The organism is Nostoc sp. (assembly GCF_036918245.1).
Taxonomy (GTDB): domain Bacteria; phylum Cyanobacteriota; class Cyanobacteriia; order Cyanobacteriales; family Nostocaceae; genus Nostoc.
Genome location: NZ_JBALEF010000109.1, coordinates 1 through 57,671 on the forward strand (window position 1 = coordinate 1; position 57,671 = coordinate 57,671).

Annotated in this window: 55 protein-coding genes and 1 tRNA gene (1 of these 56 running past the window's edge); 30 read left to right on the plus strand and 26 right to left on the minus strand. The window is 42.2% G+C overall.

Annotated elements, in window-relative coordinates; genetic code table 11:
- Nucleotides 1–202: 202 nt before the first annotated feature.
- The 5 genes from V7L12_RS31665 to V7L12_RS31685 all read right to left on the minus strand — a co-directional run bounded on the left by V7L12_RS31665 (nucleotide 203) and on the right by V7L12_RS31685 (nucleotide 4,133).
- Nucleotides 203–898 carry a hypothetical protein gene (locus V7L12_RS31665; protein ID WP_335090496.1) on the minus strand — a complete coding sequence of 232 codons (696 nt, stop codon included), beginning with the start codon at nucleotides 896–898 and terminating at the stop codon, nucleotides 203–205.
- Nucleotides 899–1,001: 103 nt separating this feature from the next.
- Nucleotides 1,002–1,916 carry a TauD/TfdA dioxygenase family protein gene (locus V7L12_RS31670; protein WP_335090498.1) on the minus strand — a complete coding sequence of 305 codons (915 nt, stop codon included), beginning with the start codon at nucleotides 1,914–1,916 and terminating at the stop codon, nucleotides 1,002–1,004.
- A 79-nt stretch (nucleotides 1,917–1,995) separates the two neighbouring features.
- On the minus strand, nucleotides 1,996–2,796 hold the full coding sequence (locus tag V7L12_RS31675; RefSeq protein WP_335090500.1) for an SDR family oxidoreductase: 801 nt from the start codon (nucleotides 2,794–2,796) through the stop codon (nucleotides 1,996–1,998).
- A gap of 26 nt (nucleotides 2,797–2,822) precedes the next feature.
- Nucleotides 2,823–3,170, minus strand: a complete 348-nt coding sequence (locus tag V7L12_RS31680; protein WP_335090502.1) for a hypothetical protein — start codon at nucleotides 3,168–3,170, stop codon at nucleotides 2,823–2,825.
- Nucleotides 3,171–3,185: 15 nt separating this feature from the next.
- Entirely contained in the window at nucleotides 3,186–4,133 is a 948-nt protein-coding gene (locus tag V7L12_RS31685) for a zinc-binding dehydrogenase (RefSeq protein ID WP_335090504.1), read from the minus strand.
- A 474-nt stretch (nucleotides 4,134–4,607) separates the two neighbouring features.
- Between V7L12_RS31685 and V7L12_RS31690 the strand changes: the two genes are divergently transcribed.
- Nucleotides 4,608–4,853, plus strand: coding sequence for a hypothetical protein (locus tag V7L12_RS31690; protein WP_335090506.1), 246 nt, complete (start codon nucleotides 4,608–4,610; stop codon nucleotides 4,851–4,853).
- A gap of 293 nt (nucleotides 4,854–5,146) precedes the next feature.
- Here V7L12_RS31690 and V7L12_RS31695 read toward each other — a convergent pair whose 3' ends face one another.
- Complete coding sequence (locus tag V7L12_RS31695) at nucleotides 5,147–10,600, minus strand: trifunctional serine/threonine-protein kinase/ATP-binding protein/sensor histidine kinase (protein WP_335090508.1); 5,454 nt, start codon at nucleotides 10,598–10,600, stop codon at nucleotides 5,147–5,149.
- 433 nt (nucleotides 10,601–11,033) lie between these two features.
- On the minus strand, nucleotides 11,034–12,089 hold the full coding sequence (gene acsF, locus V7L12_RS31700) for a magnesium-protoporphyrin IX monomethyl ester (oxidative) cyclase (protein WP_335090510.1): 1,056 nt from the start codon (nucleotides 12,087–12,089) through the stop codon (nucleotides 11,034–11,036).
- 259 nt (nucleotides 12,090–12,348) lie between these two features.
- On the opposite strand from acsF, the gene V7L12_RS31705 reads away from it, so the two are divergent.
- A complete protein-coding gene (locus tag V7L12_RS31705) occupies nucleotides 12,349–12,528 on the plus strand; it encodes a hypothetical protein (RefSeq protein WP_335090511.1) in 180 nt (59 codons plus the stop codon).
- A gap of 149 nt (nucleotides 12,529–12,677) precedes the next feature.
- Here V7L12_RS31705 and V7L12_RS31710 read toward each other — a convergent pair whose 3' ends face one another.
- Nucleotides 12,678–14,429: an ABC transporter ATP-binding protein gene (locus V7L12_RS31710; RefSeq protein ID WP_334824748.1), complete on the minus strand. Its 1,752-nt coding sequence runs from the start codon at nucleotides 14,427–14,429 to the stop codon at nucleotides 12,678–12,680.
- Between the two features lie 246 nt (nucleotides 14,430–14,675).
- Nucleotides 14,676–15,326, minus strand: coding sequence for a hypothetical protein (locus tag V7L12_RS31715; protein WP_335090513.1), 651 nt, complete (start codon nucleotides 15,324–15,326; stop codon nucleotides 14,676–14,678).
- A 379-nt stretch (nucleotides 15,327–15,705) separates the two neighbouring features.
- Between V7L12_RS31715 and galE the strand changes: the two genes are divergently transcribed.
- Complete coding sequence (gene galE, locus V7L12_RS31720) at nucleotides 15,706–16,704, plus strand: UDP-glucose 4-epimerase GalE (protein ID WP_335090515.1); 999 nt, start codon at nucleotides 15,706–15,708, stop codon at nucleotides 16,702–16,704.
- An 88-nt stretch (nucleotides 16,705–16,792) separates the two neighbouring features.
- Here galE and V7L12_RS31725 read toward each other — a convergent pair whose 3' ends face one another.
- Together V7L12_RS31725 and V7L12_RS31730 are read right to left on the minus strand one after the other, a co-directional pair.
- Nucleotides 16,793–17,494: a hypothetical protein gene (locus V7L12_RS31725; protein ID WP_335090517.1), complete on the minus strand. Its 702-nt coding sequence runs from the start codon at nucleotides 17,492–17,494 to the stop codon at nucleotides 16,793–16,795.
- Nucleotides 17,469–18,740 (minus strand): urease accessory protein UreH domain-containing protein, encoded by a 1,272-nt coding sequence (locus V7L12_RS31730; protein WP_335090519.1) that lies wholly within the window; start codon nucleotides 18,738–18,740, stop codon nucleotides 17,469–17,471. The genes V7L12_RS31725 and V7L12_RS31730 overlap by 26 nt, the downstream gene beginning before the upstream one ends.
- Before the next feature lie 261 nt (nucleotides 18,741–19,001).
- Here V7L12_RS31730 and V7L12_RS31735 point away from each other — a divergent pair, with 261 nt between their 5' ends.
- Together V7L12_RS31735 and V7L12_RS31740 are read left to right on the plus strand one after the other, a co-directional pair.
- Entirely contained in the window at nucleotides 19,002–19,271 is a 270-nt protein-coding gene (locus V7L12_RS31735) for a toll/interleukin-1 receptor domain-containing protein (RefSeq protein WP_335090521.1), read from the plus strand.
- A 69-nt stretch (nucleotides 19,272–19,340) separates the two neighbouring features.
- Nucleotides 19,341–19,976, plus strand: a complete 636-nt coding sequence (locus V7L12_RS31740) for a hypothetical protein (RefSeq protein ID WP_335090523.1) — start codon at nucleotides 19,341–19,343, stop codon at nucleotides 19,974–19,976.
- 601 nt (nucleotides 19,977–20,577) lie between these two features.
- On the opposite strand, the gene V7L12_RS31745 is transcribed toward V7L12_RS31740, so the two are convergent.
- The 3 genes from V7L12_RS31745 to V7L12_RS31755 form a co-directional block, all read right to left on the minus strand.
- The gene (locus tag V7L12_RS31745; protein ID WP_335090524.1) at nucleotides 20,578–21,351 is read right to left on the minus strand and encodes an NADP-dependent oxidoreductase; all 774 of its coding nucleotides are present in this window, start codon (nucleotides 21,349–21,351) and stop codon (nucleotides 20,578–20,580) included.
- 56 nt (nucleotides 21,352–21,407) lie between these two features.
- Nucleotides 21,408–21,599: a hypothetical protein gene (locus tag V7L12_RS31750; protein WP_335090526.1), complete on the minus strand. Its 192-nt coding sequence runs from the start codon at nucleotides 21,597–21,599 to the stop codon at nucleotides 21,408–21,410.
- A 176-nt stretch (nucleotides 21,600–21,775) separates the two neighbouring features.
- Nucleotides 21,776–23,674 (minus strand): transketolase, encoded by a 1,899-nt coding sequence (locus tag V7L12_RS31755; RefSeq protein ID WP_335090527.1) that lies wholly within the window; start codon nucleotides 23,672–23,674, stop codon nucleotides 21,776–21,778.
- A 357-nt stretch (nucleotides 23,675–24,031) separates the two neighbouring features.
- Here V7L12_RS31755 and V7L12_RS31760 point away from each other — a divergent pair, with 357 nt between their 5' ends.
- The 4 genes from V7L12_RS31760 (at nucleotide 24,032) to V7L12_RS31775 (ending at nucleotide 28,547) form a co-directional block, all read left to right on the plus strand.
- The gene (locus tag V7L12_RS31760) at nucleotides 24,032–25,378 is read left to right on the plus strand and encodes an ABC transporter substrate-binding protein (protein WP_335090528.1); all 1,347 of its coding nucleotides are present in this window, start codon (nucleotides 24,032–24,034) and stop codon (nucleotides 25,376–25,378) included.
- Between the two features lie 260 nt (nucleotides 25,379–25,638).
- Entirely contained in the window at nucleotides 25,639–26,550 is a 912-nt protein-coding gene (locus V7L12_RS31765; RefSeq protein ID WP_335090529.1) for a carbohydrate ABC transporter permease, read from the plus strand.
- Between the two features lie 3 nt (nucleotides 26,551–26,553).
- Entirely contained in the window at nucleotides 26,554–27,438 is an 885-nt protein-coding gene (locus tag V7L12_RS31770) for a carbohydrate ABC transporter permease (protein WP_335090531.1), read from the plus strand.
- Between the two features lie 8 nt (nucleotides 27,439–27,446).
- A complete protein-coding gene (locus tag V7L12_RS31775; protein ID WP_335090533.1) occupies nucleotides 27,447–28,547 on the plus strand; it encodes an ABC transporter ATP-binding protein in 1,101 nt (366 codons plus the stop codon).
- A gap of 301 nt (nucleotides 28,548–28,848) precedes the next feature.
- Here V7L12_RS31775 and V7L12_RS31780 read toward each other — a convergent pair whose 3' ends face one another.
- On the minus strand, nucleotides 28,849–29,226 hold the full coding sequence (locus V7L12_RS31780; protein WP_335090535.1) for a hypothetical protein: 378 nt from the start codon (nucleotides 29,224–29,226) through the stop codon (nucleotides 28,849–28,851).
- 13 nt (nucleotides 29,227–29,239) lie between these two features.
- On the opposite strand from V7L12_RS31780, the gene V7L12_RS31785 reads away from it, so the two are divergent.
- Together V7L12_RS31785 and V7L12_RS31790 are read left to right on the plus strand one after the other, a co-directional pair.
- Entirely contained in the window at nucleotides 29,240–29,404 is a 165-nt protein-coding gene (locus tag V7L12_RS31785; RefSeq protein WP_334824724.1) for a hypothetical protein, read from the plus strand.
- A complete protein-coding gene (locus V7L12_RS31790) occupies nucleotides 29,346–30,401 on the plus strand; it encodes a M28 family peptidase (protein ID WP_335090537.1) in 1,056 nt (351 codons plus the stop codon). The genes V7L12_RS31785 and V7L12_RS31790 overlap by 59 nt, the downstream gene beginning before the upstream one ends.
- An 8-nt stretch (nucleotides 30,402–30,409) precedes the next feature.
- Here V7L12_RS31790 and V7L12_RS31795 read toward each other — a convergent pair whose 3' ends face one another.
- On the minus strand, nucleotides 30,410–30,862 hold the full coding sequence (locus tag V7L12_RS31795; protein ID WP_335090538.1) for a hypothetical protein: 453 nt from the start codon (nucleotides 30,860–30,862) through the stop codon (nucleotides 30,410–30,412).
- 39 nt (nucleotides 30,863–30,901) lie between these two features.
- Here V7L12_RS31795 and V7L12_RS31800 point away from each other — a divergent pair, with 39 nt between their 5' ends.
- The 10 genes from V7L12_RS31800 to namA all read left to right on the plus strand — a co-directional run bounded on the left by V7L12_RS31800 (nucleotide 30,902) and on the right by namA (nucleotide 40,362).
- Nucleotides 30,902–31,078: a hypothetical protein gene (locus V7L12_RS31800; protein WP_335090540.1), complete on the plus strand. Its 177-nt coding sequence runs from the start codon at nucleotides 30,902–30,904 to the stop codon at nucleotides 31,076–31,078.
- 283 nt (nucleotides 31,079–31,361) lie between these two features.
- Entirely contained in the window at nucleotides 31,362–33,038 is a 1,677-nt protein-coding gene (locus tag V7L12_RS31805; RefSeq protein ID WP_335090542.1) for an alpha/beta hydrolase, read from the plus strand.
- A 1,061-nt stretch (nucleotides 33,039–34,099) separates the two neighbouring features.
- A complete protein-coding gene (locus tag V7L12_RS31810) occupies nucleotides 34,100–34,786 on the plus strand; it encodes a DUF6875 domain-containing protein (RefSeq protein WP_335090544.1) in 687 nt (228 codons plus the stop codon).
- Between the two features lie 74 nt (nucleotides 34,787–34,860).
- Entirely contained in the window at nucleotides 34,861–35,019 is a 159-nt protein-coding gene (locus V7L12_RS31815) for a hypothetical protein (protein WP_335090546.1), read from the plus strand.
- A gap of 599 nt (nucleotides 35,020–35,618) precedes the next feature.
- Nucleotides 35,619–35,867: a helix-turn-helix domain-containing protein gene (locus tag V7L12_RS31820; RefSeq protein WP_335090548.1), complete on the plus strand. Its 249-nt coding sequence runs from the start codon at nucleotides 35,619–35,621 to the stop codon at nucleotides 35,865–35,867.
- A 274-nt stretch (nucleotides 35,868–36,141) separates the two neighbouring features.
- Entirely contained in the window at nucleotides 36,142–37,323 is a 1,182-nt protein-coding gene (locus V7L12_RS31825) for a hypothetical protein (RefSeq protein ID WP_335090550.1), read from the plus strand.
- 594 nt (nucleotides 37,324–37,917) lie between these two features.
- Nucleotides 37,918–38,184: a hypothetical protein gene (locus V7L12_RS31830; RefSeq protein ID WP_335090552.1), complete on the plus strand. Its 267-nt coding sequence runs from the start codon at nucleotides 37,918–37,920 to the stop codon at nucleotides 38,182–38,184.
- A gap of 247 nt (nucleotides 38,185–38,431) precedes the next feature.
- Nucleotides 38,432–38,581, plus strand: coding sequence for a hypothetical protein (locus tag V7L12_RS31835; RefSeq protein ID WP_335090554.1), 150 nt, complete (start codon nucleotides 38,432–38,434; stop codon nucleotides 38,579–38,581).
- A gap of 124 nt (nucleotides 38,582–38,705) precedes the next feature.
- Nucleotides 38,706–38,912, plus strand: a complete 207-nt coding sequence (locus V7L12_RS31840; protein ID WP_334824706.1) for a hypothetical protein — start codon at nucleotides 38,706–38,708, stop codon at nucleotides 38,910–38,912.
- Nucleotides 38,913–39,294: 382 nt separating this feature from the next.
- On the plus strand, nucleotides 39,295–40,362 hold the full coding sequence (namA, locus tag V7L12_RS31845) for an NADPH dehydrogenase NamA (RefSeq protein WP_335090555.1): 1,068 nt from the start codon (nucleotides 39,295–39,297) through the stop codon (nucleotides 40,360–40,362).
- Between the two features lie 66 nt (nucleotides 40,363–40,428).
- Here the strand turns inward: namA and V7L12_RS31850 are convergent, their stop codons facing one another.
- Nucleotides 40,429–40,569 carry a hypothetical protein gene (locus V7L12_RS31850; RefSeq protein ID WP_335090557.1) on the minus strand — a complete coding sequence of 47 codons (141 nt, stop codon included), beginning with the start codon at nucleotides 40,567–40,569 and terminating at the stop codon, nucleotides 40,429–40,431.
- A gap of 340 nt (nucleotides 40,570–40,909) precedes the next feature.
- Here V7L12_RS31850 and V7L12_RS31855 point away from each other — a divergent pair, with 340 nt between their 5' ends.
- A complete protein-coding gene (locus V7L12_RS31855; protein ID WP_335090559.1) occupies nucleotides 40,910–41,590 on the plus strand; it encodes a RibD family protein in 681 nt (226 codons plus the stop codon).
- A 125-nt stretch (nucleotides 41,591–41,715) separates the two neighbouring features.
- Here the strand turns inward: V7L12_RS31855 and V7L12_RS31860 are convergent, their stop codons facing one another.
- The 5 genes from V7L12_RS31860 to V7L12_RS31880 all read right to left on the minus strand — a co-directional run bounded on the left by V7L12_RS31860 (nucleotide 41,716) and on the right by V7L12_RS31880 (nucleotide 43,776).
- Complete coding sequence (locus V7L12_RS31860) at nucleotides 41,716–42,066, minus strand: histidine triad nucleotide-binding protein (RefSeq protein ID WP_335090561.1); 351 nt, start codon at nucleotides 42,064–42,066, stop codon at nucleotides 41,716–41,718.
- A gap of 181 nt (nucleotides 42,067–42,247) precedes the next feature.
- Nucleotides 42,248–42,321 (minus strand) — tRNA-Pro (locus V7L12_RS31865).
- 50 nt (nucleotides 42,322–42,371) lie between these two features.
- On the minus strand, nucleotides 42,372–42,737 hold the full coding sequence (locus tag V7L12_RS31870) for a DUF1818 family protein (RefSeq protein ID WP_335090563.1): 366 nt from the start codon (nucleotides 42,735–42,737) through the stop codon (nucleotides 42,372–42,374).
- A 65-nt stretch (nucleotides 42,738–42,802) separates the two neighbouring features.
- Complete coding sequence (locus V7L12_RS31875) at nucleotides 42,803–43,348, minus strand: hypothetical protein (RefSeq protein ID WP_442947940.1); 546 nt, start codon at nucleotides 43,346–43,348, stop codon at nucleotides 42,803–42,805.
- A gap of 191 nt (nucleotides 43,349–43,539) precedes the next feature.
- Nucleotides 43,540–43,776: a DNA-directed RNA polymerase subunit omega gene (locus tag V7L12_RS31880; protein WP_094351515.1), complete on the minus strand. Its 237-nt coding sequence runs from the start codon at nucleotides 43,774–43,776 to the stop codon at nucleotides 43,540–43,542.
- A gap of 150 nt (nucleotides 43,777–43,926) precedes the next feature.
- On the opposite strand from V7L12_RS31880, the gene V7L12_RS31885 reads away from it, so the two are divergent.
- Nucleotides 43,927–44,346, plus strand: a complete 420-nt coding sequence (locus V7L12_RS31885; RefSeq protein WP_335090567.1) for a fasciclin domain-containing protein — start codon at nucleotides 43,927–43,929, stop codon at nucleotides 44,344–44,346.
- Between the two features lie 70 nt (nucleotides 44,347–44,416).
- On the opposite strand, the gene V7L12_RS31890 is transcribed toward V7L12_RS31885, so the two are convergent.
- Complete coding sequence (locus tag V7L12_RS31890; protein WP_335090569.1) at nucleotides 44,417–45,889, minus strand: glycoside hydrolase family 13 protein; 1,473 nt, start codon at nucleotides 45,887–45,889, stop codon at nucleotides 44,417–44,419.
- Nucleotides 45,890–46,520: 631 nt separating this feature from the next.
- On the opposite strand from V7L12_RS31890, the gene V7L12_RS31895 reads away from it, so the two are divergent.
- Together V7L12_RS31895 and V7L12_RS31900 are read left to right on the plus strand one after the other, a co-directional pair.
- Nucleotides 46,521–48,248, plus strand: coding sequence for a S8 family peptidase (locus tag V7L12_RS31895; RefSeq protein ID WP_335090570.1), 1,728 nt, complete (start codon nucleotides 46,521–46,523; stop codon nucleotides 48,246–48,248).
- A 114-nt stretch (nucleotides 48,249–48,362) separates the two neighbouring features.
- Nucleotides 48,363–48,662: a hypothetical protein gene (locus V7L12_RS31900; protein WP_335090571.1), complete on the plus strand. Its 300-nt coding sequence runs from the start codon at nucleotides 48,363–48,365 to the stop codon at nucleotides 48,660–48,662.
- Between the two features lie 43 nt (nucleotides 48,663–48,705).
- Here the strand turns inward: V7L12_RS31900 and V7L12_RS31905 are convergent, their stop codons facing one another.
- The gene (locus tag V7L12_RS31905) at nucleotides 48,706–49,077 is read right to left on the minus strand and encodes a CU044_2847 family protein (RefSeq protein ID WP_335090572.1); all 372 of its coding nucleotides are present in this window, start codon (nucleotides 49,075–49,077) and stop codon (nucleotides 48,706–48,708) included.
- A 147-nt stretch (nucleotides 49,078–49,224) separates the two neighbouring features.
- Here V7L12_RS31905 and V7L12_RS31910 point away from each other — a divergent pair, with 147 nt between their 5' ends.
- The 5 genes from V7L12_RS31910 to V7L12_RS31930 all read left to right on the plus strand — a co-directional run bounded on the left by V7L12_RS31910 (nucleotide 49,225) and on the right by V7L12_RS31930 (nucleotide 56,325).
- Nucleotides 49,225–52,665 (plus strand): nSTAND1 domain-containing NTPase, encoded by a 3,441-nt coding sequence (locus V7L12_RS31910; RefSeq protein WP_335090573.1) that lies wholly within the window; start codon nucleotides 49,225–49,227, stop codon nucleotides 52,663–52,665.
- A 69-nt stretch (nucleotides 52,666–52,734) separates the two neighbouring features.
- Nucleotides 52,735–52,899, plus strand: a complete 165-nt coding sequence (locus V7L12_RS31915) for a hypothetical protein (protein ID WP_335090574.1) — start codon at nucleotides 52,735–52,737, stop codon at nucleotides 52,897–52,899.
- Between the two features lie 396 nt (nucleotides 52,900–53,295).
- Nucleotides 53,296–54,585, plus strand: a complete 1,290-nt coding sequence (locus V7L12_RS31920) for a glucose-1-phosphate adenylyltransferase (RefSeq protein ID WP_335090575.1) — start codon at nucleotides 53,296–53,298, stop codon at nucleotides 54,583–54,585.
- Nucleotides 54,586–54,675: 90 nt separating this feature from the next.
- Entirely contained in the window at nucleotides 54,676–55,185 is a 510-nt protein-coding gene (locus V7L12_RS31925) for an AAA family ATPase (protein ID WP_335090576.1), read from the plus strand.
- Between the two features lie 120 nt (nucleotides 55,186–55,305).
- Nucleotides 55,306–56,325, plus strand: a complete 1,020-nt coding sequence (locus V7L12_RS31930; protein ID WP_335090577.1) for a DnaJ C-terminal domain-containing protein — start codon at nucleotides 55,306–55,308, stop codon at nucleotides 56,323–56,325.
- Nucleotides 56,326–56,794: 469 nt separating this feature from the next.
- On the opposite strand, the gene V7L12_RS31935 is transcribed toward V7L12_RS31930, so the two are convergent.
- Both V7L12_RS31935 and V7L12_RS31940 read right to left on the minus strand, forming a co-directional pair.
- Complete coding sequence (locus tag V7L12_RS31935; RefSeq protein WP_335090578.1) at nucleotides 56,795–57,331, minus strand: peroxiredoxin family protein; 537 nt, start codon at nucleotides 57,329–57,331, stop codon at nucleotides 56,795–56,797.
- Nucleotides 57,332–57,486: 155 nt separating this feature from the next.
- Nucleotides 57,487–57,671: the final stretch of a peroxiredoxin gene (locus V7L12_RS31940; protein ID WP_289799057.1), read on the minus strand. It continues 427 nt past the right edge of the window; the window shows 185 of its 612 coding nt (coding positions 428–612); the start codon falls outside the window, past its right edge; it ends in the stop codon at nucleotides 57,487–57,489.

Genomic DNA, 57,671 nt, shown 5'->3' on the forward strand with positions numbered 1-57,671 from the left:
CCATTGCATCGACTAACAATGCCATTGCATCGACTAACAATGCCATTGCATCGACTAACAATGCCATTGCATCGACTAACAATGCCATTGCATCGACTAACAATGCCATTGCATCGGCTTGTAAAAATTAACCTTACGTTACCTAGCAACTCTAAAAGACTTGTGTATACACGGTAGCGTAGAGAAGCGGGGCGTAAGCTCATTACGAATTAGGATGATTTGCTCTCAAAAAGAGAATCGGTTCTGCCAAATTATTATTTTTTAATAAAGCATCGGCATACTGCACAGGATTAGATTCTGCAAAGTAGATTCGTTGTGCGGCATGGTATCGCTGACGATACAGACGAACTGCGTTTTCCCAAGACCCAAGCCGTGCTACATCCCTGTCTACCCCACGCTGCTCGGCTACCTCAAAATCTGTATCTATATAGATACGATAGTCAAAGTAAGAGACAATCTCTGGTCGTAGCAGAAAACTGGCAGCAAAAAGAAAAATGTCTCCAGGATGGGCTTTATTAAGTGCCTCTTCCACTGGAGCATCTGTTTCCAAGTCGAACCCACGTGTCTGGTAGATTAAATTACCCCCAGGCCCGAGTGGTTCAAGCACAAGCTTTTTGAGGAGCGGATAGTTGTAGGCATCAAAATAGTAGCCTTCAGCCGACTCACGACCTCGGCGATGGCGCAGATCGCGTGGGTTATGGAAATCATCTACTGCAATGTGAACAGAACTTCTTCCACGTCTGGTTAGTATCTGCGCTAGCTCCTGTGCCAAAGTGGATTTGCCACTAGCAGTAATGCCTGTCACCGCTACTTGCAGAACACGAGAAGGCAGAGCCTCAGCACGCTCGATTAAAGTATCCGCTATTGTTTCCAAAACAGTAGCACGTGTATCACCCATGCATCGCTCCTCTGCCCAAGTATGGAACTTGCTTTACTACCAATGAAACTTCATACTTCACAGAGATTATCTAGCTGGTATTTTATTTTTACGCGAGTCCCTATTACGCAGTCACCGCTTGACGTCGGTTGTACTCAGAAGCATCTCCTTTGATAGCCTCACTTTGTTTACCATCGATGCCAACTGGGAGATCGCCGACAATTGTGACACGTTGAACGTGGCGGGGCTGGTCGCCGTAATCTGCGATCGCATAATGTTGAGTAGCCCGATTATCCCAAAAGGCTACGTCACCAACTTGCCAACGCCACCGGACTGTGTTTTCAGGACGTGTGATGTATGCTTGCAACAGCCGCAGAATGTCATCTGATTCAGTTGTTGATAAGCCACGGAACTGGCGCACAAATCCGCCGATGAATAGCCCTTGCTCCCCAGATTCGGGATGGATGCGTACAACTGGGTGCAGAGTCTCGTATACAGTCGAAGTGAAGACAGCCCGATAAGCCTTGGCATCTTCAGGTAAGTCAAATGCAGTAGCATAGTCGAATTTGTTGCTGTGTACTGCCCAAAGTTGGTCTGCGAGATTACGCAGATGGGTAGGTAAATCTTGGTATGCAGTTACAGAGTTTGCCCAGATTGTATCGCCACCAGTCGGGGGAATGTCAAGCGCTCGTAAGATAGAGCCGAGAGGAGGACGGTCTACAAATGTTACATCAGTATGCCAGCTATTGGCGCGGGAAGTGGTACGCCCATAATTCAGGTCTAAGACTTCTGGATTTTCTGGCAGCGATGGTACGGTAGGGTGGGCTGTAGTGAGTTCACCGAAGCGACGAGCGAAAGCAACCTGTCCATCAGCATCGAGTTGTTGCTGACCACGGAAAAAGATCACTTTGTATTTGACTAGAGTCTTGCGAATATCGCTGATGATGTCATCGCTGAGGTTAGAACTCAGATTAACACCAATGATTTCAGCACCGATACGTCCTGCAACTGGTTTGATATCAAAGTATTGAGAACCCATGTTTTTATCTCCAAGAAGTTTATGTTTTTACAAGAGTAGAGACGCGATTCATCGCGTCTGATTCATCGCGTTTCTACTGTTAAACACCAGGGGTAGATCCGCCATCAACGATAATCTCTGTTCCTGTAATCGATGCAGCAAGATCGGACACCAAAAATAGCGCCAGCGCGGCAATTTCTTCTGGCTGGGCGATTCTTTTTAAAGGAATACTTTGGATGTTTTGTGCCTTCACTTGCTCAACGGTGATGCCTTGTGCTTGGGCATTTTGCCGAGCTAAAGTCTCGGCACGCTCAGTAGCTGTAGCACCAGGGGAGATAGCGTTAATGCGAATCTTGTACTCAGCTAGCTCTTTAGAAATGCCCTTTGTGAAATTCAGCAAAGCAGCATTGCTTGTACCACCAGCTAGGAAGTTAGGACGAGGTGTCCGTCCTGCACCACCGACTATATTGACAATTCGCCCATCACCGTGACTTTTTTGATGGGGAACGACGGCTCTAACTAAGCGGATATAGCCCAATAATTTTAAGTTCCAAGCATCCAAAAATAAATCATCAGTGGATTCTAGGAAAGACCCAGCACGGGCTGATCCGGCATTGTTAATCAAAATATCAATCTGATTAAATTGGGCCAATGTTGTGGAGACAACTTTCTCAACATCCTCTGCTTTCGTTAAATCGGCGCTGATAGCAATAACTTTCGCGCCTGGGGTGGGTAAGGACTGGATGTCAGCTACAGCCTGATCTAAGCGTTCTTGATTGCGGGCTGCGATCGCTACATTCACACCCTCACTATAAAGTGCTTTGGCAGTAGCTAAACCAATGCCCGCACTTCCTCCTGTAACGATCGCTGTTTTACCTGATAGTTTTAGTTCTAAGCTCATACAAACATTACCCTCAAAAATGTAATTTACTTGCGAACCAATAATATTGCTGATTGAGAGCCTGTATTGTGGATATCCAAGATGGCTTGATTTTCCCCAGAAGTGCAGCCCAGAAGTATTTTGATTTCTGTATCCCGTTTTTCCAAGTCAACACTACAAATGACGGCAGTGACTTTTTTACTAGATAAACTACCTATCCAGACATCAATATTGGCTCCATCTCCAGAGCGAGTGTTTTCCAAGTATCCATAGTCCAACGGATAAACAAAGGATGGATAACGTGGATGTGATGTCCCTTTTGGGCGATCTATCTTGAGATTACTAATGGCTACAAGCTGATCTAGTTTGAACCAGAAGTCCGTACTATCCCTCATGCCATCTGCCATTGCTCAATTGGAAATGTGCAACACAGCTTTGCCAGGAAAACGCCTATCGAGTAGTTGTTGGGCTACATCAGCTATTTGTGTCCAAGAAGCTTCTAAATCAATGTGAGGATGTAACTCACCTGCTTCTACTAGACTCAAAAGCCGTTTTAGACCGACTGCTGCTGATTCAAATCTCAATTCATCAAATAGACGTAAACCATACAGGCTCACGCTACCAGTCCCAAAAAATTGAGCCGCGTTGAATGTCACTTCAGCTCCCCCAGATACTCCATACAGCACAGTTTTTCCATCCTGTGCCAGTAAGCCAAGGGCTACCCCCAAAGTCTTACCACCTACTGACTCTACAATTAGATCGTAGGGCCCATACTCGCTAGCGGGTGAAAGGTCTTCGCCAATCACCACCGATTGCGCCCCTGCTTCTCTAACTAGAGTTTCATAGCCAGCTTGACGAATATGTGCTACAACTTGCGCTCCTGACAGTTGCGCCAATTGGATAGCGAAGTAACCAACGCCTCCTGATGCACCTGTAACCAGAACTGTCCGACCCAAAAGTGAACCACCTTTTAACACTGCATGGTATGCAGTTAAACCCGCTACAGGCAGCGTGGCCGCTTGAGCAAAAGATACCGATGGCGGCACTACCGCTAAGGCGTCAGTAGGAACAGACACGAGTTCTGCCCAAGCACCAGCACGGCGCAAGCCAACTACACGCGCCCCAAGGGGAGGCCCCGAACCATCGGCAGCGGGGATTTCCACTACACCTGCTAAGTCCCAACCAGGCTGCCAACCAGCCTCAGCAGTGGTTGAACGTTTTATCTCTCCCCGATTGAGGGAAATTGCTGCTACCCGCACTAGAGCTTCATCTGGGGCAGGTTTTGGTGCAGTCACTTCACTCAGTGCCAAACGCCCTGGCACATTGGGATCAACAATCACAGCACGTATTTTGCTCATAAGGTTGCCCTAGCTTAGAGATTAATTTCTAGTTCGTTGGTTCGCAATGTTATACCTGCAATAAATAATCTCGATAGATTAGCTATTTATTCTTAACTGCAAATCCTTGCAACTAGGTTAACAAAATTTAATAAACAACGGCACCTTGATATAATTACAGTATTTTGGGTTCGTAATAAAGAAAGTTATCACAAACAGCCAGAATAATCAAGCACCTGTGAAAATATTTGTTTCATCTATTGCTGCATTGTCAGCTAGTCGCATCAACCTTCTAGCTTACTCTCTGACCAGCCTTCTGTCGGGCATCTATGGATTTTGCTATGCAGTATGGTAAAATTTTAAATTAATAACTTTTATCTTTTTTATCTGATAAAAATCAAGCTTTATTCCCGAATAATTATTTTAACAATTACTGCATTATTATTTATTAATATGCTAGCAAAAAGTCAGCAATATTTATGATCAAATATCCTATTGAAAATATCTAAAATTAGCACTTTGGTAGTAAAAATTCCAGGATACTCGATTGAGTCTGTAATTTCTCAACTGCGGGACTATTTGCAACAACAGGTGGGTGTGATGATTCCGTTAATTGTCACGGCAGGTATTTGCGATCGCACCGACATTGATCGCATGTTGGCAAAAGATATCATTTGTATAGACTTTAGTCTAGTTCCCGGTGCAAAACTGTTGAACGAATTAGATATAAAACTTTGTTAATAACCAATAGTTCTGTGTTTAAACTATATTTTTATAGCAAAGTAAAATATTAAAAATTTGCTCGTTTTTTGGGGAAAATAATATTTCAGTAAACTAAGTTTTTGGGATGTTAAAAAATTTAAAATTTAGCAGGAATATTTATTTTTGAGAGTGCCTCGACTAATAATAGTTAAATTATGAGCAATAATTCCCCAGCCAACCCAACGAGAGAATCCCAATTCTCCCCAATATAAAAAGTCACTGTACACGATGATCCGGAATTGTTTAGCCCATATTTGGGCTGTAATGGTTGATTAGAAACTTCTTGCTTCTAGTCTTGCCTGAAGGGGGATAGAAACAATAAATTCAGCCCCTCGTCCTAAAACTGATACACATTCCAACTGTCCTCGATGCTTATTAGTCACAATCTGGTAACTAATAGATAACCCTAAACCAGTGCCTTTCCCAACAGGTTTTGTGGTAAAAAAGGGCGTGAACAGTTGCGATCGCACATTTTCACCGATACCAGAACCGTTGTCAGCAATGCGAATGACGGCGACATCGCCTTCAATAGTAGTACGAATTGTAATGATACTTGGCTGACGTGCGATATCGGCATAAGTCCGGTGTTCGTTAAATTCCTCTAAAGAGTCGATCGCATTTGCCAGTAGGTTCATAAATACCTGATTGAGTTGGCCAGGGTAACACTCTACAGGTGGCAGGTTGCCGTACTCCTGTATTACCTGAATTCCGGGAGAGTCTGGTTGTGGTTTGAGCCGATTTTGCAAAATCATTAGGGTACTATCAATGCCCTCATGGATATTAACGGCTTTAACTTCAGCTTCGTCTAGGCGGGAAAAGTTTCGTAAAGATAATACAATTTGACGAATACGATCAGTTCCCACTTGCATTGAAGCCAACAGCTTAGGTAAGTCTTCCATCAAAAAATCTAAGTCAACTGCATCTATTTCATTCTGAACTTTAGGCGGTAAATTCTGGTTTTGCTGCTGATAAAGTTGTATTATACTCATCAAGTCTTTGACATAATTATTTACGTAAGTAAGGTTGCCGTAGATAAAGCTGACTGGGTTATTAATTTCGTGAGCAACGCCTGCTACCAACTGCCCCAGGCTAGACATTTTTTCGCTTTGCACCATCTGGGACTGGGTGAGCTTCAATTCATCGAGCGTGTGTTCTAGCTGTTTTGCTTTCTCACGCGCTTGTGTTTCCGAAATCTCTAACTCTTGGGAGTATATGTGCAAATTTGTGTAGAGCCGAGCATTTTCTATAGAGATGGAAACTTGCGAAGTTAATAAGTTTAGTACCTCTAATCGCTCTGCGGTAAAGGCTCCGGTGGTGAGGTTATTTTCCAGGTAAAGAACTCCAGTTAGCTTACCCTGGTGAGCAAAAGGCGAACACAAAACTGATTTAGGTTGATTGGCAATAATATAGTTGTCACTCACAAAACGCTCTGTGTGACTAGCATCGTCTAAAACCAAATTTTCTTTTGTTCTTTCAACATAGTTAATCAGTAAAACTGGCAATTTATGCTTTACTTGCACCAGACTGGACGATCGCACTGTTACTTGATCTCGATCAATACTTCCTTCAGCTTCAATCACCCACTGGTTCTCCCGTTTTACAAGTAAATAACCCATTTGGGCCCCAGCATTCTCGATCGCGATCGTCATCATTTTCTCTAGCAGCCGACTTAGCTCCATCTCACTTGAGAGTGCTTGGGACGCTTTAATCGCTGTGCTAATATCTAGAGTTTGGGTTTTGGCTTCAAAAATATCCCGAATCTGCTTTGTAGCCGTACCCTGCCCAGTTACCTCCCCGACTGTATCTGTAAAAAGTTGAGAATATTGTTCGTCCAGTTGCCGGACTTTACCCGTAGCTTCCCACTTCAGATAGCGATAACGGGCTTCTTTAAAATAAACTTTGGCAAAGTTTTGCCTATCCTTGTCCAGGTAAAATCTAAATGCGAGTTCGTTTGCTAAGGCTTCATTTTGTAAATAACCATTTTCGGCAGCAGAAGCGATCGCCTTGTCGTACAGTTCCATTGCCTGATAATCTTGTTGATGAATCCGAGCCACTTCTGCTTGAATCAGTAGGAACTTGTGTTGGTAATTGGTTGGGCAGTGCATTGCCCATTGCTGGAATTTTTCTAAGTTGGCATTTAGTTTATCCAGATAAATGACTTGAGTTGCGGTATCTGCCTCTGCATAAGCCCCTGCTAAGGCAATACTTTTGTGAAAATAGAAAACAGGATTAATAAAAATTCCTCGCGCTCCCCCAACAAATTTTTCGGCATTCTCTGCATATTCAACAGCTTTGGTATAGTCTCCATACCAGTTACAAAGCGCAAGTTTATAGATGTAAACTACAAATGCACTCAACATATCCGAAGATGCCAATGCAAATTCTAGCACTTGCTGTTCATCTGCCCAATCTCCAACAAGCTGGTCAATCTTTCCTGCTGGCTTAGTTAGGTTAGCGATCGCTTCCATAGCCAGCAGATGGTAGTTCAACATATTTTTGTCAATCTTGCGGAGGCTAGGAATAAAATCTTCGGCTATTTCTGCGGTTTTTTCTAAAGATTCATTTCCAAATAATGATTGCCACAAAAAATTAACTGAACAATAACCAGACCACTGGTAAGAACCTGTTTCTAAACCACTATTAAATCCCTTCAATAAATAAGGTTTACTCTCGCTAATATGGTCTTTGTAGTGACAAACTAAACCGCCCCACATATTTAAAATATTTGCTTCTAATTCTTTCGTTCTTAAAACTTCATGCAACCGCAAAGATAGCTCACCAAACTCATAACCAGAATCTACCTCACCATATTGAAACACCAAATTAAAAGCATAAAGCATATAACCAAATACAGAAATTGGTGAGTTGCCATACTGAACTGAAAGTTGAGTTATATTCATTGATGTGATATGCAACGCTTTAGATCCTAAAAAGTAGGCAATGGGCCAGACTTCTTTTAAGATACGTTGAGCCATTAACTTCTCTTCGTCTTGCATTTTTGGTAGTTCTGCGAGACTAAAAGTTGAGCGATCGCCAATAATTTTTTTTGTTTGATTAAGTTTTGCCAACAAATATGCATCATCGGGATAAGCTGTAAACTTTAAGCCTAAAAGTTCTAAGGTGTTTAACCCAATTTTATATGCGGAGTTCAAGTCATTCTCCATCCGATAACACATAATCCGATATTCATTCACTCGACACATATCAAGAGTAGTTTTAACTTGGCTGAAAGTCTGCTCAAAAATCAGCAAAGCTTCTTCATATTTACCATTTAAAAACTCTGCTTCTCCAGATTGTAAATATAAAGTTAAGGTAAGTAAATAATTATCTTGCCAGCTATTTTCCGGTAGATAACTCATCCCTGTCTCTAGCAATTTGAGTGCAGTGACAAACGCCGAAGATGATTTTGCCCGTTGACCTGCTTTCAGATTTAATTCTGCCAGTTCATATCTTTCTGCTGGTTCCACAATCAATGAACTACCAGCATTGAGATGGTTGACAATATCAAAAAGATGTTCTTCTAACTGGGCTTTTTCAGTATTATGTAATAGTAATTTTCCCACCTTCAGGTGTACTTGTTGTTGCTGGTCGGTTGGAATTAAAGAATAGGCAGCTTGCTGAACGCGATCGTGCAAAAACTTATAGTCAACTTCTACAGCAGTATTGCAGTATATTGCCAATTCCGACTGATTCAACAACTGAGGAATTTTGTAAGTATCGCTTAAGGGAAGAATTAATCCCGCTCGCAAAGCTTCCCATAAATCAATTGCTGTTGCTGATGGAGATTTTTCGTTTACTACAGCTAGAATTTCTAAATTAAAACGGTTGCCAACACAAGCAGCTAATTGTAAAACTTGCTGCGTCGGTTCTGACAGCCTCTGAATTTTATTCACCATTAAATCGACAACATTATCGGTAATGGCTTGTGACTGAATTTTGTTGAGATCCCACTTCCAGAAACCCGAACGATAATCAAATGTCAAGAGATTATCTTGATGAAGTACTTTTAGTAACTGAGTTAAGAAAAAGGGATTACCTTGGGTTTTTTGAAACAGCAAATCGGCTAAAGGTTCTGCCTGAGATGATTCACAATTGAACGTGTCAGTAACCAGTTGAGTAATATGAGGTGTTGCTAATGGCTTCAAAAGCAACTCTTCAACGGTTGCCCCAAATGCTTGAATTGTCTCTAGCATTAGCATCAGCGGATGGGTGGGACTAACTTCGTTATCTCGATAAGCCCCAATCAGCAAGAGATACTGACTTTCTGGGTCAGTCATCAGATTCTCGACCAGGTTCACAGAGGCAGCATCTGCCCATTGGAGGTCATCTAAAAACAGTACTAAGGGATGGAGAGCAGCAGTAAAGGCATGGATAAATTGCTTAAACACCCGATTAAAACGGTTTTGAGACTCAGCAACCCCCAACTGCGGTACAGGCGCTTGCTGCCCAATAATCAGTTCTACTTCCGGGATGACATCAATAATAACTTGACCGTTAGCTCCCAATGCTCGTAGTAATTTATTTTTCCAAACCTCAACTCTGGCTTGACTTTCAGCTAACAGTTGTCGCATCAATTCTCGAAATGCCTGAATTAAAGAAGCATAAGGAATATCTCGCTTAAGTTGGTCAAATTTGCCACCGATAAAGTAACCTCGTTGCCGCACAATCGGTTTGTGAACTTCGTTAACTAGTGAGGATTTGCCGATACCAGAATATCCTCCTACCAACACAACTTCGCTAGAACCAAGGCTAACTTTTTCAAAGGCAGCCATTAAAGCCGCCACTTCTATTTCCCGACCGTAAAGTTTTTGAGCTATTTGGAATTGATGCGAAAAATCTTGCTGACCTAAATTAAAAAGGTCAATGCTGCCTTTTGTTTGCAGTTGTATCGCTGCTTGCTCTAGGTCAGCCTTTAACCCGTAAGCACTCTGGTAGCGGTCTTCAGCAGTTTTGCTCAGAAGTTTCATTGCGATCGCAGAGATTGCCAGTGGTACTTTAGGATTAATCTCGTGCGGAGCTACTGGGATTTTCGCAATGTGACAATGCACCAACTCCATTGGGTCTTGGGCATTTTGGAAGGGGAGCTGACCTGTCAGCATTTCGTAGAAAATTACACCTAATGAGTAAAAATCTGTACGATAATCTAAGGTTCGGTTGATGCGTCCAGTTTGCTCAGGCGACATATAAGCCAGCGTTCCTTCTAGGAGGTTGAGGCTACTGATTTCTGGGCTTTCTTTTGATAACAGCGAAGCGATGCTGAAGTCAATCAGTTTTATTTTTTCGGTATTGGGGTTATAAAGAATGTTTTCGGGCTTAAGATCCTTATGGATAATGTGGTGGGTATGTAACTCTCCCAAAGTTTCAGTAATTTGTTCGGCAATGTTAAGAAATTTTGTAAGTTCAACTCCTGTAGTAGATATCTGATGTTTTAAGGTTTCTCCACCAAAGTCTTCTAAAACCAGTGCTAGACCATTATTGTAGCCGTTGTCATAATTGATTAATTCATGGGCTTTAATTACACCTGCAATATTCAGGTTTTGGATAATTTCGTATTCGTGTTTGAGTTGAGCAATCTCTTTGATAGTGGGATACTCTGCTTTAAGCAGTTTGATCACAACTGAGCATTCCTTAGCCTTGGAGTATGCTCGATAAATTACTGTGGCAGCAGCCTCATAAATTAAACTTCTAATACTATAGTCAGGGATGTGAGCAATTAATTTAAACATTAATACTTGTCTGAATGTTGTTTTCTAATAAATTTTCGTGGTTCCTATGATAGTTCCCAGAATTCAAGTCAAGTTAACTCTTCAAATGCTAATTAAGGAAAAATTAGCGAGGCTGATCTTTCCCAGCACGCAATGACTATAAACTTTTTCATACAGTGTGTGCAGATCGTTTTTCTACGTACCCTCTCCCAATTTGGGAGAGGGGAGCATAATTCTCCAGTTCCCCGAATCCCATGTTGGGATTCGGGGTTAGGGGATGAGGGCAACTCTAGAACGCTTTCTCTTACCTAACTTTTACCTGAAGTTGACACCTATGGGCACTGCCGTGCCCCTACACCCCACGATATAATTTTGTACCGCATCTGAATGGGAACCGCTATATGCCTTATTCAGAACGCATAATTAATTTCACCAGCAGATGTCTAATAAATAGCTAACGAACCGTTCCCCGCAGGGCTTCAGTATCAATTGGTTTGATGAGGTAAATTAACAGCAGATTCCAAACAATTACTGCAATCAAAGGTAGTTTGCGAATTAGCTTCACCAATTTCGGACTATAACTGCCTTCAATATCTGCAATTTTCAAGTTATAACCAGCACAGCGTTGCAGACGTGGGAAAAACTTGGGATGTTCGGTATTCAACATTACAGGAAAAGCCCGTCCTGCGGTTTCATTGGTGTTGCGGACAACTTGGATATCAAATTCTGTGGCATCAAGTCCCAATGATTTGTAGAACCCGGAACGTTCATGAACTGTCAGGGTGTGAGTAGCAAATACTGATAGCAAGAAAAAGCGACTCCACAGCCTAGATTTCCAGGTGTTCCAGAGTTGCGGTTGAGAACGCAATAATGCTTTGAATATGTCCCCGTGGCGGTTTTCGTCCTGACACCAGCTCTCAAAGTAGCGGAATATGGGGTAGAACTGGTTTTCCGGGTGCTTTTCTAGATGCCTGAAAATAATAATGTAACGCCAGTAGCCGATTTTTTCTGAGAGGTAAACGGTGTAAAGTACCCATTCAATCGGGAAAAATGTATAAGTGCGGGTTTTAGTAACAGTGCCTAAATCAAGGGAGAGTTTAAAATCAGCCATTGCTTTGTTGAGAAATCCGGCGTGGCGGGCTTCATCACGCGCCATCATTTGAAATATTTCCGCTAGCACTGGACTGCGATTTTTTAGCTTGCGGGATAATTCCTTGAATAGCAAGAAGCCGGAAAACTCAGAAATGCAAGAGCGTTCCAAATACTCTATAAACGCCTGCCTTGCTTCACCATTAATGTGTTCCCAAGACTGCTCAAACGCTTCATCCCGAACAAAATGGTGGCGGTTGTAGTCTGTCCGCATTTCTGTCAACATCGCCTGCAACTCCGTTTCCTGGGCAGACAAATCCAGCTTGGCTGCGGTTTCAAAATCTGTAGTGTAAAACCGCGGGGTGAGTACAGTTTCTTTGCTGGGAGTTTTAATTTCTGGCTTCGGTAAGGTGTTAACCATGAGTAATGAGGCGATCAAATCAATAGTTCTATAACTATCAAGTTATGACAAATGCAATTATTTTGCTAGACCTCTTTACAATCCTTCAGTAAACTCGGCAGGAAGGGATTTCCAATAAATAAATTATCCATCTTGTGGATTGGGCATTTGACTGAGCGCTCACGCCGAAGTTTTGCTGCCCTGAATATGGGACGGGTGGAGCGATCGCAGCAATTCATGTAGAATTTACAGGATGAGATTTGCACATTTGAGCAAGTTGATGGAAAAGCACGCTTTCAACAAGCCACTGGAGCAAACAGAAGGCAAAGAAAGACGTAACCGCGTGATTCCAGAAGGGCGGGTGTTTAAAGAGGGTGTGAATTTTTCCGCAGTTTGGGGGAATAGCCTATCAGCTTTTAATCATCGCGAGCGCACCGTTGGACATTTAGCTAGGGCGTGAGGTACTCCTAACCATTTATCCTATCTAAATTCTTGCCCTCTGACTTGAAAGTATGGATAACAGGGCGTTGAGCCAGTGCTGAGTCCAAATACCAATCCCCAGTCATTCTTTCATCCAAGGCTTTTGAAACTTGTTTTATACTGTCTTCTTCACCGCAGTAATTCCTCAACTTGATGTTGGCTCCACAAAGTTCTGTATAAACCCTGTTGTTTTAAAAGTTCTAAGTGATTTCCGATCTGCATAATTTTTCCCTTGTCCATCACAAAAATTCGGTCAGCAGCCGCCGCCGCTGATAATTGGTGCGTAATAAAAATTACTGTTTTACGTTCAATACCACTGGAGAGATTTTTGAGGATTTGCGTGGCTGTTTGATTATCCACACTAGAGAGAGCGTCATCCAAAATTAACACTGGAGCATTGACCAACATTGCTCGAGCCAAAGCAGTACGTTGCCGTTGACCGCCAGAAAGATTAATACCGCGTTCGCCAACAATAGTTTCATATTGCTGGGGAAAATTGTGAATTTCTGATTCAATTTGGGCAAGTTTAGCGACAGATTCTACCTGCTGTTGTTCGCTAACTGGATCGCCGTAGCGAATATTATTTTTGATTGTAGTGCTAAATAGAAAGCTATCTTGAGGAACGTAGGCGATCGCACCTCGTAAATCTGTCAAAGCGATCTTAGTAATATCTAGCCCATCTAAAAACAATTGTCCTGATTCAATATCCAACAAGCGCGGTAAAGCATTGGCCAAAGTAGATTTCCCCGAACCAATTGCCCCAACAATCGCTACAGTTTCTCCAGGAGCAATGGTAAAGTTAACATTTGCTAAAGCTGGAGTAGTGGAACCAGGGTAATTGTAGGTGAGATTTTTAGCTGTCAGTTCGCCTTTAAGTTCAGCCACTGGTAGATGTATGGCATCGGCTGTGTCTTGAATTTTTGGTGTGACAGAGAGAATAGATTCAAGCCTATCGATACTAACTTCACCGCGTTGGTAGGCAGTAATTGTGAATCCTAAAAGGGCAGTGGGGAAAACTAGACGCTCTACATAAATTAACAGTGCTAAAAAATCGCCAACCTGAAGCGTCCCAGCAGACATCCGTGCCGATCCTAGCCAGATGATTACCAGTGAACTGATGTTAGCTAGCCCACCAATTAGCGGAAACAGTGTATTGCGGATTTTTGCCAATTCCAGGTTAGCAGTCAATAGCTGCTGATTTTTCTTGGCAAAAGCTCGGCGCTCGTTTGCTTCTTGGGCATAGATTTTAATTAAGGCAATACCACTAATATCCTCCTGGATGAGTTCGCTGATGTCAGAGAGTTGTTCTTGGACTTTTGCTTGTTGTTTGCGTAAGCGATCGCTAAACAGACTCACCAATAAGAGCATAAAAGGGTAGACTGCTAAGGCGGCTAGGGTGAGATCCACACTAATTGCCAGCATTACTGGCAGTGTCAGGGCATAGGCAAACACCGTATTTGCCAAACTCAAGACCGCAAAACCCAATAACCGCTTGATATTGTCCACATCACTAGTAGCCCGACTAATCAAATCGCCAGCAGTATTACTGGCAAAATAAGCAGGCTCCAGCTTCAGTAAGTGTTCAAAAATCCGTTGTTTCAGGTCAAATTCCACCTGACGTCCCACCCCAAATAGCCAAATGCGTGATGCCATCCGCATTAGCCACATCGCCGAACTGAGCAAGACAATAACTACTACATAATGTAGTATTTGGTTCCATCTGAAGGTTGTCGAGAGTTTGTCAACACCAGCACGAATCAACCAAGGGATATAAACACCCAGTGCATTGACAGACAACAAAGCGAGAATGCCCAAGGAGGCTTCCCGCCAATGGGGTCGTAGGTAAGCACTGAGTTTAGCGATTCGTCGAGATTTTGCCATTAAAGCAATTTTGCAACTTTATCATCTAGATTAACTGCTAGTCCCAGAAGGCAGCTATGCAGAGGAAATATCGCTTGTTATAAATTCAGCTTTTATTACCTCTTTTAACTGGATAGTCATTGCCGTTCGGTACTAGTAGTCCACCACAGCAACTTTAATGAAGAAATAAGTTCGTAGTCAGGACTTTAATCCTTGGATTGAGCGCTTGAGCGCTTACTACGAACCCAGTAAAGTTCTCTTACCTGATTACCGCTGAACACGCAAGAACCTGTAAACTTCAATGAGATAACTTTCCCAAGTTCTTGTTGTCAATTGCAACGTTTCCGAATTTGGTACAAAGTCTTCAAGTCGTAAACCGCGTGTGCGAATATCTTGAGGACTTCCTTGTAATAAATAGGGAGGCACTCTCAAATTATAAGAAAGAATGCTATCCCCCGTTACATCTGAGATGTTCGCTGTGGTGGGTTGCCCTAATGCCACCAATGTCTCAGATGTTGGTGTAGCAGTTGCGACAGATGTTTCACCCGTCATTGCTAGTGGCGCTCTATAAAGGAAATAAGCGACTGCTGGTGTACTTGCTAACAGCAAAATAGTCAGTGCCCAACCGATCAAGTATCCTCCTGGTTTCTCTATCCCACCTCCTTTGATTTTCTGAGCGGCAATAATCATCAGTAAAACAGAGGCTCCTAGAGGCTTGAGTGGAAAAGATAGCATCCTCCACAACGACGCCACAGCAGGTTCATTGGGGTTAAGAAATGATAGGGCTACGATTACCAAGATAACGACTAAGATTAATCGCCCGACAAAACTTCCAGAGGGATAAAATCGCTGGAACAGAGAATAGACGATAGTGCCAATCAGCAGCCACAGCAGTACCCGGCTTAATAATAGAAACATAGACTAACTCTCAAATTTTCTGGTGCAGTGAGCCAGTGTGGTGGTAAGGCAGTCCGTTTTGATCGGGGTTGCCCCCAGAAAAGACTGCCATGCATGGTTTCCCTGCATAAAACAACTGGGGACTTCTTACTGATAGCGACGTTAGAAGCGTCACTCGTAAGGCTCAACCTAGAGGTTTCGGGAAATGGATTTATTTTATTGTCAAATTGTAATCGTACTGTTTGACTTAAAATTTCTCAAACCTCACACCCAAAGACTACCGTCGTAGTGATTTTAGTGCAATTTTTTGACACTGCGTTTATTATTTATAATTTTCCAGAAGAGTAATCTGGCACCGATAAACTAAATTAATTAAGTAATCGACTCAAAAGGAAAAACTATGTCGCCTGGAAAGCCTACTATTCTGGTAACGGGAGGAGCTGGATATATTGGTTCCCATACAGTGCTTGCTTTGAAGAAAGCGGGTTATAGCGTTGTCATACTTGATAATCTGGTCTATGGACATCGCGATCTAGTAGAAAAGGTTTTACAGGTAGAACTGATAATTGGGGACACAAGCGATCGCACCTTGCTGGATCATGTATTTAAAACCCACGATATTGCTGCGGTGATGCATTTTTCTGCTTATGCCTACGTAGGAGAATCTGTTACTGATCCGGCCAAATATTACCGCAATAACGTCCTTGGTACTTTGACCCTGTTAGAAGCGATGCTGACAGCATCTGTAAAGAAATTTGTCTTTTCTTCTACCTGTGCCACCTACGGGGTACCGCAATTCGTGCCGATTCCAGAAACCCATCCCCAAAATCCGATTAATCCTTATGGGGCTACAAAGCTAATGGTAGAAAGGATTCTCTCTGATTTTGATGTCGCTTATGGTTTACAATCAGTGCGTTTTCGCTATTTCAATGCTGCTGGTGCTAATCCCAATGGCTTACTGGGCGAGGATCACAACCCAGAAACCCATTTAATTCCTTTGGTGCTAATGACAGCTTTAGGCAAACGAGAATCCATCTCAATTTTCGGCACTGATTACCCCACGCCCGATGGTACGTGTATTCGCGATTATATTCACGTTAATGACTTAGCAGATGCCCATATTTTGGGATTGGAATATTTATTAAAAGGTGGCGATAGCGAAGTTTTTAATTTGAGCAATGCCAGCGGTTTCTCCGTCAGAGAAGTCATTGCCGCAGTCGAAGAGGTGACAGGGATTTCGATACCAGTAGAAGAACGCGATCGCCGTCCTGGCGATCCCCCAATTCTCATTGGCACCAGCGATAAAGCCAGAACAATCTTAGGCTGGCAACCTCAGTATCCATCCATCAAAGATATTGTCGCTGACGCCTGGCAGTGGCATCAAAAGCGACATAAGTAAGGGCATGGAGCATGGGGCATTGGGCATTGGGCATTGGTTATTTCCTTCCCCTGTCTCCCCTGCCTCCCCTGCCTTCCCTGCTTCTTCCCTACTCCCCACCCCTCCTCATACTTTGCATGACGACAACTAAGATGCCAATAAATCCGAGAATTGGCAGTGCGATCGCCCAAGTTGGTAATTGTTGAGATTGACCCTCTACTAAATCACCATTGACATCTCGCAGGTTTCGTGTATTTTGTGTAGACCCGCCTCCTGCCACAGTCACTTCAAATTTGAATTCAAAGGGTTTGAATCTTGCCCCAGAGACAGGTTTTCCATTTAGTTGCAACTCATAAAGACCTGGTTTGGGAAAGACAACTTCTGCACCTGGGATGCCTTGATAACGTTCGGCTGCTACAGGTTCTAACTGTGGTTCTAACAGCGGTGGCTCTCCGGCTGCATAAGGTTCGGCATAAACAGCCAACTGACAATTACACTGTGACAGAGGAATCACTTTTCCACCTCTGCGGGTAAGTGCAAACCAGGCTTGGCTTGGTTCTCCAGCACGGGGATTATCATTTGGTTCAATGTGGAGAGTGCCGCCAACATCTGAGGCTACTTCCACCTTATGAGCAAAAGCAGGGTAAAGATTAGTTATTGATATAACTAAGCAACTGAGGAATAATAAATACTTTATTGTTCCTTGATTCTTCCAGAAAATGTCTTTGAGGGGGTAATGCCTCTGTTTTTGACTCCTGGGAATGGAACCTGAAAATAAGGATGATTTACCGCGATTTGGTTGGGGGAACATAAAACTTTTCTACGGCTAACTTTGACCAAAAAAAGCGCGAACGCACTAGCAAGATACTGAGAGTAACAATTACCATCAGTACTGCCGCTAATTTATTTCCCCAAGTTGATTGCAAGGAACCCAGGTAATGGGAACCAATCAACACAGTATGAATGGCACTCAAGAGCAAGGCTGGCACACCCAATAGATGAATCTGTCGCCAACGCTTGCCCAAAGATTTTTGCAACGATTCCCAACTTGTAAAAGCGGCGGGGGACATTAATACCAATGCTACAGCACCCGCAGCCATCCCCCACTGAAATTCTGGCGGCAGAAAAGAAAAGGCGGCAAAATTCCATTGCAATGAGTGTTCTATCATGTGGAAGGTGTGAACCACAGAAAGCACAAAAGATCCCACACCCAAGCCGCGACGGTAACGCAGTGGTGAAGCCCACAAGCCACTAATCGGACGCGCAATTAACGCCAAAATTAAGCAGATTAACGCCGCGTGTCCAGTGTAATCTACCATTGTGTCACCAGTCCGCAGCAAGGTGATCACGCCAATGGTGAGTGTTACCCAACCGCCTAATCGAAACAAGTGACTGCGCCTGTCTTTACTTACCAATGATGTGGAAACGCCTACACCTAGCATCGTGGGCAAGGTTCCCAAGCCAAAAGCCAGCATAGTAGCTGTACTCATCCATAAATTGCCAGTTTCAGCGGCTTTAATTTGGGCAGCATACAGGAAACCACAGGGCATTAAACCCCAAGTCATCCCCAAAAGCATTGGCGTCCACCATTTGGTTTTTAAGGAAAGTTTAACCATTCCTGTGCTGAGGCGATCGTGTAAACTACCTTGCAATAGGGGATGTAACACGGGAATACGCGGTAGTAAATCAGGTTTTACTTGTCCTAAGCCAAACCAAATCAACATCACACCAGTCAGAATTGCCATCCAGCGCCGGAAGTCGCTGCCAACACCCGCTAGCTGTCCACCTTGCAGCAATACCGAACCTAGCGCCCCAATGCCAGCACCGACTAGAGCATAGCTCAACATCCGCCCCAGGTTTAGCAGGATATGAAATTTTAATTGCTGTTGCCAAGTATCGGGTTTTTCTAAGGTTAATGTCCGTCCTAAGGAGACTGTTTGTGGACTTTTTGGCTGATGAGACAGAGAAAATGCCACTGTTAGCGGACCACACATCCCAAAGCAATGTCCAAAACTCCCCAGGAACCCCAGGATTGCGATCAGCAACAAATCTACCATAAAAAAAGTTCCGAGATTCTGAGTTATGAGTCCTGAGTGTCCGAATAAAGATGTTGAAGAAGTAATAAGAAATTTTTTTTTCTTCTTTACTCAGTACTCAACACTCCTCTAGTGCGGAACTGTAAGTGAAGTTGCGATCGCTGTCAAAAGACAAAGCGTCAAACTTGATGTTTACTTGAGGGAATTAGTTCTTTTGTACTGGTATAAGATATAAAGGTATTAATCATAAGTAAATACCTGCCTTTAATTAATAATCGTCGAATGGCTACAGTTTTTTTCTCTTATTCACATCGAGATCAAATCCTGCGCGATGAGATGGAAATTCATCTTGCTATGCTAAAAAGGCAAGGCTTCATTGAGACGTGGCATGATCGGCGAATAACTGCTGGTGAGGAATTCGATAAGGCAATAAGCAAAAACTTGGAAGAAGCAGACATCATTCTTTTATTAGTCAGTTCAGATTTTCTAGCTTCCAATTATTGTTATGACATTGAGATGCAACGTGCGATGGAAAAGCATGAGAAAGGATAATCCTACATTATACCAGTCATCCTGCGTCCATGCGATTGGCGCAGTGCACCATTTGGCAAGCTCTTGGTCATGCCAACTGATGGCAAGCCTATCACAAAATTCCCCGAAAAAGATGATGCTTTTCTTGAAGTAGTCAACGCTGTAAAACGGACAATTACTCGCTTACAACTTCGTCAGGATTCCACGCCACCAAGCAAAAGTTACGGTTCTGCTGTCAAACCACAAATTTTGGATATACCAAGATCGAGCAATTTCCGTATTCGCAAAACATTCTCGGATCGAGACAGGGATCAATTTGTAGAGGAATCGTTTGAATACATATCCAACTTTTTTGAGAATTCACTTGCTGAACTATCCAACCGAAATCCAGAAGTTGATACACATTTCAAGCGTATAGATGCAAATCATTTTTCGGCTATTGTCTACATTAGGGGAAAGAAAGCTACTGAATGTCGAATTTGGACAGGAGGAAGTAGCCGTCTTTTTAGAAGCGACATTGCATATTCCTCGAATGCTTCAGGAAGTGATAATAGTATTAATGAATCCATGTCTATAGTTGATGATGGATATGCTCTTTTTCTGCAACCTTTGGGAATGGCTTTCTTTGCAAGCCAACAGAATGTGAAGAAATTATGGTCTCAACAAGGGGCTGCTGAGTATTTTTGGGATATCTTGCTAAGACCATTGCAACAAGGCTCAACATGAATGTTCTGTCATAAAGGTCAATCTGTAAAAAACTCTTGTAAAAATAATTTCTAGTGAATTAGGGAGTTTACCAAAAGCTGACTGAGCAAGATGCCAAACAAATAAGCCAAAAGCTTATGGAACAGAGAATTTTAACGCCTGTTTGGAGTAAGCATAGGATAATACTTATCCTATAGGAATCATATTTTATTTCTGAAAAAAACTACAAGATAATACGTATAAATATCTCTGTCTAACAGCGAACAATGATAAAGCAGTATCTACAAGCTGCGATCGCTTCTCTACGGGATCAATCCCCTATCGCTTCTGTTAGAACCAAAAAATAATACTGCCCGTGGCAAATTTAGATGCGGTCGCTTTGGTTAAAGGGACTTAAACATTTTGAGGGATAAACAGTTACCAGAGAGGATAGTTTGGCAAGACTGGTTAAACAATACAAGAATGAATTTCACCCTTTGATTAAGCTGGTGCAATGGCTCTAGAGTTGATACTGACTCTAGATTTTTACCATTGCTTGCAAATTTCTCCAACTTATAAATTTTCCCGATTTTTGGTATTTTTAGCCTTTCCAGGTGGATCAAAAAGTTTAGCACACATCGGGTTAAGCATTGATTTGAAGCACGATTTTGCCCTGGACATGACCGCCCTGACTCAATTCCTGAGCTTGACGGGCTTCAGATAAAGAAAAGGTCTGAGCAAGAACCGTCTTAAGCTGCCCGGAATCGAGTAAACTAGCAATTTCCTCTAGCAGCGAGGCCGAGGGTTTCATATTCATCATCTCTGCACGGATACCTCGTTCTTGAGCTTTTTCAACATTGGGGGGAGCGGCGGTTGCAACCAGAATGCCACCTGGCTTTAGCACTGAATAAGAACGTGCTTGCGTGTCGCCACCTAACGTATCTAGAACTACATCGACATTCTCAACAACTTCTTCAAAGGGTGTTGCTTTGTAGTCAATCGCTTGATCTGCACCCAGAGACCGGACAAATTCTGCATTCGTGGCTGAGGCAGTTCCAATGACGTGCGCTCCTTTCCATTTAGCAAACTGTACCGCGAATATGCCAACTCCACCCGATGCCGCATGAATCAGGACGGTTTGACCAGGCTTGAGATCAGCATGATCAAACAACCCTTGATAGGCGGTCATTGCTACCATTGGCACCGATGCCGCTTGCACAAAATCCAGCGTCTCCGGCTTGAGGGCGATCGCATCTTGTGGAGCCGTAGCGAACTGGGCATAAGCTCCCATTCGCAGTTCACCATAAACGGCTTGACCAACTTGGAATGCTTTGACATCAGTGCCGATCGCTTCCACAATGCCTGCAATATCCATTCCAGGCGTGAACGGCAAAGGCATTGGAAAAATCTCTTTCATGTAGCCTGACCGGATTTTCCAATCGAGCGGATTGACTCCAGCCGCCTGAACCCGAATTAGCTAGGACTTACGCAAAAATCGCCCAAAAGCTTAATTTGTCGAACCGCCAAGACGCCAAGAACGCCAAGAATTCGTAGAGTATGCGTAAGTCCTATTAGCACTTCATTCGGTTGTGGTTCGGGTTGCGCTATAGTTTCCAGTGTCAGCGCGTCTGACTTCTCATAGTTATGAACGCGAATTGCTTGCATTATCTTATTTACCTCAATTGCTATAGGACTGATATTTGATTGCGTGAAAAAAACTCAGTACACCTTTATTCCTTCTTCCCAGTCCCCATTACCCCTTATCCCCAGAGGGGGCCCCACCTTCCCCAGTCTCTACAAGTAATTCATCTGAACTTTGATTACAAAAAAGATCGCGGGTATTACTTCGTTGATACCGAAGCAGGTTGTTTAACAAGCGATCGCACAGCCTCGACAATAGAAGAAGCGTCAATTTTTGCTGCATGAAGTAGCTCTTCTGGAGTCCCAGACCCAGGCAGATACCGTACTGCCAGTTTGATTAGGTTTAGTGGCAATCCCCCAGAGGTAGGAGCAGCATCTGTACCCACAAAAGCATCGAGGACAGCAGATCCCAGTCCACCCTCGCCCCAATGGTCTTCGACTACAACGAGTTTACCCTGAGTATCACGGGCAGCCTGATGCAGAGTTGTAGCATCAATTGGTTTGACTGAGTAAGCATCGATAACGCGTACCGTAATCCCTTCCTGCTTGAGGTGCTGATATGCTTTAATTGCTTCATGTAGCGTAATACCTGCTGCAATCACTGCTGCTTGATCCTGCTCAGAACTATAGATGACCTTGCTGCCACCAATTGAAAAATCCTCCTCAGCTTCATAGAGAACAGGTGTGCTTTCACGGGTTGTGCGTAGGTAGACAATACCATCACAATCGACCATTTGGGCGACAAGTTGAGCGGTTTGATTGGCATCACTAGGGTAAAGCACAGTGCTGCCGCACACTGCTCTCAAAGAAGCTAAGTCTTCTAGTGCCATTTGTGAAGGGCCATCCTCACCAATTGAAATTCCCGCATGAGAACCAACAAGTTTAATATTGGCGCGAGAAATGGCAGCCATCCGCACAAAATCAGAAGCGCGACTTAAGAATGCCGCAAAAGTAGAAGCAAAAGGCTTATACTGCCGCACTTGTAACCCCACTGCTGCGGCAACCAATTGCTGCTCGGCAATGTACATCTCAAAATAGCGCTCAGGATAAGCTTTGGCAAATTCTTCGGCGTAGGTGGAGTTGCTCACCTCACCATCTAAGGCAACTACATCTGGTCGAGACGCTCCGAGAGCTTTTAAGGTATCCCCATAAGCTTTACGGGTTGCCACTTTTTCTCCCAATTGATAGCTAGGAAGTTGAAGAGTTTGAAATTGTCCAATTGCAGTTTTTTGGATTTGTAAATTAGGTTTGGAAACGGCAATAGTGAGCTGACGTTCACCACCTAGTTCTTCGATCGCTGCCTTTGCTTGGTCAGGTTTCAAGGCTTTTCCATGCCAACCGCCAACATCTTCTAAATCTGCAACACCCTTGCCCTTCTTTGTCCGAGCCACAATCAGTGTCGGACAGTTGGGGTTATCGATAGCTGCTGTGTATGCTTCGTCAATTTCTTCTAGGTTGTGACCGTCGATTTCAATTGCCTTCCAGCCGAAAGCAAGAGCGCGATCGCAGTATGCTTGGGTGTTCCAGCCTAACATTGTTTCACCTCGCTGTCCCAAACGGTTGACATCGAGGATGGCAATCATATTTGCCAGTTTGTAGTGACTAGCGTGTTCAAAGGCTTCCCAAATAGAACCTTCCGCCATTTCACTATCCCCTAACAAAACCCAGGTGTGGTAAGGCAGCTTGTCTAAATACTCTCCAGCTAAAGCAATACCAACAGCGATCGGCAGTCCTTGTCCCAATGAACCCGTTGCCACATCTACCCAAGGTAATGCTGGGGTTGGATGCCCTTCTAGGCGACTACCAAACTTGCGAAGGGACATCAATTCGTTATCATCAATTACTCCCGCCGCTCGATAAATTGAGTACAACAGCGGTGATGCGTGTCCTTTTGAGAAGATCAGGTGATCATTGTCAGGGGAGTGCGGATTGCTGAAGTCGTAACGCAGATGCTTGGCAAGTAGCACTGCCATCAGGTCGGCAGCTGACATTGAGGAGGTGGGATGACCAGATTCGGCTGCGGTGGTGGCACGAATACTATCAATCCGCAGTTGTTGTGCCAATTCATGCCATGCTTGCAATTGTTCAAGGGTAGCCATGATCGCTCTCTTCCATGTATAGGAACTAAGGACAGCACTCACATCCTAGTCAACAAGAACAATTGTTTACTCTAACAAATGACAGAGTTAACAGGCAGAAATTTATCAACTATCAAGCTCTATGTTTAGGTACTTGCAAAGAAAAATATCTTTTCCCTACTTGCTGCCGATTTTTCAACTAGAGCCTTTGCCATCAATGATTAATACTACCGAACTTAAAATAAGCGATTGCGAAGTGCATTCAAAGCCTGATTATTACTCAAGCATTTTGATAAAAAATAATACAAAATAATCTTTTTTCAGATATTTTATGTTTTTATTTCTTAATAATTACCACTAGCGATCGCTACATTGATAATGTTGTACCGAAAGCCAATTAACAAGTTACAAAAATTCATCCAAAAACAAAGTTATCTGCATATAGGGGTTTTTCTGGCAACTCTCTTGAGCATTATATTGTTCAGTTGGGTAGCACTCTCGCAGCAACCAGTTACCCTGAATATATTAATGACTGCTCCTGATGCCGAACCTTGGAGGCAGGGTTTGATTAGAGACTTCGAGGCTGAGAACCCTGGTATTCGCATTAACTTAGTTGAAGGCCCCAATGCCACAAATTTGCTCGAAGACCTGTATACCTCATCTTTTATCTTGGGTGAATCCCCTTACGACCTGATCAATATGGATGTGATCTGGACATCCAAGTTTGCTGCTGCTGGATGGTTGCTACCCTTAGGCGATCGCATTTCTAAAAAAGAGTTGGCAGCATTTTCATCACAGGATGTAGAAGGGGGACGTTACCAAAACAAGCTGTACCGCATTCCAGTGCGTTCCGACGTGGGAATGCTCTACTACCGGGAAGATTTAATTAAACAAGCAGGGTTGAAACCGCCAGAAACCTTTGATGATTTGCTCCGAATTTCCCAAATTTTGCAGAAAAAAAACCAGGTAAATTGGGGCTATCTTTGGCAAGGTCGGCAATATGAAGGACTTGTGGCGATGTTTGCGGAAGTCCTCGATGGCTTTGGTGGCTTCTGGGTTAATCCCAAGACGCTCGAAGTTGGACTAGATCGACCAGAAACATTACGAGCCATTGAGTTTCTGCGTAGTACCGTTAAAGAAGGCGTTTCTCCTGCTGGAGTCACGACTTACCAGGAAGAAGATACCCGACGCTTGTTTCAAAGTGGTCAAGTAGCGTTTTTACGCAGTTGGCCCTATGCGTGGCCTTTAGCCCAGGCAGAAAATTCGCCAATCCGGGGCAAAATTGCGATTAAACCGATGGTTCATGCTCCTGGGAAGACGGGAGCGGCTTGTCTAGGGGGCTGGGGTTTAGGGATTGCAAAATCCTCTCAACATCCAGAAGAAGCTTGGAAAGCAATTCAGTATTTTACCAGTCGAGAAGCACAGCGCCGATTCATTTTCAGTGCAGGCTATGTGCCAAGTCGCCGGGATTTGTTTACAGACCCAGAGATTGTTGCTAAATACCCCCACTATCCGCAGTTATTGAAGGTCGTGGACAATGCAGTTTTACGTCCGCCGATCGCGCAATATCCTCAGACATCAGATATTTTGCAGCGTTATCTCAGCGCCGCCTTATCTGGTCGGATGAATCCTGAACGAGCAATGAAAGCTGCTGCTGCCGAAACACGCCGACTGCTGGGGGCAGGGGAGCAGGGGAAGTTAGAAGAAGTTAAAGCTTTGGCTTAAAGACTCGTTCATCCACCTCGGATACTCATTCATCCACCTTAAAGACTCATTAATGGAGTTCAAAGGCTCATTAATGGAGTTCAAAGGCTCATTAATGGAGTTCAAAGACTCATTAATGGAGTTCAAAGACTCATTAATGGAGTTAAAAGGCTCATTAATGGAGTTCAAAGACTCATTAATGGAGTTAAAAGGCTCATTAATGGAGTTCAAAGACTCATTAACGGAGTTCAAAATCCCCAATCCCCAATCCTTTATAACAAATGACAAATTTACATACATTCAGAAATCGAGAACAACAGACAGCCTGGATCTTACTAACACCTGCATTGCTGCTACTGTTGTTTGTATTTGCCTACCCGATTTTACGAGCATTTTGGTTAAGCGTATTTACTAAAAATTTGGCAACAGAGCTACAACCTGTATTCTCTGGTTTGGAGAATTATGTGCGGATGGCGGGGGATGGTCGTTTTTGGCAGAGTTTGTGGGCGACAACCGTGTTCACAACAGCATCAGTAATCTCAGAACTACTGCTAGGACTAGGGATTGCCTTAGTTCTCAATCAGGCGTTTCTTGGGCGGGGCATAGTGCGTACAACTGCAATTATCCCTTGGGCTTTGCCTACTGCTTTGATTGGTCTGGCGTGGTCTTGGATTTTTAACGACCAGTTTGGGGTTGTGAACGATATTTTGCAGCGATTGGGGCTGATTAAGACTGGGATTAATTGGTTAGGAGATCCAACGCTGGCGATGATCGCAGTAGTTTTTGCTGATGTTTGGAAAACTACACCGTTTATCAGTATCCTGTTGCTAGCTGGGTTGCAGTCGATATCAAAAGACCTCTATGAAGCTTACTCAGTTGATGGAGCAACTGCTTGGCAAAGTTTCCGCAATATTACCCTGCCATTACTGCTGCCGCAAATCTTAATTGCAGTGCTATTTCGGTTTGCTCAAGCTTTTGGAATTTTTGACTTGATTGCTGTAATGACTGGGGGTGGGCCTGGTGGCGCTACAGAAGTGGTGTCATTATACATTTACTCCACGGTGATGCGCTACTTAGATTTTGGTTATGGAGCAGCCCTGGTAGTAGTGACATTTTTAATATTGATTGCGGCGGTGGCGATCGCTAGTTTCTTGCTTAACAAATACCGTGCCAAAACATCAGAAGCCATTTAAGCCATGAGTGTAACTCCACAAGCAGTTCCAGCGACTCCAAGACGAACAGGGAGAAGCAAGTTTTCTCTGAAAAAAATCTTGCTGGTCATCATAGTTGTATTAATAGTGCTATTTAGCCTCGCGCCAGCTTTATGGCAATTGCTGACCTCGTTTAAAGTAAATGACGATATTGCCGCCGTTCCGACTGTCTATTTCCCCACACGCTTCACTTTCAATCACTACATTGAGTTATTTACTCGTCGCCCATTTTGGCGCTACATCTTCAACAGCGCCTTTGTGTCAATTACTTCTACCGCTGTAGCTTTAGCGATCGGCGCACCTGCGGCCTACGCACTGGCACGATTACGCCCTTGGGGCGAACGAGTTATCCTCGCCAGCATTTTAATTGTTACCTTATTTCCTGGAATTCTGTTGTTCTTAGGATTGTTAGAAATTATCCAAGCGCTGAAATTGGGCAACAATTATCTGGTGCTGATTATACCCTATACTGCGATCAATTTGCCGTTAACAATTTTAGTACTTAAAAGCTTTTTTGAACAATTGCCAAAAGATTTGGAAGATTCCGCTAGGGTCGATGGCTACAACACCTTTCAACTACTATGGCAAATCGTGCTACCCATGACCCTTCCCGCTTTAGTGACTACTGGAATCCTCACCTTTATTTTTGCTTGGAACGAGTTTATTTTTGCTCTCACGTTTATGACCCGTGAAGAGTTGAAGACGATTCCTGTTGCTGCTGCTCAGTTGGGTGGTGCGACAATATATGAAATTCCCTATGGCCCGATCGCTGCTGCAACTGTCATCGGGACATTACCCTTAATTTTACTAGTTTTGTTTTTCCAGCGCCGGATTGTCCAAGGTCTTACCGCTGGTGCTGTTAAAGGATAAAAATCAAAATGGCTAAACTCGAACTCAAAAACTTGAATAAAACCTACAACCCTAAAGTCGTCCCTGTCAAAGACGTTAGCTTAACTGTAGATAACCATGAGTTTCTGACTTTACTTGGCCCTTCTGGCTGTGGTAAATCCACCGTCCTACGCATGATTGCGGGTCTTGAGGAACCGACTCGCGGTCAGATCGAGATTGGGGATGTAGATGTCACCTATAAACGAGCAAGCGATCGCAATATTGCAATGGTATTTCAAAGCTATGCACTCTATCCCCACATGACGGTGTACGAAAACCTCGCTTCTGGACTCAAGCTGAAAAAAGTACCACCTACAGAAATTAAACAGCGAGTGGCAGAAGTGGCAGAAGTTTTAGGATTAGCAGAGTTAATGAACCGCAAGCCTGGTCAAATGTCTGGAGGTCAACGGCAGCGGGTTGCTGTCGGTCGTGCTTTGGTGCGTAATGCCGATGTCTACCTGCTGGATGAACCTTTAAGTAACCTGGATGCACTGCTGCGGGAAAGAGTCCGAGCCGATATCAAGCAAATTTTTGCAGCCCAAAAAGTGCCAGTTGTCTACGTCACCCACGACCAAACCGAAGCGATGACGCTCTCCACGAAAGTTGCATTGCTCAACGATGGCTATGTCCAGCAACTTGACCCGCCTGACCGCATTTATAACCATCCAGCTAATCTATTTGTGGCTGGATTTGTTGGTAGTCCGCAAATGAATTTGCTGACTCTACCTTGTAAGGGAAAATACGCGCTCCTGGGTAACTTCCAAGTGCTTCTCCCAGATATACCAACTGTACCACCGCAGATTGTTCTGGGAATCCGCCCAGAAGATGTCCGCATTGCTCAACCAGGTGATACTCAGACTATCCAGGGGCGAGTATTTTTAGTGGAAAATTTGGGTATGCACTATTTGGTCAGTGTTAGGATTGAGGGTTCACAAACCGAAGCGATTACAGTACGTGCTTTGTTGCCAATAGACCAAAATTGGAGTGACAAGGATATTACACTAGCATTGCCCCCTGAGGATATTCACTGGTTTGATGTGCAATCTGGCCATGCTCTTGTTAAAAGACAAATGTTAGGTGTCAGGAGCTAATACTACAGTAGTCGCCCAGATTTATCTCAGAAAAAAATATTAAACCCTTCCTAGCAATCCTGGAAAGTGATGCCTGGGGATTCTACTTCTAAATTACAAATCTCCTACAAACTTAGCTTGTAATACCATTTCTTTGTGAGGCTGCGCCAAACCCTTTTAACTTCTTCTTTCTTTGTGTCTTTTGCGTCCTTTGTGGTTCGTTTTTCTTTCTTATCCTTAAACATGGTTTAGCGCATCTTCATACAGAATTGGTATAAGGGATATAACTAATACATTACTTGTTTATTTTATAATGCTTGGACTATTGACAAGTTTTATTAGCTATAGCTCCGCTTCCAAGAACGACTACTTTTCCACACTCTGACCCATTTTTGAAAATTTTGATTTCTACTATACCCTGATGAACTGTTGTTCCTGCGGCAGAAATCAGGGTATTTTTTGGAGCAGAAAAATTAACTTTATAAGGAAGTGTTCCTGTAACCTTTTCTACTCTTGAAGGCGTACTAGTACTTTTGGAAACAATACCATAGCTGCCGAATAGCTTGCTTCCATTAGCTCCACTCCACTGAATTTCATAAGTGTCTGAACCGAAACTTAAAAGATTTGACTGCATTATAGGTTTGTATCCTACTGCTAGCAGCACGCTTCCCAGTGCTAGCCTTGCTAAGTAGTTTTTCATTTTGGTGAAAGTTGTGAGTACAAGCTTAAGTTACCCAGTTGTCCCTACAGGGGATTCACTCACAACGAATCGCACGGGGATTTGCGCTACCCTAAGTCAGGAAGCCAAGGATAAATCAGATGAGAAAATGGATTTGGCTGATGCTGTTGGTGCTGATGACAGTTGCCGTGTTGGGTAGCAGAGGTAGCACGTTTTTTGAACAGCATCTCTCACCGACAATTGTTGAGCGCATTCCAGTGAAAACACCCGAACCACAGCCAGAGTCAAGGGAAGTTTACATTGCCCCGCAAGTGTCTACTGACAAGCTGCTAAACCATATCCAAAAGTTGAATTTTCAGCGCTACACCACAAAAGAGCGATCGCTTACTCGCACTTATATTACAACTGAACTGAAAAAAGTCGGCTGGAAACCTAAATTAGAAAAGTTCTCTGACGGTGTAAATATTTTTGCCGAACGCCCAGGAACTAACAAAGCAGCTAAAGCAATTCTCGTAGCAGCGCATTACGATACTGTTGCCTCTTCCCCTGGCGCCGATGATAATGCCAGTGGTGTAGCCGTAGTGCTGGAAGTAGCTCGGTTGCTGGGATCTCGTCCTACGCCACGGACTTTACAGCTAGCTTTTTTTGACCAAGAGGAAGCAGGACTTTTGGGTAGTCAGGCTTTTGTGAGTCAGACAGCACGCTTGCAAAATTTAGGTGGCGCGATCATTATGGATATGGTAGGTTACGCTTGTTACAATACTGGCTGTCAGAAATACCCTGCCGGATTGCCTGTTACGCCACCTAGCGACAAGGGCGACTTTTTGGCAGTAGTCGGTGATACAGAACATTTACCTTTACTGTATGCCTTTCAAAATTCACACAACATCCCCTCAATCGCCCTGAATAAACAGGAATCAAATTTGCCAGCAGTTCTAACACTACCAATTCCTTTTAAAGGTTTACTGACACCAGACACCCTACGTAGCGACCATGCACCGTTTTGGTACCAAGGCGTGGGCGCTGTGCTGGTGACAGATACCGCAAATTTACGCACTCCGCACTATCATAAACCTAGCGATGTGCCAGCGACTATCGAGCGATCGTTTTTCACAGGAGCAGCACAAATTGTAGTTAATGCTACTAGTGCCTTGTTAGAGAAAGACCAGGTTTTGGAAACTCAACCACCAAGCTAACTTATAAATTATGAATTATCTTGACTAGCTTTTGGTTCAGGAAAAGTCAACGTCCAATTATTTTTATCATTGACCTGAGAATATAGACCTTGGAGAATGAGCCGGAGAGTTTTTCGAGTTCTAATCGGCTTCTTTACCAGATAAGTTCCTGGTTGAGCAAAGATATCATCAAAGTTTTGTTTATGACCAAATTGTTTTGAACAGTAACTACCAGCACCTTGGACTGTTAACACAAAAAATGGAGCTTGTTTATATTCATCAGGAATCATAAAGATTCCATATACATGGTGACGACCACGCCACGGCTGAACAATAACCTTAGTAGCATGTACTTGGAATTTTGTAGTTTTTGATGCGATAAAAGCCTCAAAATTGCAATCAGAATCATTCACAGGCCACCACAGTGTAATAATACTCAGGGAGAGCAGCAAAATTAAAAAATATGGGAGTCTGCGACGCATAAAGCCAAGAAAAATTGTTGATGCGGCTGGTAGAATTTGATGAGTAATGATAGTGCAGCTACAGCAGTCAGACTATTCACCTGCAACACCTCTGCAAGACGTTTTAAAGCGCAAAGACAAAACATTAAGCAGTCGGTTAAATTTTGCTGTCAAAAAAAATTGCAGATTGTAGATGCGATCGCTTCCCCTGTTCTCGTAGCTCCGTTACAGTATTAAACCTAGCTGAGAAACAATCGAGCTTTTGTGGCTGTTAACACTGATTTATGGTCAAATGTTTAACTGTGATGAATTCTACAATTCGTTACTTTTGTTATGCTTGTAATATGGCTGTGTTTGCATCAGCAGATGCTTTGAGGAGATTAGAGCATAGGCGTAGCCCATCGTAGACATCGCCAGCAAGTTAAGAAAAAATTTACTTTTATTTCTAAGCAATTATTTGGGTAGTCAAATACACAAATATCCGTTATATTCCCGTAAGTAACAATTGGTATAAAAGTTTATGGGAAAAAGTTGGAGAAGTCTCAAGACAGTTGCGGGTTTCTTTAGCGCAATCGCACTTACACAGTTCGGGGCAAATACTTCGGCTATTGCTGCTGACACGGTTGTTGTGCGTTTGGGTTTATTTACAGAATCCATCTCTCTTGCTGAGTTGCAAAAGGCTGTAAAAACAAGGGAATTGCCTGGGAGTTTACACTCTTTATCTGAAGAACAACGCCGCTTCTTCTTGGGGGCGCTGGGTATGAATATACCCATGAATGTTGTCACACTTGATAGGTTAATTAATACCCAGATTGGTACAACTATTCTCAATGACTTTGCTACAGCCTTAGCCCGAAAGGATAAAGCTGGGGTACAAGCACTGAGAGCAGGATTGGTATTAGGTTCTACTGCACCACAAGGTCTTTCTATACTGAGTTTTATTGCTGCTTATCCCAGTAAACGCTTAGAAATTGATTTGCCAAAGGCTTTCGTTGTTGCAGGGAATTTAAATACAGCTTTTTGGCGTACTCAGCAATTCATGTTAGCGTTGACGCGTAGCGGCTTGTCGTCAGACATTGCTCCCCAACTCGACCCCATAACAGCACAACCGAGAACACCACAGATTGTTTTCCCTTTTGATCCCAGCCAACCAGGAAGCGCCCAAGTAAAAATCCTCAACTTAAGCTTGAACGATCAAAAGCGCGATCGCAAAATCCCAGTTGATATTTACTGGTCAACTGCTGCAACTCCCGACAAACCCGTAATTGTCTTTTCTCACGGCTTCGGGTCAGTCCGCACGGACTTGCGTTACCTAGCAGAACATTTAGCATCCCACGGTTATGTAGTAGCAGCTTTAGAACATCCCGGTAGTAATCAGGCAAATGCTAACCTAGCATTACAAGGCAAAACCAGAGTCATGAAGCCTCAAGAGTTTTTGTATCGCCCTCAAGATATTAGTTTTGTCCTCGACGAATTAGCAAAGCTCAACCAAACAGCTAATCATCCCCTACAAGGGAAACTTGCAACCACAAACGCGATGGTTGTTGGCTATTCTTTTGGTGGTGGTACAGCTTTAGCACTTGCTGGAGCCGAGTTGCAACTAGAACATCTCAAACAACGCTGTAAAAAGAACCTGACTATCTTGAGTTTGGGAGAAAATATGCAGTGCATCGCTCAAGAACTACCAGAAAATAGCTATCAACTACGAGATCCCAGAATCAAACAAGCGATCGCTCTCAATCCGACAACTTCTCTGATTTTTGGCGAAACTGGGTTAACAAAGATACAAGTTCCTACCATAGTGTTAGCAGGTTCCGCCGATAAAACCACCCCAGCTTTAACTGAACAGATTGTGGGATTTGAAAAAATCCCATCCCCAAAATCACTAGTTGGTATAATTGGGGGTACTCATCTAAGTGTAAAAGACCCCAGCACCACATTAGATCAGATCGGACAACCAAATACACCGATTAGTGGCGGTGAAGTTGTCGGTGAACAAGCAGCAGATGTTCGCAAGTACGTTAAAGCTCTAACCTTGGCCTTTGCTGCACAGATGACTCCAGAAGCTAAAAACTATGCTATCTTCCTGACACCAGACTATGCCCAGTTTGCTTCAACTGCCGCATTTCCATTTCGTCTAATTACGCAGATTCCTCCTGATGCTATGGCAGTGGTGAAAGAATTTGTTGAGAAATAAGGGACTTCCAATTAAACAAATATAGGACTTACGTATCATACATATTGACTATACTAATTTTGGGCTTTTGAGCCATGTCTAACACCCAAAATAGTAAATATGCGACAAAATCATGGTTGCAGTCAGCACCGGAAATATAAATTTTGCTTAACGCATATTATGGTTAATTTGTATAGTGCGTAAGTCCTAAAATATTTAATTTTGTGAGTAGCTTACTTAAGAGTGGGGGTACGGAAACGGTAGAAGTCGCCGCTCATTTTGCCTTACCCAACGATTTTTTTAGACTAAATAAAGCTTAAACTAGCGATATTCGCTGCAAATACCTCACGTTGAGGATCAAACAATCGAAAATACAGTACTTTTCATCTAAGTGGAGTAACTACCCCACCCGCCCTATCAGGCATCTACCTAAGTATTGGAGAGAGTGTACTTTATGAATTTGTAATCCGCTGTAAGTAATATACAGCTTATAAATTGGCCTTATACCAATTCTGTGTAAACTTTTTACTTGATAAAAGTTTATTACCTTGATATCAGCCTCAAAGTTGCTGTTAAATCTATACCAAATTTTTACAGTAAAAATAACTATTTAGACATAAAATTTATAATGTATTCATGAAAATAATACAAGCTTAAGAGTGTAAACAACTAGGAGCAGATGCCGAATAATGATAATACATACGTATTCCATAAAAATCGGAAATCGTTTTTGAAAAATCTGTCAAGTAATTGTAGGGTGTGTTAGCAGAGTGTAGCACGCCTTATATGTGTTTCAAGATTTAAAGAGTAGTCCTGTAATTAACATGTTACAAACTTATTTTCATTTGTTTGAAAATAAGTTATTTTATCCGAAATATTGTTGTGTATGTATTAACGTAAATTACTTTAAGCTCACAAAAAAAATGATAGAGCGTTGTTATCTTCTACAAGCCACAAATTAACCAAAAATAAATAATTAAAGGCTTGTTTTGTTTACTTAAATAATTAGTTTTCCCTATATGTGTATTGGAAAACTAATTTGGGATTCAGAATTAAACAATTATTCCATTCCACTCAAACTTATGCAGCTCTATACAACTCGTGAAATCGAACAACTCCAAGAACACGAAGACCTTCCTTCCTTAATTGAAATTATGGAGTGGGTAAAAAACTTTTTAGGAAGGTCTCATCCTGACTTAGGTAGACCCGGCGTAGTTTGCCCTTTTGTACCTTACTCTCTCAAATCAAACAGTATTCGTCTAGCAGTTATTCACACAAAAGATTTGTATCCAGAACAATTAGAAGAGGTTGTTGGACGCTATCGAGATATATTTCTGCAAATAGATGTTGAAGAGCGAAAAATAGCAATGAATAAAGCTTTTTTACTTATCTTTCCTGACATCCATATAGAAGATGCTCCTAAAGTAATAGATAGTGTTCAGCAAAAACTTAAACCTTTGTTTGTTGAGTCAGGATTGATGATAGGAGAATTTCATAAACGGAATGAAAGTCCTGGTCTGCACAATCCAAAATTTCGCCCACTTCGTAGCCCTATCCCCTTATTAGCTATCCGGTTCATGGTTGAAGCTGACCTCCCCTTTCTTAAAAATCCTGCCGATCCCCACTTACGTATTCGGTATCTGGAAGCTTATTTAAAGCATTTCGATCAGAAATTCACAGATGAAACAAAGTTTAAAAATGCTCATCAAGCATTGGCTTTAGCAAAAGAACAAATTAAACAAGAAAATTTGGTAAGTTCTTGTATATAACAAATGTTTGAATTCATGCCTAGTAATTGAGCATGGGGTATTGAGTATTAAAAGTCTTTCCAGTTCTCTGCACCTTGAAAAAGTGGCATAAAAATGACGAATTTATTGCTAGTTGCAATCGCTTAGTGCAGATAGCATCAAATCGTTGTCAGGATGGAAATTATCGTACTACAGTAGAAGCGATCGCTAATTATCAATTAGTAAATATCAATACTTCAACAACTTCACTCTGATTTATAATAATTGCACACACGTTTTTGTGAAGAGATTTAGGATTGCTATATACAAGGGTTATAGATAATGCATATTTAATTTTTGTCGGACTTACGCGAACCTATCTCACTAATCATATTTGTGCTACAAAGCTTAAGCTTATTAAAAACTGAAAAGGAAAAATTCAGGTTTTTAAGCACACTTTATAAAAAGAAGTAGGAATTTTTAGAATAGTGGGATAAGTTCGTATTAAACTTTGGACAAAAAAGTGTTCGTATAAATTATTTGTGAACTAAAAATCTAGGCATCATAAATTATTCCAGTTATTTTTCAATCTGAGTTTAATACCTAAAGTCTCAGAACATTTACGCAGCTTTTTATTTATCAGATATTGATTTTAACTGCTTCTTAACAACAGGATGCTTATTTCATTGCGTAATTTATTCCTTGGAAGTCTCGTTAGGAAATATTTTATCTACGGACGTGTAGTTACTTAGTCAATAAATAAATAAAGTATAAAAAGTCTAGTATATTTTCGCCTATCAATTCAGCATTAGCCCCAATAGGATGTAGCGAAATACATATCACTCGCCAGATTAACAGGTGGGTTCTGAGCTAAATGACCATTAATAAACCTTTGCTAATCAAGCAACCGGAAGTTGGAAAGATCATCCGTGAACTCTGTGGCATAACTGGTTTTACCCAAGAACAGTTTGCAGCATCTTTAGGTATAACTTATTCGACGGTAAACCGTTGGGAGAAAGGATATGCCAAGCCTTCATCTCTAGCTATGCAAAAGATTGAGGGGATGTTAGAGGAGATGGGTGAGCTGGGGCAGAAAGTGTCGGTGAAGTATTTGTTGAATTAGAAAGCAGGCTGAGAGGCAAATTAATTGAAGTTACTTTCCCCCAATTAACAGGTTATCGCTACGACATAACCATAAACAACTCAATTCTAATTTTACCGATGTTTGCAGACATGCATATTTTGCGGATTACTCAACCTTTGAGTTTGAGTTTACCGTAGCCGATATTTTCTTCACTTTTGAAGACGAGTTTAGGTTAAAAACGCGCAAAAATTCTCAAAATTTTTTTCTTAATTAAGCACCAATATTTTTCAGTTAACTTTATCTGGACTGTACAATGTTTGATTACTCTACCCCCGCTTTAGCTACATATCTTAATATTTCTTCGCCAAGAGCAGCTTGCACTAACGGCAGCAAAGTTGCGGTCATCAATACTGAAGGTGTATGGGAAGTAGAAAGTAATGGGACGAAAAAACTAATCCCAAACTCTAATTACGATGCTCGTGACATTGTAGCAATTGACGGCAAAACTTATGTCTTAGCTGTTCCAACGGGACTAGTAAAAATAAAAACTGACGGAACTAGGCAAAAAATAGTTAGCAATACAGCTAATCCAAAGACACGGGTAAAATTTTTGCAAAATTGGCTTATTTACCAGTCTGCAAATACTCTATCAATTTATGACAAAAACCTCAATTTTAAAGCCAAACAGAGTTATGGCGTAACTGAGGTAATGGATTTTGAGTATAAAAACGGGTATCTCTACACTAGTGGCTACCAGCAACAAAAGAGGTTAGGTATTCCCGTCCAGATAGCTTTTCTTTACCGGATGGTTTTCGACGGAGCAAAAATATTTGCTTTGGCAAATGTAGCAGGAAATAACCAAGGCAAGCTTTGGGGCTACAATTCTGCCGATCTTGCTAACGACATGGCAGACACAAGACTTAACCGATTACATATTTTTGAAGACAAGCTTTATGTCCTCGGTTCAGTTTATGGGGGTAACTCAATCTACAGGTGGAATGGCAAAGACTTATTAACAAAGACTTTAATCACCACAGACACTTATACCAATGCTGCACAGACCCGTGACGAAACAAAGGTATATATAGGAACTGTTAATCTGACTAATTTTACTGTCGAGCGTGGACAGCTAAGTTTTCCAAGAAGGCCTACAACTGCGGGGATAGGAGACGGCGGTAGCAATTTCCCTAAAACTATTTACTCAGATGGCAGTAAAATTTTTGTGGGTTCCTCTGCTGCTTATGCGATCGCCAATAGAGATAATCAAACCTTCCTGGGTAAACGCATCTCGGCTTACCGTGGAGATGCGTCTCTTTTAGTTGTCTCCAAAAACCTAATGACTCGCCACGCTTGGGTAACACCGGGAAATGGTGAAGTATTACTATTTACTGATAAATTTGCAGTAATCAAAACAGATAATAAAATAAATGACTTGGCTACAAATGTAGGAACTGCCCAGAAATTACCAACAAATACTTATTTCGTTAAGTTTTAATTGAGCAACCAGATTGTAGACAATCTGGTTGCTCAATTCTTTTTTGCAGAAAACTATAAGCTAATACAGTTCAGATAAACCCAAAACCCAGATGTAGAGACGCGATTTATCGCGTCTTGAAAGACCAATTATCTACGCCAATAACCCTTAACCCAAGCGTATTGAACTATAAGGAAGATTAATTATTAGTTTTGTTTGCGTAAACTATACGCAAACAAGTTACTTTTTTGTCCAAAATTTAACACGTACTTTACATATTAATGATAATATGCATAGCAGGCTTATTAAGCTAAAAGTTTTGCCCTGTCTCATCTAACTCTTATTCGACGCAGGATCTATTATTTTAACCATTGAGGACAAGTATAGTTCTTGTCCTTTACTTTTTTGAGAAAGTTTTCGCCACAGACTGCATTTTATTAAAGGGTAATATCAATAAATTTTAATAGTCTCTTGTTTTTTAGCACAATCTATGTAAATCTCATAACTATATAATACGGTAAATCAATAGACTTAAAGTAGTTTATCAGTAAATTACGTGGGTTAGCCAATAAACTCAAAATTTAGTGCCAAGTAAACTTTTTAGGAGATGTAATCGTGAGTGCAACCTCTTCAGGATATTGGGCAGGTGAAGCAGCAGCTAACTACGCCCGCCAACTGGGAACTCAAGCCAATCAACGCACCGTGCGCGGATTTGGAGAAGTTGGAGTGTCTGCTAATAACGCAAGCGGTAACAGCTTTGTTCCCTCAGAAGTGATTCGGGCAGTCCAAGCAGAACTACGATCGCAATATGTTCCGTACAGAGCCAGGATTGACAGAATCCCTTGGACGCCTAAATCATCTCTGGAAAGAAATCCGCAATAGTTAGTTAACCAGTGTCAGAAGATCAAGCTGTCCAAGCTAGGAACCCTGCCCGATGCTTTGGGGAGGGAACTGGATTTCCGGTTTCCCCTAATGCATCGGGGGGTTGAGGGGGCTAATTTGACTTGTGTGTACACCGTAGCAAGCTTGGGAGAGGGACTTAGGGTGAGGGCATTTGATTTATGCAAGAAGTCTATTCTGCAAGCTGCTAGGCAATTTTGTTGATTCCTGACCTGATTTGCATTTAATTTTGAGTAGACAAATTAGTGATGATGATGCTCGTGCGATCGCCTTTTTTCAACGGATTATTGCCTTCACAGGACGCGATCCCATCGACAATATCCGTAATGAAAAGTTACTTAACGATGCACAAGTTAGAGATTTTCTTAACAAGCAGTAGTAAGGGCGAATAGTACCTGTATTTTAAAGATAGCGAAAGAATGAAGAATGACAATTTTGTTACTTCGTCTTTCCTAAATTAGGAGTTACTAAACTTAAACTTGAACATTCGTGGAGGTCAAATCATGTTTTCTGGAAAAATTGAAAAAGAATTATTTGGTGAAGAAATTTGGTCAATTTCGCAAACAACTAAATTACCAGATCATCTACAGTTATTAGTGGATCAAGAACTAGGAAAACGCGATATCTGGGAATTACAATCTCAAAAGCCTGAGGATCAGCCTATTTATCCAAATCTCTATGATGACTCTAGTCATTCAACAAATATTTAACAAAAGAGGTAGTTCTTGCGTAGGGCAGGATAGCGTAGCAGTAGCGAGTCCGCATACTCTTACAGAGAAGCAAGCTAGCAAGAGCGTCTGTCTGCGACACGCTGCGCGAACGTAGAGAGCGTCGGCTGGAGAAATACTGCCCGACGCAAGAACTACTGCGATACCTACGGCGGTAAATTAGGCTCTGAGAGTAAGGGTTTAAGTCTCCCAGCAAATTCAAAATTTGGTTGGAGACTATAAAGTGGTGGGTCTAAATTCCCCACTGATTGCATTCTGAATTTTGACTTCTCTATTTAATTAATGCAAAATAATGCAAAATCGAATTCATGCTGCAAATCCCTCCCCAATTTATTTTACGTAGCAAGAGAAGGAATCAATATTAATGGCACATCTGTTTGAACCATTCAAGATTCGTGAAGTTGTTTTTCGCAACCGCATTGCCGTTTCACCGATGTGTCAATATTCCAGTACAAATGGATATGCTAATGATTGGCACGTTATTCATCTAGCTTCTCGTGCAGTTGGCGGTGCAGGTATAGTGTTCACAGAAGCAGCAGCTGTAGAGCCGCGTGGACGCATTAGCCCGCAAGATTTGGGAATTTGGTCAGATTCACACATCGAAACTTTAGCCAAGACTGTGGCATTAATTCATAATTTTGGCGCTGTTGCAGGTATTCAACTTGCTCATGCAGGTAGAAAGGCTAGCACTGCCAAACCGAGTAAGGGAGGGAAAGTGCTGGATGAATCTCAGGAAGGTTGGCGTCCCTTGGTTTCTAGTAGTGCGATCGCTTTTAGCCAAGATAGCCCAGTTCCAGAAGCCCTCAATCTTGAGGGAATTCAAGCAATTATTGACGCCTTTGCTCAAGCTGCCAAACGTTCTCTACAAGCTGGTTTCAAGGTAGTGGAAATCCATGCTGCTCACGGTTATCTACTGCACCAATTTCTCTCGCCCCTTTCTAACCATCGTCAAGATGATTATGGTGGCAGCTTTGAAAACCGGACTCGTCTGCTCAGAGAAGTAGTTCAAGCAGTCCGAGAGGTTTGGCCTCAGACACATCCACTCTGGGTACGTATTTCCGCCACCGATTGGGTAGACAATGGCTGGGATATTGAGCAAAGTATTGCTTTAAGCGACAAACTCAAGTCTTTAGGAGTGGATCTCATCGACAATTCATCAGGCGGTATCATACCAGGCGTTCATATACCAATTAAACCTGGTTATCAGACTCAATTTGCCGAACGCATCCGCCGCGAAGCTAATATTCATACAGGAGCTGTGGGCTTAATTACATCCCCTGAACAAGCTGACGAGATTATTCGTACAGAAGTAGCTGATATAGTCCTGTTAGGACGTGAACTACTCCGCAATCCTTACTGGCCACATCTGGCAGCCAAACAACTTGGACACGATAAACTCTGGCCTGTTCAATACGATCGAGCTTGGCTGTAGGCTTTCCTTGTTCCCATGCTCTGTAGATTGGTGACAACTTAAAGCGATGTCTACGACATTCTACACCTACGCCAAAATGTCAAGCAGGGTGTGGAGATAAGCCCAAAGTGCTTCGGTGTCGGGATTTGGGTTGATATTTAACAATGCCCAAATCCAATACCAAAACCCAGATGTAGAGACGCGATTTATCGCGTCTTGAAAGACCAATTATCTACACCAATAACCCTTAATCCAAGCGTATTGTGCCCAAATCCCGATTTTGGGGACAAACAAGGTAAGCAACCAAAATTAAAATTAAGACAAATACGACGATTGCAGATATATCCCATATTCTGCAGGTGCTCCGGCGTAGCCCGCCGCAGGCATCGCAAATGCTGTATTTTTGAAAATGACGTAAATGGTGCATTTTGGAAGCATGACAGCTTCAGTTTTTTACCACCTTGAGCCATACACAAAGTAATTTAAAGCACAACCCAACAACTATTCACTCTCAAGTATTGAGTGGATTCAAAAAGGTAAAATTATAAAGAATCGTTACAACATAATCATGTCAGCTATCCAAACAACTTTGGTTCTTGCCATGACGGCCGATGGAAAAATTAGTGCCGTAGATCCGAAAGCGCCCCGTGAACCCGATGTAGTCGATCAAGCACACTTGGAATATCAAGCCTCCCTTGCCGATCTAATCCTGGTAGGAGCAGGAACGATTCGGGCTGAGGGGGAAACCTTTACAATTCGCGATCGCGAACTGTTGGCAGCACGTGAGGTTCGGGGTCAGTCTCCTCAGCCGATTACTTGCGTTGTTTCAGGTTCCCTTAACTTATCGCCGGACTTGCCTTTTTTGAGTCAGGACATTGAGCGATGGATATTTACCACACGGACTGCTTTGCAGCGCAGTTCTGATACAACAACCTTGCAAAAACTGGCTGAATTAATTGATTTGGGAGATACACACCTGGACTGGGATCGGGCCTACACCTTGATGGCAGAGCGGGGTATTCACAAAGTCGTTGCTTTGGGAGGTGGCTCTTTAACAGCTGCTCTAGTTCACGCAGGGCGAATTGACGATTGGTGGTTGACCATTTGGCCGGTCATTTATGGAGGAAGGCACGCCCCTAGCCCAGTGGAGGGAGAGGGTTTTGTTCCCAATGCTGCTCCTCATCTCGAACTCATTGAAACTCGTCAGGTTGGAAGTGATTTGTTTTTACACTACCGCACGATCAAGTAAAAACGCGCTGCCAGAATTAAGCACTATGATCCTTGATATTAAAAAGCAGGGGCAGAGGGGTACTTTCACCCACAATTCCACTCAGTTTGTGCCTTTATACTCTGCCCCTTGCCTCCTGCCTCTCATCAACCAGGGGGCCAATCCAACTGTCGTCCTCCCAAAATATGCAAATGTAAATGATCGACTGTTTGACCGCCGTCATCACCAGCATTGATGACAACTCGATAACCATTTTTTAGTCCAGCAACTTCTGCAACACGTTTAGCGGTTAACAAAAGATGCCCCAACACAGCATGATCCTCAGATTCCGCCTCAGCTAATGTAGCAATGGTTTTTTTGGGAATGATCAGGATGTGAACGGGTGCTTGGGGATGGATGTCTTTGAATGCTAGGGCTAAATTATCCTCATAAACAATATCAGCGGGAATTTCCCGACGAATGATTTTGCTGAAAATCGTTTCTGTACTTTCACTCATGCCAATCTACCTACTAATCTGCTAGAGATTTTATATTAAGTCCGCCTAATTACTTATCATTGAAAAAATTTGATTGTGCGGGTATATCCCAATTTACTGTTCGGTTAGGTTTTTTCAGGTAAAAACTATGAAAAAACCTGCTAATCTTTTAAAAAGACTAGCAGGTATGGCTTATCATCAATCGGAGCGGCGGGATTCGAACCCACGACCTCCACTACCCCAAAGTGGCGCGCTACCAAGCTGCGCTACGCCCCGGTCAGAATTCCTATCATATAACAAAACTCTAGGATAATCAAGAGGCAATTTTAAAAAACCTTAAGCATCCCACTAGCTTGCAGTAAATCTGGAACAGCAGAAGCATTCCATTTACCTTCTACACATCGCCCTGTATTCAAGATGAAGCGCAGACTGTAATCATGAGGATAGCCTTCCACTTCCATCCATAATAAATCGCTTTCGGCTTCACAAGTAATTTTTTCCTCTTCCATCAATTCAGTTGCGAGTTGCTTCATGGTGTCTGCTAGCTGTGCTAGTAGACGACAAAAATCACTTAACTCGGCTTCGGTTAACTCAATTGCCCAATCATCTGTTCCGACTAAACCTTTAAACTCAGGGGTATCGGGGTTCCAGCCAATACGCCAACCCGATCCGGTTTTGACAACGCGTTCCATAGTTTAGTTTTTTAAACGCAGAGGTACGCAGAGGTTTAACGCAGAGGGGCGCAAAGGAAAATTTATCATTTTAGTAGTTCGGCACCTCCTCGTTGTGGTGGCTGTGGGCTAGTTGATGTAGTTGGACTGGGTGCGGTGTTGGAGTTAGGGGGTACGGTGTTTTGGGAAGTAGGATTAAATATATTTACTAAGACTTGTACTAGGGCATCTCGTTGGCTGTGGGTGAGGCTTTTGATAGCTTTGCGATCGCCTTCTATCGGATTTTCCTGTAGTGCATCATTTCCTGGATAGGTAGTATCATACATAATTTCATTTGCACCTAGGTAATCAGCTAAAGTCAGCTTCCAATCCAAGCGATAAATTGGGGCCCGCCCTTTGGTATAAATGTGATATCTAATTAGACGATTTGCTAAGGTATTGTTTTCGGCAACTTTACCATTTTCTTTACTGATATACTTATTTTCCCGTGGAAAATCTGGTAATTGCTGATAAACTAACTGCCAAACATCGCTAGGAGTGATTCTCTGAGCATAAGCAGGTTGGATACTAAATAAATTTCTATGTATTGATTTATCCGCCCCTGAACCCAAAACAATTACACCCATTACCATTAAGGTAAGCAGTAGTGGTGTTAAGGGATAGCTAAGGTTGAGCCAGTGCTGAGTTGCGAGTTTTGAGGAAATTGATTTAAACAGAAATTTTTTCTTTTTCATAGAACAATATTTTGGGCGTTGCTGAGTGAAAAGATGAATTTGCCTTATTTAGAATTCAGAATTCAGCACTCACCACTCAGCACTCAATCTTATAGTTCGCCGATAATTTCTGGTTGAGTCAATTCATCGGACATTTCGATAATTGCCCTTAGTACTGGCTTCATCATCGCATCTTCGTTGCTTTCAAAGTCTTCGTAACGCCGACGTTTAGCACGATTTGCTACCTGAACCGTAATGCGATAACGATTTGAGGCTGCACTAATCAGATCCTCAGCCCGGTGCATAATCTGAGATTGAGTTGTCTCGAACTTAGAACGCTTTAGCATAATCAGTGGTTCTTGGGGTCATTCTCCAGTGTAACAGCACTAAATCAGTCTACTGCTGTCTGTTTAATCGCCAGCAACCTCTCTATTGATAGAGGCTAAGATATGTGAGTAACTTTATAAGTAATTTGTAGTATTAAATAACGCACCCTCATGGCTGACCTTGTGGAAACTGCGATCGCAGCGGGTAATTTCAATACCCTAATAAAGGCTGCTAAAGCTGTAAATTTCATCGACACTTTGAAAAGCCCTGGTTCTTTCACGCTCTTTGCACCGACTGACGAAGCTTTTGCTAATCTACCAGAGGGAACTTTAGACTCGCTACTACAAGATATCCCTAAACTCCAGAAAATTGTAGCGTATCATATCGCTAGTGGGGATGTTAGGTCTGATGATTTGGTACAGATTAACGAGGCAGAGACGCTTGAAGGTTCAATTGTCGCCATTGAATCTGCCAACGGTAAATTTAAGGTGAATAACGCCAATGTCCTGAAAACAGATATCTTAACAGACAATGGCGTGATCCATATCATTGATGCGGTATTGATGCCTGCAATGGTGGCAGGAAAGTAATTTATGGGATCTGGGGCATGGGGCATTGCTTATTCTCTTTATCCCTTTCATCCCCCTTGTCCCCCACTCCCTACTCGCTACCCCCCACTCCCAGAATGCAGCCACTACGTGCAGGAACAGTCAATGACAACTGTTGAGTTTCTCCTTTACTATTCCACTCAACTTCAGCATTACCATATAAAAGCTTGTTGGGTTGAGTACGCAAAGTGGCGACATCTGCATTCGCTGTTGCCGAACTTGTACCAGCGTTGACGACAATTATTAATTCCTCTGTCCCTAGAGTTCGTGCAAAGATATAAAGTTGCCCTTGAGCATGGAGGACCTGGTAATCACCTGTACGCAAGGCTGGGTAAGTGTGGCGGAGGGCAATTAACTGGCGGTGAGTATTGAAAATTTCTTGATTCCAGTTAGTCTCTAAAGGAAAACCACGACGTGAGTCTGGGTCTATTCCTCCAGGTAAGCCAACTTCATCACCATAGTATACGCTGGAGGCACCGGGAAAGGTGAGCAACAGTAGAGTTGACAATTCTATACTGGCGATATCGCCGCCTGCAATGGTCATCAATCGGGCTGTATCGTGACTTGCAAGCAAATTGAGTTGAGTTAGCTGAATTTCCCAAGGGTAAAGTTGCAGCACTTCTTGGATTTTGGTGGCGTACTCGGCAGCAAATAAGGGTGGGTAGGGTTGATAGTCGCGGCTTTGGACTTGTTCTAAGACTACGCGATCGCCTGCTGCAAAGGCAATTGTCGGCCCGGCAAATAGATAATTCATCACGCCGTCAAATTGCGTCCCATCTAGCCACTCACGTGAATCTCCCCAGACTTCGCCCACAATATAAGCTTCGGGATTGACTGCCTTAACGCGATCGCGAAATTCCTGCCAAAAACCAGGAGTTTTGATTTCAAATGGTACATCCAATCGCCAACCATCAATGCCAAATTTAATCCAATATTCGGCAATTTCCATAATATATTCTCGTACTTCTGGATTGTCGTGGTTAAATTCTGGCAAGGCACGATTTCCCGCCCAACCCACGTAGTTAGCAGCCAACTCCCCATTATATGCTGAAAGGGGCCAACCTTCTATTTTGAACCAATTTACCCAAGGTGAATGGGGGCCATTTTCTAAAACGTCGTGGAAAAAGAAAAAGCCCCGGCTGGAATGGTTAAACACCCCATCCAGAACAACTTTGATATTCCGTTGATGGGCTGCATCGAGTAATTCCTTAAAAGCTTCGTTGCCCCCTAACATCGGGTCAACTTGATAATAATCGTGGGTATGATAACGATGATTGCTAGCGGATTGAAAAATGGGTGTGAAGTAAATCGCGTTAATCCCTAAATTCTGGATGTAGTCTAAATCCTCCATAATGCCCCATAAATCGCCGCCTTTATAGCCTTGGAGGGTTGGCATAGAGTCCCAATCTTCCCAACGGGCTTCCTGCAATAACCGTTTGCGCGGCTGTTTGCTTCTGGCAAAACGATCTGGGAAGATTTGGTAGAAAACAGCGTGTTTCACCCAGTCTGGTGTTTGAATTTGCATGAATAACTTTTTGTATGTTCAGAAGCGATCGTTGCAAATATTAGCTTCTTTATGGCTCTTACTTATGATAGAGAATCTGTCATTTGTCAGTATTCATTAGTGATTTAGCCTTTTTCATGCTGTTTTATACGCAAATGTTATCAGTCTTAACTATTTTGTTTTAGTTTTTAACAATTCAACAAGATAGACTCGCCACTGATGCATTGTGACTACTGAATTCTTCTTTAATAAATTTATTTATTACTTAATTATTCTTAATTTTATTTTTTTCACTTTGTCCGTAATGATTTAGGCAGACAATGGATTAGTTTAATAGCTTCATAAAAATTACCTGTTACCTTAGATTTCGGTAATTTTTAGATGCAACCGATCAAAGATATCTCAGGAACCACAAAAAATCACTATGAGGGATACGTAATTCAAGAAGATGAGTTATGAATTAGCAATTGTCTTAGGAATAACTCTTACCTCCTAAGCTTATTTGATGTTATCTATGAAAAAAATAGATTAACTATAGTCGCATCAAATAATCGAAGCGAAAAAACTACATAGTCTGCGTTAATGCTAAAGCGACTTATCCTGCTAGAACTACTACTTTGTTGACAGTAAATAAATTGAGTTTGAGGTAAAAATGAAACACGAAAAACTTTCTCCTGGACTACTTTTGGCATATCAAGACTATCAAAATGAAGGAGATAAAGCTTTAATTACACACAAGCGATCGCTTGGCATCATTGCCCACAAAAGCCCAGTCAAGCCCACTAAGAGCGTCGTTTTTATCTACTGCGACCCTGATGCAAACTTAAGTTATCTATCACAATATAATATTGAAGTCAATCAAAACTCTGGGAGTGTGCGGACAGCTTTCTTACCCATAGAGAGTTTAGATGTCTTATCTGAAGAAGATGTGATTCAGCGGATTAAGCCATCACGCAAACTTCATTTGAGGATGGACACTGCAATGGGAACAGTCAAACTGCCGGAGTTCCAAAATAAAACCGGACTGACTGGTAAAGGAGTAATTATCGGCATTATAGACAGTGGCATTGATCCGAAACACCCTGCTTTTGCTGGACGAATTTTACACATTTGGGATCAAACGCTGCCAGGTCCAGGAGTTACAGAGGGCGGCTATGGGGGTGAATTTACGGGAGCGCAACTGACAATTTCTCAGGATACTGGTGGTCATGGTACTCACGTTGCGGGAATTGCTGCCGGTGCCGATGCTAGTTATAGTGGTGTCGCACCAGAAGCAGAATTAGTTGTCGTCAGGTCAGATTTACAGGATGCCCACATTGCAGATGGTGTGCGTTACATTTTCCGAGTTGCCAGAGAGTTGGGACGCCCGGCAGTGGTAAATCTCAGCTTGGGTGGACACGCTGATGCCCATGATGGTAGTGATTCCTTATCCAAAGTCATTGACGCCGAAACTGGGCCAGGAAGAATTGTTTGCTGTGCTGCGGGTAACGAAGGAAACGATAACATTCATGGACAAGCGACGATACCCAGTGGACGCACTCGTGGTATGCGGTTTAATGTTCCTTTGAATCAAGTAGGCATAGTTTGGTTAAACGCTTGGTATGCCAAAGATAGCGAATTGGAAGTGTCTGTGCGGAGTCCTAACGGTTTTGTTACTCCCTTCCAAAAAATTATTACTGAAGGTAATGCTGCCCAAGATTACCAATTACCAGATGCACGGGTGCAATTAGCGACACCAGCACCAGACCAAGCCAACGGCGACCATAATTTCTTTGTGCAAATACGCGGTATTGACCCCTCGCCAGTCATGGGAGGTGTTTGGCAACTGCGAGTCCGTAACCCTTCTTCAACTGACACGCGTTTAGATGTGTGGACACTAGATGACAGTTCATCAGTGTTTTTTACAGGTAAAAGTGTGAAAGATGCGTTAAAAATTGGTTCGCCAGGAGCTGCTAGCAGTGCAATTACAGTTGCTGCCTATACAACTAAAACTAAATATACAGATATTGATAACCAAGTGCGAGAAATGGGGTTAGAACTGAATACTATTTCAGAATTCAGTAGTGAAGGGCCTCTACGCAATGATGGACACAAGCCCGATGTAGCAGCACCAGGAGCAATGATTGTTTCAACGCTTTCCGCCGATGCAAATTTTGACCGTTCATCGATGATTAATTCCAAGTTTGTGGTGCAGGCTGGTACGAGTATGGCGACACCGTTTGTTAGTGGGTTAGTGGCCCTGCTGTTGCAGCGAGATCCTAAACTCGATCCGGCTGCTGTGAAAGACTTGCTACGTAAAAATAGTGCAATTCCCGGAAAACCCACAGGCACATTTGATGACAAATGGGGTTATGGAGTGATTAATGCCTTAAATCTGTAATTAGACTGAGAAAGGTAGATATTATTTCTGTACAAGGGTAGGCAACAACAACCTATAAATTTGATAAGTTAGGGTAGGCAATTATTGCCTGCCCTGTTTACCAAGGAATTGCTGATGAATTATCAGAAACTAGATGCCGCTCTTGCTACAGCGCTGAATGATGTTCAAAATTCAGAAGAAACTAGTTTGGGGGTTTTCATCCATACTGAACCAATTCTAGACTCTGCTGCAACTAATTTTTTAGAAAGTTTAGGCGTTAGTGGTGTTAGCAGTGGGAAAGATATTTTCACAGCAACACTGTCACCAAATACCATTTCTCAGTTGTCAGAGCAACCTTGGGTGATGAGTCTGAAGCGATCGCAGCAATTACGTTTGGTTAATAGGAGAATCAATACAGGTAAGTTGGGCGTTTAATGGGCATTGCCTAGCTTTATAATGTGTAGATAATTTTTTGCTGTTACTGTGAATCCGGTTTTGGTTTTTCTGGAAACTTACACTTCACCTCAATTTCCAGATTACTTTCAGTAGAGCCTTCGGTAATGTAAGGAATACCTGCTTTACCACCCAGCTTAATGCCAAATTTAAGTTTTACCTCCTCAATCTCAGCAGTATTGAAGTCTTTAAAAGCACTCAGAGCATAGATAGTATAAGAACGAATCATTTGCCGAGCTTGTTGCATCCGAGCGATCGCATCTGTTCGTACATCCTTGTATTCTATGCCATCATCGTCCTCCTCAATTTCCGAACTTATTTCGGTGGCTGTGACGTTAATCTCAATCTGCTCAATCTCTCCATCTGCTTGGAAAAATAGTTGCTGTACTTCTGACATAAGCTACCTCGATTAAAGTTTTGTAACGTATCTGAATAAATTTCAGCTTGCTTGCAGAAAACTAACAGATGGTATTGTTTCTAGTAACACAGCCATTGATTGTGTCTGTCAAGATTATCCCGCATTTACCAACCCAAGGTGTGTTAAATGGCACGATACGCGCTTGTTATTGGCATCGCTGAGTATGTCAGCCCATCATTATCGCGTTTGTTGAAGACTACAAATGATGCTGAGGCGATCGCGCAACTCTTAGAGCAATATGGTGATTTTCAGTCTGTACAAAGACTACCACAGCGCTGGAATAAAGATAAAAACGGCTATGAAATGGCAGCGTCAAAAGTTACTGGCGCTCAACTTGGCCAAGATTTGAGAACATTCCTACTAGAGCAAGCTGCTAATAATGAAGCGCTAATTTATTTTAGCGGACACGGTTTTACTATTTCCGACAATTTGGGACAACAAAAGGGATATTTGGCAAGTTCCGATTGTCAGATTGAATTTAAAGAAAACGAAAATGTTGAACAAAAATATGGCATTCCCCTGGATAGCCTTAACGAATTAATTCGAGATTCGGAATTGAGTAGTTTAGTGATGCTACTCGATTGCTGTCATAGCGGCTATTTATTAGAAAGACAATTAATAGAAAGAACTCTTAACGCTTTCAGTTCGCAAAAAGATTATTACTTAATTACAGCATGTCGTGGCTTTGAACGCGCCGGAGTGATTAAGAGTGAAGAATATAGTATTTTTACAGGTGCAGTTGTTAAGGGATTGGCAATAGAAAATGTAGGTAGTAGTAGGCGCATTAGTGGCGATCGCTTGTTTGATTTTGTCAGCAATGAACTTAAAGGTTCCGTACAGGAGCCGATTCGCATGGGTTGGGGACGTTCGATTACTCTGGTTACTTATCCCCAATTAGATATTCCCACAGGAGAAAAAATTGCTTTCAATCAGGAAAATCCTTATCGGGGACTTTATGCATTTGAATCAGAGCAAGCGCAATATTTTTGTGGAAGAGATGAAGCAGTTCGCACCCTAATTTCGCGTTTAGCAGAGAGTCGTTTTTTGGCTGTAATTGGCTATTCAGGTAGTGGTAAATCTTCCTTAGTAAAAGCAGGTTTGTTGCCGCAACTGAAAGGCGATCGCCTGCCTGGAAGCAGTCAATGGGAAATCGCATCTTTTACACCAGGAGAACATCCTTTAGGTAAATTAGTTGATATTTTGACTCGACAACAACAGCAAAATCAGCCGCATCTATTATTTATCGATCAATTTGAAGAAATATTTACCCTTTGTCAAGACGATGAGGAACGCAAAACTTTTATCCGCTTAATAGCACAGGAAGTAAAAAAGGCTGAGGTAGAAACGCGGATAATTTTGACAATTCGTGGTGATTTCTTAAATCGTTGTGCTGACTATCGAGAAATTATTACTCTCATTAATAATATTCCTCCCACATCATTCATCATCACACCGATGTCTTTTGCTGAGTTAGAAGAAGCAATTGAAAAACCAGCCAAATTACATGGGGTAACATTTGAGCGTGGTTTAGTTTCGCAAATTTCCGCCGATGTAGTCAACCGTCCTGGTGTATTACCCATACTGCAATATGCGCTTAAAGAATTGTGGCGAGTTTGCATTGAAGAACCTGAATCGCCAGAACCGCTTTTAACTCGTAAAGGTTATGAGGAAATTGGCGGAGTTAAAGGAGCTTTAGACAAACGAGCGACAATTTTGTATGAAAGTTTAACAACTATAGATCAAGCCTTTGCGCGTCGCTTGTTTATGGAATTAGTGCAGTTAGGTGAAGCTGGAGAAGTGACGCGGCGGCGTGCTAGCTGGGAGAGATTAGAAGCAATTTCCGATTCTCCACAACAATTGCAACGGGTTGTAGGATTACTGGCAGGTTCTCAACAACGTTTAATTATCACCGATGAAAAGACAATTGAAGTTGCTCATGAAGCACTTTTATCTGAATGGAAATTATTAAATACTTGGATTGCTGAAAATCTGGAGAATATTCGTCTCAGTCGTTCTTTAGAAGAAGATTGCCAGGAATGGCTACAAAGATTTAATAAATCGGATGAAGCACTATTGGCGGGTGCAAAATTGGCTGTAATTTCTGAGTGGGTAAATAAGACTCAACCAAGACTTACGCCATTAGAATCAGAATTTTTGCATAAAAGTTTGGAGAGACGCGATCGCCAAAATCAGGCAGAATTAGAGCAAGCAAAAAAACTCCAACAGCAAGCAGAAGCTAAAGCCAAAGCTGAATCACAGAGAACTAGATTTGCGCTCGCTTCTGCAACACTTATAGTATTGTCTATGGGATTGGGATTTTTTGCATGGCGATTAATAAAAGAGAATATGGTCAAGGATGCGATCGCTTCTGGAGCATTAATTGCATCGCCTGAGCTACTTTTGCAAACAGGGAATCAGCTTGAGGCGATGATAGCAAGTGTACAAGTACTCAAGCAATTTCAAGATTTCAGTATAGACAATACTGATGCACTCAATCGACTCAAATCAGTAATTGATGGCGTACAGGAACACAATCGTTTAGAGGGACATACAGATTCTGTTACCAGTGTAAGTGTCAGTCCTAAAGATCCACTTATTGTTTCTGGAAGTAAAGATAAAACTGTGAGACTCTGGAAAATAGACGGTACTCCAATTAAAACCCCTGCACCCATGAAACATGATGCTGCTGTCTATAGTGTAAATTTTAGTCCTGACGGTCAGTATATAGTCTCTGCTGATGATGATAAAAAAGTTAAACTCTGGAAAAAAGATGGTACTTTACTTGATTCAATTAGAGAAAATAACAATATCTATTTTGTCAATTTTAGTCCTGACAATGAAATAATTTATACTATGGAAGATGGGACTATAAAATTGTGCAAATATAACTCATCAACAATTATAAAAAAACCTTATATAACCATACCAGGAAACGGTAGAGACAAAGTTTGGAGTGCAGAATTTAGTCATAATAATACTGGTGAAAATATTGTTACTGCTTCCGATGATGGAAATATTAGAATATTCACCAAAAAGGGCATTAATATTGCTACTTTACCAGGACATATTGCAGCAGTAAGTTATGCAAGTTTTGGTCTTAATAACGATACTATTATTTCTTCTAGTTACGATAATACAGTTAGAATGTGGCAAAGGAAAAATGATGGAAAAACGTGGTCAAATATAAAAAACTTAGCTGCTAACAATCCGTACAAAGTTAAATTTAGTCCAGACTATAAAACGATTGCTGCTACTAATATTGACGGAAATATCCAACTATGGAAAGATAATCAACTTACTCAACACTATTTTATAGGAAAACACAAAGATAAAATCACTGATTTGAGCTTTAGCAATGATAGTAAATGGATTGTCACTGCTAGTCGTGACCAAACTCTAAGAATATGGAGTTTAGATTCTCACTCTGAAAATAGAACCCAGACAAATACTGCCACCTTATTAAAAAAAGGCTGTAATTGGCTATCAGACTATTTAAATAATAATGATCAGGCACGGAAGAAATATTTTGATGTTCGTCATAATATCTGTAAAAATGCTAAAAAATAACAGTCATTAATAGGAAAAAATACTTAACTTAGCTGTATAATAATCATTGATAAATAGAAGGTTTAAACTATGGAAGACTTAGAAGCTAATTCCGAATCCACCCAGCCTGAAACTCTGAAGACTCAAGGAAATGAAACCAGTGCAGAACCTGGAACTAGGAAACCTGGAAGACCGACCAGGAACCCAATAGCAATATTAAAAAAGTTTTGGGACTGGATGTTTAATAATCGTTAAAAATTTTATTAAACAGGGCTTCTAACTGAATCAAGTAAAATTGCATCTCTTAGCCGTTTATGTACGGTAGTTTTCTTTTAGATGAAGTACAAAAAGCTACAGGTTTTGAGGCAGGAAGTAGAAAATCTATCTGAATGCGTGAGTGAGTCCTACATTTGCACCTCACTTACTTGTAAAGTACTGTAAATAATGCATGAGTGTAGTAAGCGCGATCGCCCCCCATTCCTCATACCAATTAATACAAATGTTCTGGTTGTCTACTTCCAGGCAGCATTATCTATCACTAGTAGTATTCTGTAAAATTCATCCCTGAGAATATTTGCTCCCCCCTTACCTGTGGTGGCAGACAGTCCTAAACTGAATATGAGAGTTGAACAGGCAGTCGGGAGAAATTTTGTGAAAAAAGTATTATCAATCATTCTTGGTGGTGGCGCGGGTACTCGGCTTTACCCGCTAACCAAACTACGCGCTAAACCAGCAGTACCAGTAGCGGGGAAGTACCGCTTAATCGATATCCCTGTCAGTAACTGCATAAATTCCGAAATATTCAAAATTTACGTCCTGACACAATTCAACTCAGCTTCCCTGAATCGTCACATCGCCCGTACCTACAACTTTACTGGCTTCAATGAAGGGTTTGTAGAAGTGCTAGCCGCACAACAAACACCAGAAAACCCTAACTGGTTCCAAGGTACAGCCGATGCTGTACGTCAGTACCTGTGGTTAATGGAAGAATGGGATGTAGAAGAATATCTAATTCTCTCAGGCGATCACCTCTACCGCATGGATTATCGCCAGTTTATCCAGCGCCATAGAGAAACCGGGGCTGATATTACTCTCTCAGTCATCCCCATTGATGAGCGTCGCGCCTCAGATTTTGGCTTGATGAAAATTGACGATTCTGGTAGGGTAATCGATTTTAGCGAAAAACCCAAAGGTGAAGCGTTACTCCAAATGCAAGTTGATACAAGTGTACTGGGATTATCAAAAGAACAAGCCCAGCAACAGCCCTACATCGCTTCAATGGGGATTTATGTCTTTAAAAAAGATGTTTTGTTCAAGTTGTTGAGAGAAGGTATAGAAAGGACTGATTTCGGCAAAGAAATTATTCCTGATGCCTCTAAAGATTACAACGTTCAAGCTTACCTTTTTGATGACTACTGGGAAGATATTGGAACAATCGAAGCATTTTACCATGCCAATTTAGCCCTAACTCAGCAGCCTCAGCCACCCTTTAGTTTCTACGATGAAAAGGCACCAATTTATACCCGCGCTCGTTACTTACCTCCAAGTAAACTATTAGATTGCCAGGTAACAGAATCAATTATCGGCGAAGGTTGTATTTTGAAAAATTGCCGCATTCAACATTCAGTGTTGGGAGTGCGATCGCGAATTGAATCTGGCTGCCTCATCGAAGAATCTTTGCTCATGGGTGCAGATTTTTACCAAGCTTCTGTAGAACGCCAATCCAACGTAGAACAAGGTGACATTCCTGTAGGTATTGGTGCTGACTCGATTATTCGCGGTGCCATCATCGATAAAAACGCCAGTATCGGTCACGATGTCAAAATTATCAATAAAGATAACGTGCAAGAAGCTGACCGCGAAAGTCAAGGTTTCTACATCCGTAGTGGCATCGTTGTCGTGCTGAAAAATGCTGTAATTCCTGATGGAACCATCATTTAGTCATTAGTCATTAGTCATTAGTCATTGGTCATTAGTCATTGGTTAATAGTTACAAGCAACAAAGGACAAAGGACAAGGGACAAAGGACTAATGACTAAACTCATCTTACTGATTGGTCTTCCAGGTAGCGGTAAGTCAACTTTGGCAAAACAATTACTGGCAGAATGCCCCCAAATGGCGCTAATTTCTACAGATGCTATTCGGGGGCAATTGTTCGGTTCCCAAGCCGTTCAAGGGTCTTGGCTACTGATTTGGCGCGAAATTGAGCGGCAATTTCAGCAAGCTATTTCCACAACTAATACAGCTATTTTTGATGCCACCAATGCCCAGCGCCGCCATCGTCGTGAAATCATTGCTTTCGCCCGTAACCTGGGCTTTACCCACATTAGGGGAATTTGGGTGGATACACCAGTTTGGCTGTGTTTAGCACGGAATAAAAGGCGATCGCGCCAAGTTCCAGAAGAAATTATTTTGCGGATGCATCGTCAACTCCGGGATGCTCCCCCAAGTCTGGAAGAAGGATTAGACAGCCTGAGCCGCTTATCAGAAAAATCGGAGTACGGGAATTGCGATTTCTTGGTGAGCGAGAACCACACTTGATTTTCTATATTTTTTGTTAATTTGAAATCATATTCTTTTTGTTTGGCACTATACCAGGCAAATTAAACATCTCTCATCTTCAAAATAAACATAACGGGAATTTCTATAGGAGGCTGGTAGATGGCTGCAACCGACTTCAAGGACTATTACGCTATTTTGGGAGTCAGTAAGACTGCCAGTTCAGAGGAAATCAAACAAGCCTTTCGTAAACTAGCCCGCAAATACCATCCTGATGTCAACCCAAACAACAAACAGGCAGAGGCACGCTTCAAAGAAGTTAGCGAAGCCTACGAAGTTGTGTCAGACCCAGATAAACGCAAAAAGTACGATCAATTCGGTCAATATTGGAAACAAGCTGGTGAAGGTTTCCCATCTGGCGGTGCTGGTCCCGATATGGGTAACTTTGACTTCAGTCAATACGGCAATTTTGATGAGTTCATTAATGAGTTGCTAGGACGCTTTGGTGGTCCTATCCCTCGTGGTGCGGGTGCGGGGCGCCAAAGTCAGGCACGAAGTCACTCTTACCGCACTTCTCCAGGTACCTCAACTCATTTTAGCAGCAGCTTTAACGATTTTGGATTTCAAGATGGAGGTGCGGGTAGTACCCAAGATAGTGAAGCTGCGATCGCTCTAACTTTTGCTGAAGCATTTAATGGTGTGAAAAAACGCTTCAGTTTAGGTAATGAAACAATAGATGTTAACATCCCGTCTGGGGCTAAAACTGGTACTCGCCTACGAGTGCGAGGCAAAGGTCAAATCAACCCCATGACTCAACAACGGGGGGATTTATACTTAAAAGTCGAACTTCAGCCGCACACGTTCTTCCAAATGGAAGGCGATAATCTGATTTGCGAAGTGCCAATCACACCAGATGAAGCTACTCTGGGAGCGTCTATTGATGTACCCACTCCCGATGGTTCAGTTAATGTCAAACTACCAGCAGGAGTGCGTTCTGGTCAATCTCTACGTTTACGTGGCAAAGGTTGGCCCCTCGCCAAAGGTGGACGCGGCGATCAGTTTGTGAAAGTGGCGATCGTTCCACCAAAAGACCTCAGTCAACAAGAGCGGGAATATTATGAAAAAATCCGGGCTATACGTACTTATAATCCTCGTAGTCATTTGAACCAATTCAGGCTTTAATAAGCAAAAACAGAATCCCCATAATTAAAATCTCGTCATTACCCACATTTTGGTAACAGTCAAAGTATTATGCTAAACCACATCCTGTCTAGAACTTAAGTTCTGCGGCTCAGAGCTACTGTTCACTCAAGTGGACTTGAATCATGTTCGGATGAATGTTTAACCGAACTTGAGATGAATTGTTGTTTAGTCCAGTTAAGAGAACTTGAACTATTAGCCTTGGAATTGTATTCCGAGGTTGAATAGCAACGAAGCTAAAGATAAAAAGATGTGGGTAACGACAAATAATAATTAAGGGATTTTTGTGGCGATCGCTAAAACAAGTAAAATTCAGAGACGCATTAATTTTGCGTCTCTATATTGGCTTAAGATTTGATTAGGGTCTGAATTTCCATTCAAATCTTAATAGTTCCTAATTCCTAATCCCCAGTTTCCAGCACCCAATGCAATTTATTTTGAATATTTATAGTCAATTGAATTGTTCTAACAATGTCTCAACACTAGCATTGTGATCCAAAAAAGAAAATAAATGCCAGTAGCGCAGTTTTCCTTCTTTATCTAATACAAACTGTGCTGGCAAAGGCGCTCCCAGTGCTTGTCCTGCTTGATATGTACGAAACACTCGACAACTAGGATCGCTCAATAGTGGCATTTTTAAGCCTAAATCTTTGACAACTATTTGACTCTGCCGTTCATCGGTACTAGTAATCATTAAAACTTCTATACCGCGATTTTTGAATTGCTCGTAGTTTTGATTTAAAGCTTTGATGTGAGGAAAACAAAAAGGACAATATTGCTTTTCGGTAAAGATGCGAGTCAAGGCTAGTAACACTGGTTGTTTGCCTTTATAATCAGACAATTTTACTAAAGTCCCGTTGGTAATATCTGGCAACTGAAAGTTTGGTGTTCCCACTTCCAATCTGAGTTTATTGCTAGCTGGAACTGGTAAAAAATTACGGACAAATCTCTCATTTAATAAGCCACTAAAGTCAGTTGAAGTAAGCATATTTTAACCTTGATTATTTAAATAATATTTTATAAAAAACCACAGATATTTACGGAAGTTAACATTGTTTAATGTGTATCTCTGTTTATCTGTGGTTTTCATTGATTTTGCTTTCAACTCCAAAAGGCTGGATTAGAGTTTTTAGCTAGCAAAATTTAGACAGCAGAGAAGTAGACTTTAGACTTCACTGGGTCAGGATTCATTGTCTTGTCACCAGGTTGCCAACCAGCTGGGCAAACTTCGTCAGGGTGAGACTGAACATACTGAATTGCTTGTAATGTCCGCAGGGTTTCATCAACGCTACGACCAAAAGCTAGATTGTTAATGGTGGCGTGCTGTA

What these genes read in the sequence shown, in the direction of transcription:
- V7L12_RS31665 (WP_335090496.1), bottom strand. Translation starts at nt 898, where the DNA reads ATGGGTGATACACGTGCTACTGTTTTGGAAACAATAGCGGATACTTTA.
- V7L12_RS31670 (WP_335090498.1), bottom strand. Translation starts at nt 1,916, where the DNA reads ATGGGTTCTCAATACTTTGATATCAAACCAGTTGCAGGACGTATCGGT.
- V7L12_RS31675 (WP_335090500.1), bottom strand. Translation starts at nt 2,796, where the DNA reads ATGAGCTTAGAACTAAAACTATCAGGTAAAACAGCGATCGTTACAGGA.
- V7L12_RS31680 (WP_335090502.1), bottom strand. Translation starts at nt 3,170, where the DNA reads ATGAGGGATAGTACGGACTTCTGGTTCAAACTAGATCAGCTTGTAGCC.
- V7L12_RS31685 (WP_335090504.1), bottom strand. Translation starts at nt 4,133, where the DNA reads ATGAGCAAAATACGTGCTGTGATTGTTGATCCCAATGTGCCAGGGCGT.
- V7L12_RS31695 (WP_335090508.1), bottom strand. Translation starts at nt 10,600, where the DNA reads ATGTTTAAATTAATTGCTCACATCCCTGACTATAGTATTAGAAGTTTA.
- acsF (WP_335090510.1), bottom strand. Translation starts at nt 12,089, where the DNA reads ATGGTTAACACCTTACCGAAGCCAGAAATTAAAACTCCCAGCAAAGAA.
- V7L12_RS31705 (WP_335090511.1), top strand. Translation starts at nt 12,349, where the DNA reads ATGGAAAAGCACGCTTTCAACAAGCCACTGGAGCAAACAGAAGGCAAA.
- V7L12_RS31710 (WP_334824748.1), bottom strand. Translation starts at nt 14,429, where the DNA reads ATGGCAAAATCTCGACGAATCGCTAAACTCAGTGCTTACCTACGACCC.
- V7L12_RS31715 (WP_335090513.1), bottom strand. Translation starts at nt 15,326, where the DNA reads ATGTTTCTATTATTAAGCCGGGTACTGCTGTGGCTGCTGATTGGCACT.
- galE (WP_335090515.1), top strand. Translation starts at nt 15,706, where the DNA reads ATGTCGCCTGGAAAGCCTACTATTCTGGTAACGGGAGGAGCTGGATAT.
- V7L12_RS31725 (WP_335090517.1), bottom strand. Translation starts at nt 17,494, where the DNA reads ATGTTCCCCCAACCAAATCGCGGTAAATCATCCTTATTTTCAGGTTCC.
- V7L12_RS31730 (WP_335090519.1), bottom strand. Translation starts at nt 18,740, where the DNA reads ATGGTAGATTTGTTGCTGATCGCAATCCTGGGGTTCCTGGGGAGTTTT.
- V7L12_RS31735 (WP_335090521.1), top strand. Translation starts at nt 19,002, where the DNA reads ATGGCTACAGTTTTTTTCTCTTATTCACATCGAGATCAAATCCTGCGC.
- V7L12_RS31740 (WP_335090523.1), top strand. Translation starts at nt 19,341, where the DNA reads ATGCCAACTGATGGCAAGCCTATCACAAAATTCCCCGAAAAAGATGAT.
- V7L12_RS31745 (WP_335090524.1), bottom strand. Translation starts at nt 21,351, where the DNA reads ATGAAAGAGATTTTTCCAATGCCTTTGCCGTTCACGCCTGGAATGGAT.
- V7L12_RS31750 (WP_335090526.1), bottom strand. Translation starts at nt 21,599, where the DNA reads ATGCAAGCAATTCGCGTTCATAACTATGAGAAGTCAGACGCGCTGACA.
- V7L12_RS31755 (WP_335090527.1), bottom strand. Translation starts at nt 23,674, where the DNA reads ATGGCTACCCTTGAACAATTGCAAGCATGGCATGAATTGGCACAACAA.
- V7L12_RS31760 (WP_335090528.1), top strand. Translation starts at nt 24,032, where the DNA reads ATGTTGTACCGAAAGCCAATTAACAAGTTACAAAAATTCATCCAAAAA.
- V7L12_RS31765 (WP_335090529.1), top strand. Translation starts at nt 25,639, where the DNA reads ATGACAAATTTACATACATTCAGAAATCGAGAACAACAGACAGCCTGG.
- V7L12_RS31770 (WP_335090531.1), top strand. Translation starts at nt 26,554, where the DNA reads ATGAGTGTAACTCCACAAGCAGTTCCAGCGACTCCAAGACGAACAGGG.
- V7L12_RS31775 (WP_335090533.1), top strand. Translation starts at nt 27,447, where the DNA reads ATGGCTAAACTCGAACTCAAAAACTTGAATAAAACCTACAACCCTAAA.
- V7L12_RS31780 (WP_335090535.1), bottom strand. Translation starts at nt 29,226, where the DNA reads ATGAAAAACTACTTAGCAAGGCTAGCACTGGGAAGCGTGCTGCTAGCA.
- V7L12_RS31790 (WP_335090537.1), top strand. Translation starts at nt 29,346, where the DNA reads ATGAGAAAATGGATTTGGCTGATGCTGTTGGTGCTGATGACAGTTGCC.
- V7L12_RS31795 (WP_335090538.1), bottom strand. Translation starts at nt 30,862, where the DNA reads ATGCGTCGCAGACTCCCATATTTTTTAATTTTGCTGCTCTCCCTGAGT.
- V7L12_RS31800 (WP_335090540.1), top strand. Translation starts at nt 30,902, where the DNA reads ATGAGTAATGATAGTGCAGCTACAGCAGTCAGACTATTCACCTGCAAC.
- V7L12_RS31805 (WP_335090542.1), top strand. Translation starts at nt 31,362, where the DNA reads ATGGGAAAAAGTTGGAGAAGTCTCAAGACAGTTGCGGGTTTCTTTAGC.
- V7L12_RS31810 (WP_335090544.1), top strand. Translation starts at nt 34,100, where the DNA reads ATGCAGCTCTATACAACTCGTGAAATCGAACAACTCCAAGAACACGAA.
- V7L12_RS31820 (WP_335090548.1), top strand. Translation starts at nt 35,619, where the DNA reads ATGACCATTAATAAACCTTTGCTAATCAAGCAACCGGAAGTTGGAAAG.
- V7L12_RS31825 (WP_335090550.1), top strand. Translation starts at nt 36,142, where the DNA reads ATGTTTGATTACTCTACCCCCGCTTTAGCTACATATCTTAATATTTCT.
- V7L12_RS31840 (WP_334824706.1), top strand. Translation starts at nt 38,706, where the DNA reads ATGTTTTCTGGAAAAATTGAAAAAGAATTATTTGGTGAAGAAATTTGG.
- namA (WP_335090555.1), top strand. Translation starts at nt 39,295, where the DNA reads ATGGCACATCTGTTTGAACCATTCAAGATTCGTGAAGTTGTTTTTCGC.
- V7L12_RS31855 (WP_335090559.1), top strand. Translation starts at nt 40,910, where the DNA reads ATGTCAGCTATCCAAACAACTTTGGTTCTTGCCATGACGGCCGATGGA.
- V7L12_RS31860 (WP_335090561.1), bottom strand. Translation starts at nt 42,066, where the DNA reads ATGAGTGAAAGTACAGAAACGATTTTCAGCAAAATCATTCGTCGGGAA.
- V7L12_RS31870 (WP_335090563.1), bottom strand. Translation starts at nt 42,737, where the DNA reads ATGGAACGCGTTGTCAAAACCGGATCGGGTTGGCGTATTGGCTGGAAC.
- V7L12_RS31875 (WP_442947940.1), bottom strand. Translation starts at nt 43,348, where the DNA reads ATGGTAATGGGTGTAATTGTTTTGGGTTCAGGGGCGGATAAATCAATA.
- V7L12_RS31880 (WP_094351515.1), bottom strand. Translation starts at nt 43,776, where the DNA reads ATGCTAAAGCGTTCTAAGTTCGAGACAACTCAATCTCAGATTATGCAC.
- V7L12_RS31885 (WP_335090567.1), top strand. Translation starts at nt 43,927, where the DNA reads ATGGCTGACCTTGTGGAAACTGCGATCGCAGCGGGTAATTTCAATACC.
- V7L12_RS31890 (WP_335090569.1), bottom strand. Translation starts at nt 45,889, where the DNA reads ATGCAAATTCAAACACCAGACTGGGTGAAACACGCTGTTTTCTACCAA.
- V7L12_RS31895 (WP_335090570.1), top strand. Translation starts at nt 46,521, where the DNA reads ATGAAACACGAAAAACTTTCTCCTGGACTACTTTTGGCATATCAAGAC.
- V7L12_RS31900 (WP_335090571.1), top strand. Translation starts at nt 48,363, where the DNA reads ATGAATTATCAGAAACTAGATGCCGCTCTTGCTACAGCGCTGAATGAT.
- V7L12_RS31905 (WP_335090572.1), bottom strand. Translation starts at nt 49,077, where the DNA reads ATGTCAGAAGTACAGCAACTATTTTTCCAAGCAGATGGAGAGATTGAG.
- V7L12_RS31910 (WP_335090573.1), top strand. Translation starts at nt 49,225, where the DNA reads ATGGCACGATACGCGCTTGTTATTGGCATCGCTGAGTATGTCAGCCCA.
- V7L12_RS31915 (WP_335090574.1), top strand. Translation starts at nt 52,735, where the DNA reads ATGGAAGACTTAGAAGCTAATTCCGAATCCACCCAGCCTGAAACTCTG.
- V7L12_RS31925 (WP_335090576.1), top strand. Translation starts at nt 54,676, where the DNA reads ATGACTAAACTCATCTTACTGATTGGTCTTCCAGGTAGCGGTAAGTCA.
- V7L12_RS31930 (WP_335090577.1), top strand. Translation starts at nt 55,306, where the DNA reads ATGGCTGCAACCGACTTCAAGGACTATTACGCTATTTTGGGAGTCAGT.
- V7L12_RS31935 (WP_335090578.1), bottom strand. Translation starts at nt 57,331, where the DNA reads ATGCTTACTTCAACTGACTTTAGTGGCTTATTAAATGAGAGATTTGTC.